This is a genomic window from Neobacillus sp. KR4-4 (assembly GCF_042136325.1).
In the GTDB taxonomy this organism is placed as follows: domain Bacteria; phylum Bacillota; class Bacilli; order Bacillales; family Cytobacillaceae; genus Neobacillus.
This window is the reverse complement of record NZ_JBHHJU010000020.1, coordinates 1-57,671: the sequence shown is the minus strand read 5'-3', so window position 1 is coordinate 57,671 and position 57,671 is coordinate 1. Positions and strand designations below refer to the sequence as shown.

Annotated in this window: 47 protein-coding genes, 1 pseudogene and 1 riboswitch (1 of these 49 running past the window's edge); of the genes and pseudogenes, 36 read left to right on the top strand and 12 right to left on the bottom strand. The window is 39.1% G+C overall.

The window, feature by feature from the left end; translation table 11 throughout:
* On the top strand, window positions 1–1,301 hold the 3' portion of the coding sequence (locus ACE198_RS18710; protein ID WP_375376648.1) for a dipeptidase. It extends 67 nt beyond the left edge of the window; only the last 1,301 of its 1,368 coding nucleotides appear in the window; the start codon falls outside the window, past its left edge; its stop codon occupies window positions 1,299–1,301.
* A gap of 48 nt (window positions 1,302–1,349) precedes the next feature.
* Here the strand turns inward: ACE198_RS18710 and ACE198_RS18705 are convergent, their stop codons facing one another.
* Window positions 1,350–4,382, bottom strand: coding sequence for an efflux RND transporter permease subunit (locus tag ACE198_RS18705; RefSeq protein ID WP_375376647.1), 3,033 nt, complete (start codon window positions 4,380–4,382; stop codon window positions 1,350–1,352).
* A 369-nt stretch (window positions 4,383–4,751) separates the two neighbouring features.
* Between ACE198_RS18705 and ACE198_RS18700 the strand changes: the two genes are divergently transcribed.
* The 11 genes and pseudogenes from ACE198_RS18700 (at window position 4,752) to ACE198_RS18650 (ending at window position 15,356) form a co-directional block, all read left to right on the top strand.
* On the top strand, window positions 4,752–4,883 hold the full coding sequence (locus tag ACE198_RS18700; protein WP_285851460.1) for a hypothetical protein: 132 nt from the start codon (window positions 4,752–4,754) through the stop codon (window positions 4,881–4,883).
* 328 nt (window positions 4,884–5,211) lie between these two features.
* The gene (locus ACE198_RS18695; RefSeq protein WP_251462958.1) at window positions 5,212–5,802 is read left to right on the top strand and encodes a molybdopterin-dependent oxidoreductase; all 591 of its coding nucleotides are present in this window, start codon (window positions 5,212–5,214) and stop codon (window positions 5,800–5,802) included.
* Window positions 5,803–6,133: 331 nt separating this feature from the next.
* Entirely contained in the window at window positions 6,134–8,758 is a 2,625-nt protein-coding gene (ppsA, locus tag ACE198_RS18690; RefSeq protein ID WP_375376646.1) for a phosphoenolpyruvate synthase, read from the top strand.
* 218 nt (window positions 8,759–8,976) lie between these two features.
* Window positions 8,977–10,683, top strand: a complete 1,707-nt coding sequence (locus ACE198_RS18685; RefSeq protein ID WP_375376645.1) for a hydroxysqualene dehydroxylase — start codon at window positions 8,977–8,979, stop codon at window positions 10,681–10,683.
* 167 nt (window positions 10,684–10,850) lie between these two features.
* Window positions 10,851–11,009 (top strand): annotated as a pseudogene (locus tag ACE198_RS18680) (transcriptional regulator); the annotation flags it as partial.
* A 166-nt stretch (window positions 11,010–11,175) separates the two neighbouring features.
* The gene (locus ACE198_RS18675) at window positions 11,176–11,328 is read left to right on the top strand and encodes a hypothetical protein (protein ID WP_375376644.1); all 153 of its coding nucleotides are present in this window, start codon (window positions 11,176–11,178) and stop codon (window positions 11,326–11,328) included.
* A 203-nt stretch (window positions 11,329–11,531) separates the two neighbouring features.
* A riboswitch (TPP riboswitch) is annotated at window positions 11,532–11,642 on the top strand.
* A gap of 146 nt (window positions 11,643–11,788) precedes the next feature.
* Window positions 11,789–12,784: an ABC transporter substrate-binding protein gene (locus ACE198_RS18670; RefSeq protein WP_098574139.1), complete on the top strand. Its 996-nt coding sequence runs from the start codon at window positions 11,789–11,791 to the stop codon at window positions 12,782–12,784.
* A 13-nt stretch (window positions 12,785–12,797) separates the two neighbouring features.
* Window positions 12,798–13,088 carry a thiamine-binding protein gene (locus tag ACE198_RS18665; RefSeq protein ID WP_098574141.1) on the top strand — a complete coding sequence of 97 codons (291 nt, stop codon included), beginning with the start codon at window positions 12,798–12,800 and terminating at the stop codon, window positions 13,086–13,088.
* On the top strand, window positions 13,088–13,855 hold the full coding sequence (locus tag ACE198_RS18660; RefSeq protein ID WP_375376691.1) for an ABC transporter permease: 768 nt from the start codon (window positions 13,088–13,090) through the stop codon (window positions 13,853–13,855). Before ACE198_RS18665 ends, ACE198_RS18660 begins: the two co-directional genes overlap by 1 nt.
* The gene (locus ACE198_RS18655; protein ID WP_375376643.1) at window positions 13,852–14,592 is read left to right on the top strand and encodes an ABC transporter ATP-binding protein; all 741 of its coding nucleotides are present in this window, start codon (window positions 13,852–13,854) and stop codon (window positions 14,590–14,592) included. The genes ACE198_RS18660 and ACE198_RS18655 overlap by 4 nt, the downstream gene beginning before the upstream one ends.
* Window positions 14,589–15,356, top strand: a complete 768-nt coding sequence (locus tag ACE198_RS18650) for a TatD family hydrolase (RefSeq protein WP_375376642.1) — start codon at window positions 14,589–14,591, stop codon at window positions 15,354–15,356. The genes ACE198_RS18655 and ACE198_RS18650 overlap by 4 nt, the downstream gene beginning before the upstream one ends.
* Window positions 15,357–16,053: 697 nt before the next feature.
* Here ACE198_RS18650 and ACE198_RS18645 read toward each other — a convergent pair.
* Window positions 16,054–16,671 carry an NUDIX hydrolase gene (locus ACE198_RS18645; protein ID WP_375376641.1) on the bottom strand — a complete coding sequence of 206 codons (618 nt, stop codon included), beginning with the start codon at window positions 16,669–16,671 and terminating at the stop codon, window positions 16,054–16,056.
* A 327-nt stretch (window positions 16,672–16,998) separates the two neighbouring features.
* Here ACE198_RS18645 and ACE198_RS18640 point away from each other — a divergent pair, with 327 nt between their 5' ends.
* The 7 genes from ACE198_RS18640 to fdhD all read left to right on the top strand — a co-directional run bounded on the left by ACE198_RS18640 (window position 16,999) and on the right by fdhD (window position 33,094).
* On the top strand, window positions 16,999–25,341 hold the full coding sequence (locus ACE198_RS18640) for a glycoside hydrolase family 94 protein (protein ID WP_375376640.1): 8,343 nt from the start codon (window positions 16,999–17,001) through the stop codon (window positions 25,339–25,341).
* Between the two features lie 280 nt (window positions 25,342–25,621).
* Window positions 25,622–26,638: an SDR family oxidoreductase gene (locus tag ACE198_RS18635; protein WP_375376639.1), complete on the top strand. Its 1,017-nt coding sequence runs from the start codon at window positions 25,622–25,624 to the stop codon at window positions 26,636–26,638.
* Window positions 26,639–27,488: 850 nt separating this feature from the next.
* The gene (locus ACE198_RS18630) at window positions 27,489–28,301 is read left to right on the top strand and encodes a formate/nitrite transporter family protein (protein ID WP_375376638.1); all 813 of its coding nucleotides are present in this window, start codon (window positions 27,489–27,491) and stop codon (window positions 28,299–28,301) included.
* Between the two features lie 60 nt (window positions 28,302–28,361).
* Window positions 28,362–31,334, top strand: coding sequence for a formate dehydrogenase subunit alpha (fdhF, locus tag ACE198_RS18625; RefSeq protein WP_375376637.1), 2,973 nt, complete (start codon window positions 28,362–28,364; stop codon window positions 31,332–31,334).
* Window positions 31,334–31,813 (top strand): helical membrane plugin domain-containing protein, encoded by a 480-nt coding sequence (locus ACE198_RS18620; protein ID WP_375376636.1) that lies wholly within the window; start codon window positions 31,334–31,336, stop codon window positions 31,811–31,813. Before fdhF ends, ACE198_RS18620 begins: the two co-directional genes overlap by 1 nt.
* Before the next feature lie 92 nt (window positions 31,814–31,905).
* Window positions 31,906–32,262, top strand: a complete 357-nt coding sequence (locus tag ACE198_RS18615; RefSeq protein WP_375376635.1) for a Na-translocating system protein MpsC family protein — start codon at window positions 31,906–31,908, stop codon at window positions 32,260–32,262.
* Window positions 32,263–32,278: 16 nt separating this feature from the next.
* Window positions 32,279–33,094, top strand: a complete 816-nt coding sequence (gene fdhD, locus ACE198_RS18610) for a formate dehydrogenase accessory sulfurtransferase FdhD (RefSeq protein WP_375376634.1) — start codon at window positions 32,279–32,281, stop codon at window positions 33,092–33,094.
* A 149-nt stretch (window positions 33,095–33,243) separates the two neighbouring features.
* Here the strand turns inward: fdhD and ACE198_RS18605 are convergent, their stop codons facing one another.
* From ACE198_RS18605 to ACE198_RS18595, 3 genes are all read right to left on the bottom strand, one after another.
* Window positions 33,244–33,513, bottom strand: a complete 270-nt coding sequence (locus tag ACE198_RS18605) for a hypothetical protein (protein WP_375376633.1) — start codon at window positions 33,511–33,513, stop codon at window positions 33,244–33,246.
* A gap of 502 nt (window positions 33,514–34,015) precedes the next feature.
* Window positions 34,016–35,695 (bottom strand): Ig-like domain-containing protein, encoded by a 1,680-nt coding sequence (locus ACE198_RS18600; protein ID WP_375376632.1) that lies wholly within the window; start codon window positions 35,693–35,695, stop codon window positions 34,016–34,018.
* A gap of 231 nt (window positions 35,696–35,926) precedes the next feature.
* Complete coding sequence (locus ACE198_RS18595) at window positions 35,927–36,496, bottom strand: dihydrofolate reductase family protein (protein ID WP_375376631.1); 570 nt, start codon at window positions 36,494–36,496, stop codon at window positions 35,927–35,929.
* Window positions 36,497–36,769: 273 nt separating this feature from the next.
* Here ACE198_RS18595 and ACE198_RS18590 point away from each other — a divergent pair, with 273 nt between their 5' ends.
* Window positions 36,770–37,363 carry a thermonuclease family protein gene (locus ACE198_RS18590; protein ID WP_375376630.1) on the top strand — a complete coding sequence of 198 codons (594 nt, stop codon included), beginning with the start codon at window positions 36,770–36,772 and terminating at the stop codon, window positions 37,361–37,363.
* A gap of 1,233 nt (window positions 37,364–38,596) precedes the next feature.
* On the opposite strand, the gene ACE198_RS18585 is transcribed toward ACE198_RS18590, so the two are convergent.
* Window positions 38,597–39,505, bottom strand: coding sequence for a metal ABC transporter substrate-binding protein (locus ACE198_RS18585; RefSeq protein WP_375376690.1), 909 nt, complete (start codon window positions 39,503–39,505; stop codon window positions 38,597–38,599).
* Window positions 39,506–39,769: 264 nt separating this feature from the next.
* Between ACE198_RS18585 and ACE198_RS18580 the strand changes: the two genes are divergently transcribed.
* From ACE198_RS18580 to ACE198_RS18550, 7 genes are all read left to right on the top strand, one after another.
* Window positions 39,770–40,768, top strand: a complete 999-nt coding sequence (locus ACE198_RS18580; RefSeq protein WP_375376629.1) for a permease — start codon at window positions 39,770–39,772, stop codon at window positions 40,766–40,768.
* A 12-nt stretch (window positions 40,769–40,780) separates the two neighbouring features.
* A complete protein-coding gene (locus ACE198_RS18575) occupies window positions 40,781–41,710 on the top strand; it encodes a TIGR03943 family putative permease subunit (RefSeq protein ID WP_375376628.1) in 930 nt (309 codons plus the stop codon).
* Window positions 41,711–42,015: 305 nt separating this feature from the next.
* Window positions 42,016–42,885, top strand: coding sequence for a permease (locus tag ACE198_RS18570; RefSeq protein WP_375376627.1), 870 nt, complete (start codon window positions 42,016–42,018; stop codon window positions 42,883–42,885).
* Between the two features lie 13 nt (window positions 42,886–42,898).
* Window positions 42,899–43,795, top strand: coding sequence for a TIGR03943 family putative permease subunit (locus ACE198_RS18565; protein ID WP_375376626.1), 897 nt, complete (start codon window positions 42,899–42,901; stop codon window positions 43,793–43,795).
* A gap of 388 nt (window positions 43,796–44,183) precedes the next feature.
* A complete protein-coding gene (locus ACE198_RS18560; RefSeq protein WP_098574189.1) occupies window positions 44,184–44,543 on the top strand; it encodes a rhodanese-like domain-containing protein in 360 nt (119 codons plus the stop codon).
* Window positions 44,544–45,086: 543 nt separating this feature from the next.
* Window positions 45,087–45,665, top strand: a complete 579-nt coding sequence (locus ACE198_RS18555) for a hypothetical protein (protein WP_375376625.1) — start codon at window positions 45,087–45,089, stop codon at window positions 45,663–45,665.
* Between the two features lie 169 nt (window positions 45,666–45,834).
* The gene (locus ACE198_RS18550) at window positions 45,835–46,533 is read left to right on the top strand and encodes a YjjG family noncanonical pyrimidine nucleotidase (protein WP_375376624.1); all 699 of its coding nucleotides are present in this window, start codon (window positions 45,835–45,837) and stop codon (window positions 46,531–46,533) included.
* A 42-nt stretch (window positions 46,534–46,575) separates the two neighbouring features.
* On the opposite strand, the gene ACE198_RS18545 is transcribed toward ACE198_RS18550, so the two are convergent.
* Complete coding sequence (locus tag ACE198_RS18545) at window positions 46,576–47,118, bottom strand: hypothetical protein (protein WP_257148521.1); 543 nt, start codon at window positions 47,116–47,118, stop codon at window positions 46,576–46,578.
* A 236-nt stretch (window positions 47,119–47,354) separates the two neighbouring features.
* On the opposite strand from ACE198_RS18545, the gene ACE198_RS18540 reads away from it, so the two are divergent.
* The 4 genes from ACE198_RS18540 to ACE198_RS18525 all read left to right on the top strand — a co-directional run bounded on the left by ACE198_RS18540 (window position 47,355) and on the right by ACE198_RS18525 (window position 49,552).
* The gene (locus ACE198_RS18540; protein ID WP_375376623.1) at window positions 47,355–47,843 is read left to right on the top strand and encodes a GNAT family N-acetyltransferase; all 489 of its coding nucleotides are present in this window, start codon (window positions 47,355–47,357) and stop codon (window positions 47,841–47,843) included.
* Window positions 47,844–47,976: 133 nt separating this feature from the next.
* A complete protein-coding gene (locus tag ACE198_RS18535) occupies window positions 47,977–48,162 on the top strand; it encodes a hypothetical protein (RefSeq protein ID WP_375376622.1) in 186 nt (61 codons plus the stop codon).
* A gap of 80 nt (window positions 48,163–48,242) precedes the next feature.
* The gene (locus ACE198_RS18530; RefSeq protein WP_375376621.1) at window positions 48,243–48,635 is read left to right on the top strand and encodes an ion channel; all 393 of its coding nucleotides are present in this window, start codon (window positions 48,243–48,245) and stop codon (window positions 48,633–48,635) included.
* 308 nt (window positions 48,636–48,943) lie between these two features.
* Window positions 48,944–49,552 carry a hypothetical protein gene (locus tag ACE198_RS18525; protein WP_375376620.1) on the top strand — a complete coding sequence of 203 codons (609 nt, stop codon included), beginning with the start codon at window positions 48,944–48,946 and terminating at the stop codon, window positions 49,550–49,552.
* 267 nt (window positions 49,553–49,819) lie between these two features.
* Here ACE198_RS18525 and ACE198_RS18520 read toward each other — a convergent pair whose 3' ends face one another.
* Complete coding sequence (locus ACE198_RS18520; RefSeq protein ID WP_375376619.1) at window positions 49,820–50,395, bottom strand: CBO0543 family protein; 576 nt, start codon at window positions 50,393–50,395, stop codon at window positions 49,820–49,822.
* A 358-nt stretch (window positions 50,396–50,753) separates the two neighbouring features.
* On the opposite strand from ACE198_RS18520, the gene ACE198_RS18515 reads away from it, so the two are divergent.
* From ACE198_RS18515 to ACE198_RS18500, 4 genes are all read left to right on the top strand, one after another.
* Window positions 50,754–50,963, top strand: a complete 210-nt coding sequence (locus tag ACE198_RS18515) for a hypothetical protein (protein ID WP_375376618.1) — start codon at window positions 50,754–50,756, stop codon at window positions 50,961–50,963.
* Window positions 50,964–51,149: 186 nt separating this feature from the next.
* Window positions 51,150–52,127 (top strand): NAD(P)H-dependent flavin oxidoreductase, encoded by a 978-nt coding sequence (locus ACE198_RS18510; RefSeq protein ID WP_375376617.1) that lies wholly within the window; start codon window positions 51,150–51,152, stop codon window positions 52,125–52,127.
* A gap of 341 nt (window positions 52,128–52,468) precedes the next feature.
* Entirely contained in the window at window positions 52,469–52,894 is a 426-nt protein-coding gene (locus ACE198_RS18505) for a MaoC family dehydratase (RefSeq protein WP_098576937.1), read from the top strand.
* Between the two features lie 277 nt (window positions 52,895–53,171).
* Window positions 53,172–53,417, top strand: a complete 246-nt coding sequence (locus ACE198_RS18500) for a hypothetical protein (RefSeq protein WP_098576934.1) — start codon at window positions 53,172–53,174, stop codon at window positions 53,415–53,417.
* A gap of 419 nt (window positions 53,418–53,836) precedes the next feature.
* Here the strand turns inward: ACE198_RS18500 and ACE198_RS18495 are convergent, their stop codons facing one another.
* The 4 genes from ACE198_RS18495 to ACE198_RS18480 all read right to left on the bottom strand — a co-directional run bounded on the left by ACE198_RS18495 (window position 53,837) and on the right by ACE198_RS18480 (window position 56,755).
* Window positions 53,837–54,343, bottom strand: a complete 507-nt coding sequence (locus tag ACE198_RS18495) for a hypothetical protein (RefSeq protein WP_375376616.1) — start codon at window positions 54,341–54,343, stop codon at window positions 53,837–53,839.
* 62 nt (window positions 54,344–54,405) lie between these two features.
* Complete coding sequence (locus tag ACE198_RS18490; protein WP_375376615.1) at window positions 54,406–55,230, bottom strand: MFS transporter; 825 nt, start codon at window positions 55,228–55,230, stop codon at window positions 54,406–54,408.
* A gap of 90 nt (window positions 55,231–55,320) precedes the next feature.
* The gene (locus ACE198_RS18485) at window positions 55,321–56,130 is read right to left on the bottom strand and encodes a TrmB family transcriptional regulator (RefSeq protein WP_375376614.1); all 810 of its coding nucleotides are present in this window, start codon (window positions 56,128–56,130) and stop codon (window positions 55,321–55,323) included.
* 154 nt (window positions 56,131–56,284) lie between these two features.
* A complete protein-coding gene (locus ACE198_RS18480; protein WP_375376613.1) occupies window positions 56,285–56,755 on the bottom strand; it encodes a hypothetical protein in 471 nt (156 codons plus the stop codon).
* A gap of 248 nt (window positions 56,756–57,003) precedes the next feature.
* Here ACE198_RS18480 and ACE198_RS18475 point away from each other — a divergent pair, with 248 nt between their 5' ends.
* Window positions 57,004–57,210, top strand: coding sequence for a hypothetical protein (locus tag ACE198_RS18475; protein WP_098576924.1), 207 nt, complete (start codon window positions 57,004–57,006; stop codon window positions 57,208–57,210).
* The last annotated feature ends 461 nt before the right edge of the window (window positions 57,211–57,671 follow it).

The window sequence follows — 57,671 nt, the reverse complement described above, 5'->3', positions numbered from 1 at the left end:
TCCGAATTCCAAGCGTCAGTTCCTTATCCGAGCATAAAGAGGACATCCAAAAAGCAGCTTCATGGATTGCTAATAAATTAGAAAGCATCGGAATGGAACATGTGGAAATCATCCAGACAAAAGGCCATCCAATTGTCTATGCGGACTGGCTTCACCAGGAGAACGCCCCAACTGTCTTAGTGTACGGCCATTATGACGTGCAGCCGGTTGATCCTCTTCATTTATGGGAAACGCCTCCGTTTGAACCAACGATTCGTGATGAAAAGATCTTTGCCAGAGGGGCAACCGACGACAAAGGGCAGACATTCTTACATATCAAAGCAGTGGAAACACTTTTGAAAACAGAAGGTAAATTACCGGTAAACGTTAAGTTTTGCATCGAAGGAGAAGAAGAAATCGGAAGTCCTCATCTTCCGCCATACTTATCCGAAAATAAAGAGAAATTATCTTGTGATGTAGTCGTTATTTCTGACTCAGATATGTGGGATAGAGGCGTTCCTGCCATCACTTATTCGTTAAGAGGTCTTTGTGCACTGGAATTTTCCCTAAAAACTGCCAATTCAGATTTGCACTCGGGCATGTTTGGCGGGGGAGTCCAGAACGCCAACCATTTATTAGTCCAGCTCCTTTCGACCCTTCATGATGAAAACGGAAAAGTAAATGTAGATCATTTTTATGATGATGTTGTTCTTCTTACAGATTTTGAAAAGGAACAAATTAAAGCGTTAGGATTTGATGAAGAAAAGCTAAAAAAATCATTAGGGTTAACCGATTTAACCGGAGGGGAAAACAATTTCCCATACCCTGAGAAAATCAGCTCCCGGCCAACCATAGAAATCAACGGATTATGGGGAGGATTTCAGGGGGAAGGAACAAAAACAGTCATCCCGAACGAGGCACATGCCAAAATCACTTGCCGTCTCGTCCACAATCAAAACCCTGAAAAGATTCAGGGATTGATCAAAAAACATCTAGAAGAACATGCGCCAAAAGGCTGCACCGTAACAGTGTCTCTTCAAGATACGGGGAATCCATTCCTAACGCCGATCGACAGCCCGATGATTCAAAAAGCGGCCGAAGCGTATGAAACGGTTTATGGAAGAGCACCAGTATACAAAAGAGAAGGGGGTTCGATTCCAATTGTATCGGATTTCAACCATTCTCTAAATGCCCCTGTTGTCTTAATGGGATTCGGATTGCCAGATGAGAATCTTCATGCTCCGAATGAACACTTTAACTTGGAAAACTTTGACAAAGGGATCTTAACGATTTGTTCGTTTTTAGAACTTCTTAAGAAGTAAAAAAGAAAGGGCGATGACAGATAGATGTGTCATCGCCTTTTTTCCATATTATTGGTCAAACGTATCTGATACGTGGATACCATGCAGCCTTTGTTTTTTTGCTTTGCGGAAATGAAATAATTCATAGAAGGTTGGAATCACAATCAGTGTTAAAAGGGTGGATACGATGAGACCAAAAATGACGACCACCGCAAGTCCCTTTGAAACAAGATTTAAACTCATCGCGGATTCATGTGCAACCAGAAGCGGAAGCATCGCAAATACAGTAGCAAGTGCTGTCATCAGAATTGGTCTTAAACGTACCTTTCCCGCTTCCATAATCGCCTCGCGAATACTCATACTCTCCTCATTATGACGGATTCGATCAACCAGCACAATCGCATTTGTAACAACAATTCCAACTAGCATCAACATTCCAATCCCAGAAGAGATATTAATGCTAGATTGAGTGATCACCAACCCTAAAAGTGAACCTATAGCTGCAAGTGGCAGAGAAATCAGAATAGCAATGCTTGCACGGAACGACTTTAAAGTAACCAACAAAATCATAAACACAATACCAATCGAGAACATTGCTAGTTTACCCAGTTCTACTAAATCATCCGATGACTGCATGGCAGAACCAGTGATTTCTGCACTTGTTTCTTTGCCAAATGTATTATTTTTGTCCCATCCAGCGATCTGTTTTTGAATTTCGCCCGCTACGTCCACCATTTTATCTGAATCCACAAAAGCATTTACTTGAAGATAATGATGACCGTCTTTTGAATAGATGGTACCTGGTTCCTTACTCTCTTCTATCTTAGCAATCCTTGAGAGAGGAACTGGTCCATTGGGTGTCATTAGCTGCAAATCTTTTAAATCATTTACCGTTTGAATTTCTTTGAGGGCTCCTAATTTAACCGTAGTGGACCGACCATCTATTTTAATGCTTCCAATCGCAGCAGGCTGAATCATGGCATGAATCGACTGAGAGATTTCCTGTGCGTTGGATAATTTTGAATCCACCGTAATTGTAACGGTTGGCTTTGTATTTTGATCGTTACTTTCGACTTTTTGTACGCCATCAATGGTACTAATTTCTTTCTTGACGAGATTAGCAGCTTTTTTTATGTCAGCTTCATTTTTGCCAATGATATCCACTGAAACTGTCGTTTTATTTACTCCCAACAAACCAGCAGTGTCTGCAGTCAGCTCCACACTTGGGAATTGATCTTTTGTTTTTCGAATGTCTTTTACAAATTTGGCGGAATCGGTCCCTTCTTTTGGGAAAACCATAAATTGAACCACGTTTGCATCTTGTAAATTTCCATACTGCGCAGCACCTTCATTGACTCCTGCTATCGCTATACGGTTCTTTACCCCTTCTTTATCTGCAAGAATGCTCTCCATTTTCGAAATCCCGTCATTTATTTCGCTTAATGGGGTTCCGTTATGATAGCGAAGACTGATGGCTATGTAGGCGGAATCTTTCTGATCGACAGACCCTTTAGGCATGCTAACAAACAGCCCAACTGACCCGGCCACCACCAGAACTACTAGTATGATAGGAAGCCATTTATGGTTAAGCGACCATTTCAACACAGTGGGGTAGAACGAATTTGTCTTGTGTTCTCTTACCTTTACCTTTTTCATCATACGGCCGCTGAGTACTGGTACGACTGTCAGCGAAACCAGCAATGAAGCTAGGAGTGAACAAGTGATCGTAATCGCAAACGGGGCAACCAGGTCTCTTAAACCTCCCGAAACAATCATCATTGGGAGAAATACGGCCACCGTTGTAAGGGTGGAGGACGTAATGGCTGCGCCCACTTCTTTAACAGCTTCGATAAGAAAGGCAGGGGTTAGTTCATGATCTTTCTTTCTTCGATAAATATTTTCAACGACAACAATACTATCATCCACCAGTCGTCCGACTGATACCGCAATCCCTCCAAGGGTGAGGATGTTTAACGTAACGCCAAAAAATGAGAGTAAAATCATTGTAATACAAAGAGAAAGTGGAATGCTGACAATCGTGATCAGGGTCATTCGGAAACTGCGAAGGAATAACCAGATAATAAGAGTCGCAAATAATGCTCCGGTCAATACTTCTCTAGTCATCGAGTTAATTGAATCAAGAACGGTATTCCCTAAATTCATAAAAATAGTAGCTTGTAGTGTTCCCTCATAGTCTTTGTTAATTTGTTTAACCGCATCTTCTACTTGTTTCCCGAGGGTTACCGCATTGGAGGTCGAATCCTTCTGAATTACGACGTCGATAAAATTCTTCCCGTTCAAATGGGTGATGCTTGCGGTATCTTTTTGCATGGTTATTTCAGCGACATCTTGCAGTTTTGTCTTATTATTTAACTGAATATTTTTGAGGTCATCAACGGATTCTAATTTTCCTGTTACGATGATACTTGTTGCTTCGTTGTTTAGGGTTTGTTCGCCCACTGCCACCGATGCATTTTTTCCTTGAAGAAGAGTGTAGAGCTTTTCAAGCGGGTATTGTGCGGCTGCGAGTTTGACTGGATCGACTTTGATTAGCACTTGTTGATTGTTCCCGCCGTTGGTGATGACATTGCCGACACCTTTTAGGTCTTGGAACATCGGCATAATCTCGTTTTCTACGAGATTTAGCTCATGATTGCTAATTTCCTTGTCAAAGGTAAGACCTAGTTCAACAATCGGTATTTCAGATGTGTTCAGGTTGACGACGTAAGGTTTCATGACTCCAGTGGGGAGATTAACCATTGAAATTCTTTCTTGAATTTGCTGTTTGGCTTCTTTCACATTAATGTCAGATTCAAAGGTGACGGTCATCTGCGTGAAGTTATTTCCTGTTTGCGCTGCGACATTTTGTTTTCCTCTGACGCCATTTAATGCTTTTTCAATCGGCTGTGTTACCTGTTCATCCATACTTACAGCATCCATGCCGTTTCCAACCACTGAAATGGTCACGTAAGGCTGATCGGCAGACGGCATCAGTTCCATTGGAATCGTGGTGTAACTAAAAATACCAAAAATCATAGAGGCAAACACAGCGAAAGCTAATGCCGCCTTGTTCCGTAACGCCCATTTGGTAAACCAAGTCATAAAGGACCCCCTAGTAATAAAGTGGCAAAACCAGGTAAATTATACCATTTACCTCATACTATTAATAGGGTATTTTTCCTGATTTTACAAAAAATACTGCTGGAAAATAAATACCATCCAAAATTCAAGAACAAGAGACTTGTAAGATAGAAAGAAAGCCGCCAAGAAATGGCGGCTCTCTGCTTATTGTTGGACTTGCTTTTGATGCTCCATGACCTTCTTGTGTGAAGGATAGAGGAGACATCTCCATCGGTGAATTAAAAGAAGAAATGCTGTAATCTGCTGCAGCAATCAAATTTAGTTACTTTATTTCAAGACTCTGAAGATAAAAGACGAACTCGGGTAAAAATAACTCAAGAAGGTATCCGTGTGTATGAGCAATTAAAATCGTTACGAAATGAATTTAATGCCCAGACGTATGATATTTACAATGATCAAGAAATTGGGGTATTAAGCGATTTGCTAGGACGGTTTGTTGAGCATTTGAAAGAGGAGGAATGATCTCAAATTACGGCTGGAAAACCTATTAGGCTCTGTTATTATTCTTTGCTCTGTAGGTATGAGAATGTATAGGCGGAGAATTTCCGTCTAATGTATTTTGAGGAAGCTTAAGAAGCAGATATAACCGGAGATATTCCGATTAACAGCTCTACATAAGACACTATCCAAAGATTTGGAAGGTATAAACGGAAAAACTTCCTTTATTTTTTAGGATATAGATGTATTTCCCAATTTAAACGGAATTTTTTCGTTTATTTTTCAAACACAGTGAAATCCAAATTCAGTGATAACCAAGCCAATTTTTAAAAGTGAAAAGGGATGGTGTATGATGGACAAACAGCTTCCACCTGGACAATTCGAAACCGAAAAATGGCCAATACTGCATCAAGGGGATGTTCCCGAGTTTAATGAAACCACATGGAATTTCAGACTCTTTGGTGAGGTAAAAGAAGAAAAGTTTTTATCTTATAAAGAAATCATGGATCTTCCGAAGACCATTTCAACCGTTAACATGCATTGTGTTACCACCTGGTCTAAGTTTGATACCACCTTTGAAGGCATTGCCCTTAGAGAGTTATTAAATTTCGTTGAAATAAATGAAGAGGTAAAATACATTAAAATTTACGGTTATTACAATGGAGACAACTTCGGTTATTCTGCTAACCTGCCGCTCGAGCCTTTATTGGGGGACGATTCTTTGTTTGTCTACCGTTGGAAGGATAACGCACATGATTGGCAGGATATCGATCCAAAACATGGTTATCCACTAAGATTTATTCCACCAGAAGTATTTTATCTCTGGAAAGGTTCCAAATGGGTTTCAGGGATAGAATTTATGAAAGATGACGAGGCCGGTTTTTGGGAGGAGTTAGGCTATTCGATGACAGCTAATCCATTTAAAGAAGAACGATACCGTTAACGTTAATGCATATACAATGCCTGTCCCTGCTATTTAGGACAGGCATTTCTTATGCTTAATAAAAAACTCAAAATTTCAGTTCCCGCATAGAGGAGGAATTAATCATAAATCAATCCTATAAAATTGTCCGATGTGGCGGTACCCAATAAAGGGTATCGTTTTTGTTTGAAAAGTAATCACTTAGTCACTTCGTATGGCGACGTATATTTAACATTGGCAATCTGGGTTATTTTAAGGAGCCATAATCGTTAAATAATTCGAATGCAAGGGGCACATTTGCGATACCCTCAATAAAATAAAAGAAGCCATCATTTTTGGGGGAGGGTGTGCCATGAATGCCTACGTGCTAGGTTTTCGAGAAATTGACCATAAGCAGCTTATGGCTGTTGGGGGCAAAGGGAAAAACCTTGGAGAACTGTCGAGAATTGAGGGAATTCGGGTGCCAGAAGGCTTTTGTATTACTACAGAAGCCTACAAAAAAATTATCAGCGATAACAGACAATTTGACTACCTTCTGAATCAACTCTATCAGCTAAGAGCCGATGACAGGGAAGAAATCAGTGTAATTAGTGAAAAGATCCGCAGCCTTATCGAGAAAGTGGAAATACCCCTGGATATAGAAACAGAGATTATTCAGTACCTGTCAGAGTTTGGCGAGGAGTGGGCCTACGCGGTTCGTTCCAGTGCCACTGCCGAGGATTTGCCTCATGCGTCCTTCGCAGGGCAGCAAGATACGTTTTTAAACATCAAAGGAAAAGAAGAAATTCTTCGTCATATCCGCAAGTGCTGGGCCTCCCTGTTTACAGATAGAGCGGTGATCTACCGCATCCGGAACGGATTCGACCACCTTAATGTCTACTTGTCTGTCGTGATCCAAAGGATGATTTTCCCAAAAGCTTCAGGGATGTTGTTTACGGCCGACCCTGTTACATCCAACCGCAAAGTGATATCTATTGATGCTAGCTTTGGACTTGGGGAAGCCCTTGTCTCTGGTTTAGTGAATGCCGATAACTATAAGGTTCGAGATGGAACCATTGTTGAAAAGACGGTCTCTGCCAAGAAACTAGCCATTCAGGCATTAAAAGAGGGCGGTATAGAGGAAAAAGAGATCGAGTGGGACCAACAGAATCGGCAAACCCTTACAGATTCGCAGATTTTACAGCTGGAGCAAGTAGGAAGAAAGATTGAGGCGTATTTTTCCTGCCCGCAGGACATTGAATGGTACCTTACTGAAGAGGCCTTATATATCGTGCAAAGCCGCCCCATCACAACCTTATTTCCAATTCCGGAAGACACCCATGGGCAGAACAGGGTTTACTTGTCGTTTGGCCATCAACAAATGATGACAGATGCCATAAGACCATTGGGTATGTCCTTTTTAATGAATCTATTCGATGGATTCCCACTTCGAAAAGCAGGTGGGAGACTGTTTCTTGACCTCACTTACGACCTGGCGTCTCCCGTTGGCCGAAGAATCCTTCCTGTTGCAATGGGCAAGAATGACCCTCTCTTTAAGAATGCCATTTTAAGCATCATGAACAGAAAGGATTTTAAGAGTTCATTGCCACGGGGAAAGAGAGTATTCAAATTTGGCACTGAAGGACTATCCTGGACACTTCCCTTACACATAATCAACATCTACCGAAAAAACGACCCCATGATCACTCAGGAACTCATCACTCTAAACGAGGCATCCATAACGGAACTGCAGGAACGGATTACAACCTTTTCGGGAGAAGAACTGTTTACTTTCATTAGGAAAGACCTTAAGAAATTAAAAGAACTCTTTTATGATCCTAGAGGATTAGGAGTCATTATGGTTGGGGTATTAGCATGGGACTGGATCAATAAAAAAATGGAAAGATGGTTGGGGGAAAGGAACGCAGCCGACACACTTTCCCAATCGGTGGCAAACAACGTTACATCTGAAATGGGTTTTGCACTCATGGATGTATCGGACATCGTTCGGCCATATCCTGACGCGATGGAAGTTTTACAACATGCCCGTCATGACACCTTTTTCGAGGACCTAGCTGAATTGGAAGGAGGGCGGGCAATTATTAGCGCTTTGAGAGGGTACCTTACAAAATACGGAATGCGCTGTTCAGGAGAGATTGATATCACAAGGACCCGTTGGAGAGAACAGCCCACCGCACTGATCCCCATGATTCTAAGCAATATAAAGAATTTTCCTCCTCATTCCAGCAAAGTTAAATTTGAGCAAGGCAAGAGGGAGGCAGACCAGAAGGGACAGGATCTTCTGAAACGATTGGAGCAATTGCCCGATGGCAAACGAAAGGCAAAAATGACAGAGAAGATGATCAGCGTTTTGCGCAATTTTATCGGCTACCGTGAATATCCCAAGTACGCTTACATTAGACGTTTTGATCTCTACAAGCAGGCGCTGATGATGGAGGCTGCTCTACTTGTTCAAAACGGGGTCATCCGAGAAAAAGAGGACATCTACTATTTAACCTTTGAGGAGCTTTATGATACCGTTCGAACCAACCATTTGGATTACATGATGATTAATGAGAGAAAAAGGGATTATCAAGTTTTTGAGAAGTTGGCACCACCAAGGGTGATGACGTCCGAGGGCGAGGTCGTAACTGGTGCATATAACACTGATGGTATCCCTCTAGGCGCCTTGGCGGGAACCCCCGTATCTTCCGGCATAATCGAGGGCCGCGCACGTGTCATATTGAAAATGGAGGAAACGCACTTAGAGGATGGGGATATTCTCGTAACCACATTCACGGATCCCAGCTGGACACCGCTGTTTGTAGCTGTTAAAGGCTTGGTGACGGAAGTAGGCGGACTGATGACCCACGGATCCGTCATTGCGCGCGAATACGGTCTTCCGGCCGTTGTTGGAGTGGAAAACGCCACGAAGGAAATAAAAGACGGGCAGAGGATCCGGGTGAACGGTACAGAAGGGTATATTGAACTTTTATGATTGTATGTCTCATATAGAAAACTATGTAATTAGCTTAAGGTTATCGAATTCTTCCCACCGAAGCCATCGCCAACGTCCAGTCACCCAACCAATGTAGTGATTGGGTGAAAAGAGAACAATACAACTCTCTGGTTTCATCTTACTGAATGTCCAATCACCTCCAACTCCTGTTGCATATATTGGATTACTCTAATCCACTATGCAAGGAAGGTGAGTTCATGAAGAAAGTGGCCATCATGGGAGGAGGGGTGGCTGGCCTTAGTGCTGCACATGAACTGGTAGAAAGAGGGTTTGACGTAACGGTATACGAATGTAAAACAATTCCGGGTGGAAAAGCACGCTCGATTCCAGTTCCCCATTCAGGTACGGGCGGCAGAAAAAATCTACCTGGAGAACACGGATTCCGTTGCTTTCCCGGTTTTTATCGCCATATCATTGATACGATGAAACGAATCCCTTATGACCAAAAGCAAAGTGTTTATAATCAATTAGTTACGGCTCGGGAGATGGGACTTGCCCGCTTTGATCATGAACTAGTCGCCATCTCCACTTCCATTCCGAAATCGATGACCGGCATCAAAAAGAACTTGAAAGCATTGTTCGATTCGGATTGGGGACTTACTGAGAATGAAGTGATTTTCTTTACGGAGCGGCTTTGGCAGGTGATGACGAGCTGCAGGGAACGAATCATGGATGAATATGAAAGGATTAGCTGGTGGGATTATCTGGATGGAGATAACCAATCGAAGAACTTCCATGAAGTGTTTGCTTCCATTTCCCGCTCATTGGTTGCAGCAAAATCTACAGAAGCAAGCGCCAAGACCTTCGGTATGGTTCTTTCCCAACTCCTTATCGGTATCCTTACGCCGACTAATGATTCGGACCGAGTCCTGAACGGACCGACCAATGAAGTGTGGATCGATCCATGGATCAGCTATTTGAAACAAAAAGGAGTTAGGTATTATACCAATGCAACCGTATGCGGCTTTCACCTCAATGAAGGCAAAATCACGGGTGTCCATATCAATAGGGCAGGAAAGGACGAGTATGTCAATGCAGACTTTTACGTAAGCACTCTCCCGGTGGAAGCCATGGCCCCACTAGTTTCCTCTGAAATGCTTAGGGCGGATCCGGCGTTGATAGGATTGAAGAGGCTTGCCAAAGATGTTGATTGGATGAACGGGCTCCAGTTCTTTATGAAACGGGATGTGCCCATTGTATACGGCCATCTGATCATTATGGATTCTCCGTGGGCGATTACGGCCATTTCACAAAAGCAATTTTGGAACGGAAAGGATCTTCAAGACTATGGGGATGGCCAGGTTAGGGGCATTATTTCGGTTGATATTTCGGAATGGAACCAACCAGGCATGCTTTTAGGAAAAAAGGCAATCGAATGCACGAAAGAAGAAATTAAAGAGGAAGTATGGGCACAGCTGAAACAAGCCTTAAATCACGAAGAAGTACTGCTCCGGGATGAGGATGTTCACTCTTGGTTTTTGGATCCGGGCATTCAATTCGACGATTCCGGCAAAATGATCAATAGTGAGCCTTTGCTTATAAACAAAGTTTTTGCGTGGAGCTTAAGACCCTATGCTTTTACAAAGATCCCCAATCTCTTCCTGGCTTCCGATTATGTGCGTACAAATACGGATCTGGCGTCGATGGAAGCGGCAAATGAGGCGGCCCGCCGAGCGGTCAACAGTATACTTGATGCGGCAGATTCAAAGAAAAGGAAATGCAAGATTTGGGACATGTATAAATTTGACCTATTAACTCCCTGGCACATTCACGATTGGATTCGCTATAGGAAAGGGCTCCCCTGGAATGGCGGCTCCTCCTTCTGCTCAAGGGTTGTCTACTTCCTCCTCAATGCAGGTAAATATGCTTGGGGAAAAGTCCAACAGTCTAGATGGTTTTTGTAGCCTAACCTGAACGCAACGAATTCAACCATATTACTAAAGGAAGTACATGGAACGTGAACGTGTGCTTCTTTTTGTATTGTAGACCATTTTAAAATTCTACTTTTTTTCCAGAAGATGATGAGACCTTCTTCTAGAGTCATTTAAGAATTTGTTTCATAACCTTCTCAATCCTCAGGGAAAAGTCAGACTTTTGGAGGGCAGTCAAACAAGATAGAAGGCATGACACTTTAAAAGCCATAGCTATAAATGACTACATTTTTGCCGTGAATGAAGCGGTGAATAACAAGATGATGCATTATACTGGCGTCATGACAGAGGAGTCAATATTCTTATTAAAAAAAGCCAGACAAGATCGCTCTTCTGAGGTGACCAAATTTAAACTTAGATTCACACATACATACAACAAGAACGAGTTGCAATGGGAGATGTAAGGACGCTCCCGTTGCCATCGTCTATCCGTCCGGGACTTGGTATAAAAATGTAACCCCTGAAGTGGGAAACACAATTGTAAAGCGTCATCTGGCGGAAGGTCTTTGCCTTCAGGAGCATGCGATATCCAAGAAACTTCGTCCAATGTCGGAGGAGTTTGTTTCCATTGAGGATGTGACTTCTGAAGAATCAGGGACAGAGGAGCAAATAGGATAAGGTTCAATAGAAAAAGATGTTCCATTGGAATGGGGCATCTTTTTTGTATTAGTTGTAAGGATTGGATACAGGCCATTGCCAATTTGAAGTAGGTTCATACGTATACTGTAAAGGGAAGGCAGCTGTAAAGAAGCATAAATACATTAAATAAGTTGGCATTGACTGCCTTGACTGATATAATAGTAAAATAATAACTGAAATACGATGAAATGTGGGGGAACCGGTGTTGCCGGTTGAGATTTAGTCCGTGAGACTTATGACCCTTGGAACCTGATCTGGTTGATACCGGCGGAGGGAACATATTCTTAAACAATTAATTGTTTGCTGATATGCACTCAGGTTCTTTGCCTGAGTGCTTTATTTTGTTTAAGCAAGTTTTTGCCTTCTAACCAACACTAAGGTTTCGCTCTATTTCATTTGTTTCACTTTAGATTTTATTTTACATATGGGGGGATACAACATGAAGAAATGGCTAGTACTACTCCTTTCAGTCCTTCTAGTGACTGGATGCAGCAGCAAAAAAGAAACAGAAAACACAAAAGAAAAAAAACAGCCGCTTAAAAAGGTCTCGGTTGTACTGGATTGGACGCCAAATACCAATCATACTGGATTATATGTAGCAAAAGAAAAAGGATTCTTTAAAAAAGAAGGCTTGGATGTGGATATTATCATGCCGGGTGAGACTGGTGCTGACCAACTAGTCGCTTCTGGCAAGGCGCAGTTTGGTGTAGGTTACCAAGAAGCGATTACCCAGGCACGGATACAAGGGGTACCGCTCGTATCGATCGCTGCAGTGATTCAGCACAATACATCAGGATTCGCTTCACCAGCTGGCAAACAGATTCAATCTCCGAAGGATTTTGAAGGAAAAACATACGGTGGATGGGGATCGCCAGTCGAAAAATCTGTCATCACTTCTCTAATGAAAAAGGAAAACGCTGATGCCAATAAGGTGAAAATCGTGAACATGGGGGATACCGACTTTTTTACGGCTGTGAAACGAGACATCGATTTCGCTTGGATTTACTATGGGTGGACTGGTGTAGAAGCAGAGCTTCGTAATGAAAAAATTAATATGGTTTACTTAACAGATTACTCTGACAAACTGGACTACTATACACCTGTTTTAGAAACAAACGAAAAGATGATTGAAGAGAACCCAGAAACGGTTAAGGCATTCGTAAATGCCGCTGCCAAGGGGTATGAATTTGCCATTAAAAACCCTGATCAAGCTGCAGATATCCTGATTAAAGCAGCACCGGATTTAGATCCAAAGCTGGTAAAGAAGAGTCAAGAATGGTTGTCTCCGAAATATCAGGATGATGCAAAGGAATGGGGAATTCAAAAGCAAGAGATTTGGGAAAATTATGCCCAATGGATGTATGAGAATAAACTTCTAGATAAGAAATTAGATGCGAAAAAAGCATTTACAAATGAATTTTTACCAAAACAGTAGGGGGTAGAAAAATATGGCGAATTCATTAATCAGCATTCAAATCATCCCGAAAACAAAGGATGGAGAAGACGTCATTCCATACGTCGATGAAGCGATTAAAGTCATTGCTGAATCTGGTGTGAAATATGAGGTACACCCGTTAGAAACAACCATGGAAGGCGAACTCCACGAATTATTTACGGTGATTTCAAAAATGAATGAACGAATGATTGAAATGGGAAGTAAAAATGTCATTTCTCAAGTGAAAATCCTTTATCAGCCATCTGGCATTGCCATGGATGACTTAACGGAGAAATATCGATGATGAAGAAGAATCTTGGAAAAGGGTGGAGACCGATTTTGGTTCTCCTCCTTTTGTTTGTCATTTGGGAGATTGTTGTTAAAATAGCAGAAGTGCCGGAATGGCTTCTTCCGCCGCCATCAAAGATTTTCATTGAGGCCATTGCCGGTTGGCGTGATTTTTATCCTGATGTGTTTTCAACGGTTAAAATTTCACTATTTGGATTTGTCGTTGGAGCATTCATTGGACTGGCGGTCGCTATTTTATTCCATCTGGTGCCTGTTTTAAGGGATTCTTTCTATCCATTGTTGATTTTATCGCAAAATGTTCCCATTATCGTTCTGGCTCCACTGTTGGTCATTTGGTTTGGGTTTGGATTATTGCCCAAAATGATTGTCATCATGCTTGTTTGTTTCTTTCCGATTACAGTCGCTGCTTTGGATGGATTTAGCCAAACCCCTTCCGAGTTGAAGCATTATATGAAAATGGCAGGTGCAACCAAAACACAGCTTTTTTGGAAATTGGAGCTGCCGTCATCACTGCCCTCGATTTTTTCAGGCTTTAAGGTTTCTGCCACGTATAGTGTAATGGGTGCCGTTATTTCTGAATGGCTTGGTGCCAAGCAAGGGATTGGTGTCTTTATGACATTCGCCTCGTCGTCTTTTCGAACGGATCGGGTATTCGTTGCCATTTTTACGATCATGTTCTTAAGCCTCTTTTTTTTCTTTTTCATCGTTTTTATAGAACAAAGAGTGGTTCGCTGGCAGCCGAAAGGGGATAAGAAAAAATGAGCTATCTTCGTTTTCAACACGTTTCGAAACGTTTCCGGCAAAATGAAGTACTGAAAGACCTTGATTTTTCCATTAATAAAGATGAATTTGTTTCTATTATTGGTCCTTCAGGCAGTGGAAAAAGCACCATTTTCAATTTAATTGGAGGAATTCTTTCGCCAGATGAAGGGGAGATCCTATTAGACGGCCAGTGCATTAATGGCAAGCGTGGTTTTATTAGCTATATGCCTCAGACTTCTTCTCTTTTCCCGTGGAGGACAATTTCTGAAAATGTCCTTCTTGGCCAAGAGCTTCATGGTAAAAAAGACGTAAAAGCAGCACGAGAAATGCTGGCGATTGCCGGACTCTCAGATTATGAAAACGCCTATCCTCACATGCTGTCTGGAGGAATGAAGCAGCGAGCTGCTTTTATCCGTGCCTTATTGAGCCCGCAAGAGGTGATCTGTCTTGATGAACCTTTTTCCGCTTTAGATGAGCTAACCCGGTTTGAAATGCAGAAATGGTTAATGGACATGTGGGAATCGCATCGACGGACGATTCTTTTTATTACTCACAATATTGAGGAAGCACTGTATCTATCCGATCGAGTGATGATGCTGTCTGGTAAGCAAGCAACGGTCGTTTCAAATATAGAGGTTCCTTTTGATAGGCCGCGGCACGAAGGGATTCTGCTGGATGAAAGCTTTATTCAATGCAAAAGGGATATATATTACCAATTAGTAGGTGAAGTCAAATGAAGATGATCGACGCTCATATCCATTTGGATCACTATCAGGATGAGGAAATCAAACGGATAGTATTGGATTCTGCCCAAATCGAGGCCTTGATTTCTGTATCGTTTCATTTGGATTCCAGTAAAAGAAACCTCTTGCTTTCACAAAAATATCAAAAGGTAAAACCTGCATTTGGCTACCATCCAGAACAAACATTGCCTTCTGAAAACGAGCTGAACATGCTGCTAAATTGGATAGACGACCACCGTAATGAAATGATTGCTGTAGGAGAGGTGGGACTGCCATACTACTTAAGGCAAGAGCAGGGGATTTCGAATGCTCCTTATCTTGAAGTATTAGAAGTGTTTATTAGGAAGGCGAAAATATGGGACAAACCGATTGTTCTTCATGCTGTTTACGATGATGCACCTCTCGTTTGTGACCTTCTCGAAAAATATTCTTTTTCCAAAGCGCATTTTCATTGGTTTAAAGGGGATCAGAAAACAATAGACCGTATGATACGAAACGGCTATCATATTTCTATTACCCCGGATGTGGTGTATGAACAAGAAATCCAGCAGCTTGTCAGCGTCTATCCTCTCGAGCTTATGATGGTTGAAACCGATGGTCCTTGGCCATTTGAAGGTCCGTTTGCGGGGAAGGTGACCCATCCGAATATGATGGAGGAATCCATAAGGAAAATCACTCTGGTCAAAAAGCTTTCCGCTGAGGAAGTTTCAGATGTCTTACATCAAAACACAAAAGGGTTTTACCACATAACAACTTGAAGCTGCCGATCAAACATTGGCAGCTTTCTTTATTTGGAAATAATGAACAGAAAACCAAGTGATTCATAAAGATCTGTGACACATAGAAATGTGTTTTAGTTATAAAGAAAATAGTAGATTAATAAAATTCTATTAAGGTGAAGCTGCTTGCTATAAAACAAGGAGAAATAAAAATGTTATAGAGAGGAGGTGAATATACTTGCGCTTCTTTCCTAGTTTTGGTAGCTATTCTTCAATTGAAAAATAGGCGTGATTTATTGTCTCGCCTTATAAGGTAGAAACAGATGGACATTTCAAGATTTGGATACATACCTCCAAATGCTACTTAGTATTTCACACCGCTGTAAAATGATGTTAAAGATTCGAAAGTAATTGCATAGTTAGTCAAAGAGCTAACCGTCAAAGTTCGGTTGGCTCTTTTTTAAATTCTCATCAATTACTTGTGAATACTATAATATGGGCCAATTCAGAGAATCTATTAAGATGCAGTGGCCAAATTATAAAGATAAAGAGTGAATTTCAAACAAGACACATTATAAAGTTCTTGAAAAATAGGAGTATAAATTTTTATGTGTAAAGATCGGGGATTTAAAGAAAATAGAAGTTCAAAACCAAGATGTATTTGGAGGGATTCCTAATATATCTTGGTCTTAAACATTTAGTTAATAAAAAAAGGAAGCACTTTTATAAATTAAACTTAATCAAAATAAACTGCTTCATAGGGATTTTTTAAGTATTTAAAAGCCAGTTCAATTTGTGTTTTTGTATTCCTAGCTGTTGACAGAGGAGGCAGTTCGTTTTCAGCAAAGAACTTCACTTCACTTGTTTCAATTCCTTTAGCTGGCTGCCCGCCGATAATTTCACATTGAATAAATATTTTATAAACATGAAAAGCAGAAGGAGGATGCGGGTGGCACTTTTTATCGGTTACAGCTAATACTTTGATCGGTTTCACATTAAATCCCGATTCTTCTTTTACTTCCTTAACAGCGACTTCACTTGGGGCATGTCCAATGTCAGCCCAGCCGCCAGGTAATGCCCAGTTACCATCGGTATTTTCCCGGACCATTAGTATTTTATCATCCTTAAAGACTACAGCTCTAATATCAACCTTAGGAGTTGCATACCCAGTTTCACCTGCAAATAAATCTTTGATTATAGGCCTGTCCATATCTGTGTAATGTGCTAAAATGTCAACGCTTATATTTCTTATTAATTCAAATCTCTCCAAGTCATAAACATCTTTTGAATACGTTAATCCCGCCTGTGCAATGGATTGAAGTTGTTTCGCCCAATCCAGCCATTTAGGTTCCAATATCATCATCACCCTTTAGTTTAATAATATTTACTATAACTATATATATTCATCAAGCAAAAATTTGCTACAACTCCTGTACTACAAGAGTTTAAAAAATATCAGCGAATGGTACTCTCCATTTATTTGGGAAGTAACATTCGCTTTTATTAGAAGGTAAATAGATTGCTTAAATGCTTTAATTTTTCGATAGTGTACTCAAACTTTCCGCCTCAAATGCCTTCTCTTGACATTCCCCATGGAACTTTTTTGCATATTTTCCAGCCGGAATGGGCAATTTTTATCAGTATAGCACTTGGTGAAAAATGCCTTTTTGGGGGGAATAATTTGATTTTTAATAAAGAGCAGTTAAGAGAAGAAGCGCATAAAACAGCATTAACCCACGATCCTTACATAAGTCGAAAGAAATCAACACGCTTTATACGGTCAAATGAGTCCGACTTTGAGAAATTGCGTAACTTTGTTAACGACTTAAGAGATAATCGTTCATCCTGTTCACAGCCAGCCGAAGAATGGTTACTAGATAACGCGGAATTTTTGGAAGAGCAGGTGCTTGTTGTAAACCAAGAGTTGACGAAAAATTTTGTTCACTCTTTACCCCACCTCAAAAAAACGGGGGATTCTAGAGTTTACTCTATTTGTACAGACTATCTTCAATTTAACGACGGGCATTTAGATATGGATTCATATATTTCCTATCTACAGTCTTATCAAGAAGTTTCCGTACTGACAATGGGTGAAGTTTGGGCTGTGCCGCTTATTATGAGGGTGGCTTTGATTCGCCGGTTGGCCGAAATCATGGATACAGTTAAGGAAAGACGCGATGTTTGTGTGTTGGTTGAAAAGTTACTTACCGATATCAAGACCACAGAGATCACCCCTGAAAAACTGAAGCAAGTATTAGAGGAAGCTGGACAAGAAATGCCTCTTTCTGGACCAATGATTGTCCATTTGGTAAAACATCTGCGCGAACGAGCGGATTATTCTGCAACAGTCGGCGAATGGCTTATTTGCAAATTGGAGAATGGACCAGAGAGCCTTGATCACATATTGTCATATGAATATCAGCTCCAAGCTGCCTTCCAAGTAACAACAGGTAACCTAATCACTAGCTTGCGTAAACTTTCTCGATGGGACTGGAAGGAAACCTTTGAGCAAATTAGCATGGTGGAGCAATCACTAAGGAAAGAGAGGACTGGCCTTTATGCGCAACTTGATTTCTCTAGTCGAGATACTCTACGTAAGAGGATCGAGAGCCTTTCGAGACGTTTAAATCTGCCGGAAAATCTTGTGGCAGCACAGGCAGTGGAGCTCGCAGATAAATATGGAGAGAAACTATCGAGTGAGGAATCGCAAGAACAGGAATATAGCGAGGAACGAGCAGATACATATGGAAAAGAACTTAACCAAAAATATAGCAAGGATAAAAATCGTCAATTATTTGTTGCCTACTACTTATTAGATCCCAATGGCATGATGCTATTGAGACAAGCATTAAAAATGTGTGGTAAACCACGAGCTCTCCCAGAAACAGGGTTAATGCGCCGAGCCACAGGGACCTATTTTAATATGTTAGCAGTATCCTTCGCTGTGTTCTTGATTGCCTTTTCAATATGGATAGGTTGGGATGAATTTTTTACACCGCTTCAATGGCTTGCTATTCTTGGAACTCTTTTGTTCCCAGTGTCAGAATGGGCGGTTACTTCAGCTCATTGGTTTATTGAACGAGTCAAAAGTCCAGTCCCATTATTGAGATTTGATTTTTCAAAAGGAATTTCCGCTGATGCGAAAACGATGGTCGTGATTCCTGTCATCTGGTCATCGATCACAGAAGTAAAGGAGTTGACAGACCGGCTTGAATTGCATTATTTGGCGAATCGGGATTCCAATCTCCACTTCGCGTTACTTGGCGACTTCCAGGATGCGGAGACAGAGTCACTAGAACAGGATGAAGTCATTTTAACAGCGGCTAAGAAAGAAATTGAACGATTGCGAACGACCTATTCCAGCACAAACTTTCATCTCTTTCAGCGTAAGCGGCAATGGAACCCGTCAGAAGGTGTTTGGATGGGATGGGAGAGAAAGCGTGGAAAGCTAGTCGAATTTGTAGAGCTTCTAAAAGGGAGAAAGGATACAAGTTTTGCTTTAATAAAAGCCGAGTTGACTACGCTTCAGGATGTGCGTTATATCATTACGCTCGATTCTGATACGCAGCTTCCACTAGAAAGCGCCCAGCGAATGATTGGTACACTCCATCTACCCTATAATCAACCGATCCTAAATGATACAAAGACAAGAGTAATCGAGGGCTACGGGGTGCTTCAACCAAGACTCAGTATGAGTCATGAGGCGTCAATGAAATCGCGCTTTGCCCGTCTATTTTCAGCGGATCCAGGGTTTGATCCATATGCGTTTGCTGTTTCTGATCCGTATCAAGATGCAATGGGTCAGGGGATTTTCACTGGAAAAGGAATATTTAATGTGGATGCGTTTTATCAAGTGCTATGTGAACGGATTCCGGATAACCGGGTGTTGAGTCATGATTTACTTGAAGGGAGTTTCCTGCGTGCAGGCCTGCTTTCCGATATTGAATTAATTGATCATTATCCAGCCAAGTTTATCGTCTTTCAAAAGCGGCTGCATCGCTGGGTCAGAGGAGATTGGCAGCTATTACTATGGTTGCTGCCAAGAGTGAAGAACCGAAGAGGTGAACTGCTGCCAGTCGATATGTCTGTACTGACTAAGTGGCAGATCATTGATAATTTACGGCGGAGTCTAATGTCTACGTCACTATTTATTACCACACTATTAGCAGTCACGATCCTTCCGGGATCACCTTTACGCTGGATTGCATTGGTGGCCGCGACATGGTTCTTGCCGGTTCTTCGCCAGCTTGTTACCTTTCAGACAAGTTTCATGAATCTGCGTAGTATTTTAAACACGGCGGCTCAAGTCTTGCTAGGGATTGTTACCTTGCCGTTTCAAATAGCCCTTTTGCTCGATGCTATTGTGAGATCGTTGTATCGTTTATGGTTTTCAAAAAAACGGATGCTCGAGTGGGTCTCAACGGATGAAGTGAATCGGAATAGTGAACGGAAGGGGACTCCTTTGCTCCAATCCATGTTAGGAGGTTATGTTCTTTGTCTATTGTTCTTGGCGGCAACCTTATTTAATGAAAATACAGTGGTGCAGATCATTGGGCTTACATTAACGGTGATGTGGATATGTGCTCCACTTGTCATAAGGTGGCTCGATCAGCCATCTCCAGAGGAACGTTTGGCATTTTCGGAAGAGGAGCTCGAAGAATTAACGAACCTGGCTCAGCAAATATGGTCTTTTTATGAAGATTTTGTTACCGAAAAAGAGAACTGGCTGCCGCCTGACAATGTGCAAATGGAACCGCCGAACGGGGTAGCGCATCGAACCTCTCCTACCAATATAGGGATGTATCTTACCTGCGCATTAGCGGCGAGGGATTTTGCGTTTATTGATACCCCTGGATTAATTTTACGGTTGGAGCGGACATTGGAGACACTTGAGCGGATGGAAAAGTGGGAAGGGCATTTATACAATTGGTATGACACGGAAACACTGAACCCGTTGTCACCGAAGTATATATCAACAGTTGATTCTGGAAATTTAGTCGGCTGTCTGATTACGGTAAAGGAAGGCTTAGCTGAGTGGCTAGACTCTTTTGATAAAAAGGAAACACCGATTTACCACTTTCATAACGATGAAAGACTGAAAACGGCTTTTTCCGAAGAAATCGCACCAGATGTCTCGAGACAACGAAGCGGTAAGAAGGCAAATAGTATATGGCGCGATAGGGGTCATGTGTTGCTTAAACGGATTGAAAAATTGATTGAAGAAACCAATTTCCAGCCACTATTTGATCATAGAGCTAATCTTTTTTCCTTAGGATACCATGCTGATCGAAATACACAGGATGAAGTGCTGTATGATTTAATGGCGTCTGAGGCAAGAATTGCTAGCTTTGTCGCGATTGCGCTTGGTCAAGTGTCTGTATCCCATTGGCATGTACTTGGAAGAACGATGACAAAAGTGGGGAAACGGCCCGTCCTCTTGTCCTGGTCTGGAACCATGTTTGAATTTTTAATGCCATGGCTGTTAATGAGGACCTATCGAAATACCTTGTGGGAAAAGACGTATGCTGCGGTTGTGGATCGCCAAATTCAATACGCACACCAGAGAGGAGTGCCATTCGGGATCTCTGAGTCAGGCTATTTTGCGTTTGATTACCAAATGAATTACCAATATCGGGCCTTCGGTGTCCCGGGTCTCGGTTTTAAACGAGGACTTGAACAAGATTTAGTTACTGCACCGTATGCAACGATCATGGCTCTGCCATTTGCAAAGGATCAGGCTTTGGATGCTTTGAAAAAAATAGAGAAGTTAAATGGTCGAGGTAAATATGGCTTTTATGAAGCAATGGATTTTACGCAAGAAAGGCTCCCTAATGGGAAGCAGCATCAGGTGATTCAAAGTTTTATGGCCCATCACCAAGGGATGAGTTTCTTAACCTTAGCGAACCTATTGTTGCCAAAAACAATGGTAGAAAGATTCCATCGGAATAAACAAATCCGTTCAGCAGAATTACTTTTACAAGAGCGGATTCCTAAAACGCCGAAGTATATTAAGCATCCAGCCTTGGGACGTGTACACAAGCCTTATTCCAAAACCGCTCAGGATGATCCAACTGTAAGAGAGTATATTTCACCCGACACAAAGGTTCCTGAAGTCAGCGTTCTCTCAAATGGTTCGTTCACAACAGTGGTAACGAATACCGGCAGTGGTTTTAGCCAGTACAAAGGCTTATTGCTCTCAAGATGGCGCGAGGACCCGGTAATGGATCCATGGGGGAGCTATGTTTATATAAGGGATATCTCCCAAGATAAAGTATGGTCGCCGTCGTACCAGCCATGCCGAGTGAATTCTCCGGAACAACACGTAAAATTTGAATTAGATCGTGCTACGTATATGCGGGCGGATGGAGAGGTTAAGACAAGTATGGAGATTTGCGTTTCATCGGAATGGAATGCGGAGCTGCGTAGAATAACATTAACCAATAACGGTGACGAAGCGAAAGTTTTGGAGGTTACTACTTTTGTTGAGCTTGCTTTGTCCAATCCGATCGCGGATGCTGCCCATACTGCCTTTAGCAAGCTTTTTATCCGGACGGCTTTCGATGCTGGATCAGGCTGCCTTATTGCTGGCCGAAGACCTCGTGAAGCAAAGGACCAGACACTCTGGTCGGCACATTCACTCATGGTGGAGGGTGATACCCTTGGAACGGTAGAATTTGAAACAGACCGCGCAAGCTTTATTGGCCGGGGCTATCGGCTATCCAATCCCCAAGGAATCCGGTCTCGCCTTCGTGGTAAGGTTGGTTCAGTGGCCGATCCAGCCTTTGTGATGAGACGGCGGATCTGCATTGAACCTGGCAAGGAAATTCGATTAGTGGCCGTCACTTCGGTTAGTGAGAGGAAGGAAGATGCAATCGAAATTATTCGTAAGTTTGCTCCTAATCAAGCTGTGGAACGGGCGTTTCAATTATCATGGAACCGAGGACAGATTGAAATTCGTAATCTGCATTTAACGAATCGAGAGGCAACTGATTTTCAAAGGCTGGCAGGTCATATTGTATATACTCCTCCGCTTAAAGAGGGCCGGAGTGAAAATATTTCAATCAATAGAAAAGGTCAGTCTGGACTTTGGAGTTTTGGGGTATCTGGTGATCGACCGATTGTCCTCGTCCGAATTGAAGACCGAAGCCAAATGCCGTTCGTTGTAAAAATGTTAACAGGTCATGAATACATTAGGAGACTTGGTCTCTTATTCGACCTTGTACTCCTTAACGAATCGGAGGAAGGTTATCAACAATTCTTGCAAGAAGCACTTCAGCAGGCGGCAGAACATGGAGTGGACCGATTTGGTGCAGGTTTATCTGGAGTATATGTGATTGCCTCTAATCAATTGGCTGCGGAGGACAAAGCATTGTTAATGGCTGTAGCTCGTGTCGAGTTCCGAGCAGGCGGTGCTAGTATAGAAACGCAAATGCGATTGCCTAAGGTTGAAACAGAAAATGAACCGCTTAGGTCTGAAACGAAGAATGGGTTGCCGGACCAACTGAATCCAGTATCTTCTGCAAGAAATAAGTTCGTTTCTTCAGGTCAAGCCATTCAAGCGGAAACGAAAGATTGGTTATTTTTCAACGGGTGGGGTGGTTTTTCCCCCGATGGAAAAGAGTACCGGCTCATGATTAAAAATGGAAACCACTTACCGGCGCCGTGGATTAATGTCCTGTCCAATCCTCGTTTTGGCTGTCTCATTTCCGAGATGGGAACGGGTTATACCTGGTGGCAGAACAGCCGTGAATGCAAGCTAACGCCATGGTCTAATGATCCCGTCCTTGATCCGCCCACGGAAACAGCCTATTTAAGAGATGAGGAAAGTGGTCAGTTCTGGTCAGTTGCACCATCCGCAGATCATTCAAACGAGCCATATAAAATAACGCATGGCAAAGGATTTACAAAGTTTGATCACGAAAGAAACGGCATTAAACACGAAATGATGGTATATGTACCATTAGAGGATCCGGTGAAAATCATCAAGTTGAAGCTGCAAAACAAGACTACGGAGCAAAGGCAGATTTCTATTACCTATTATGCGGAATGGGTATTAGGGGTTCAGCGACAGATGAATGCACCATTTATTGTGACGGAATGGGATGAGTCTGCGCGGGTCATGATCGCCAAAAACACATATCAAGAAACCTTCCGTGATGCCACCGCATTTTTGGGGATGTATCCACAGATGGGTGCTGATAAGGGCCAAGACCATTTAAACGATCTTACGTGGACCGCGGACCGTAACGAATTTATCGGACGAAATGGAACAATGGAACATCCAGCGGGAATGGATCGTGTGGGATTGTCATGTCGGACAGGCAACCATTACGAATCTTGTGGTGCGATTCAGGCTAAGCTTACGTTAGACCCGGGGAAAGAACAGGTAATTTACATTTTATTAGGATGCGATGATTCTAAAGAGAGCGTCTTACAGTTAACTGAGAAATACAGCCAACCTTCGGCTTGTGATCAAGCGATGGAGGAGATTACTTCTTTTTGGGACCATCATTTAGGCCAAATTCAAGTGTCAACCCCGTCAAAGGAAACCGATTTTATGTTGAACGGGTGGTTATTATATCAGTCTCTTGCCTGTCGAATATGGGCCAGAACGGCCTTTTATCAAGCGGGAGGAGCATTTGGCTTTCGCGATCAATTGCAGGATTCGCTAGCACTCCTGCATACGATGCCAGAAAAAACAAGAGCACAAATCGTGCTCCACGCCTCCCACCAATATTTAGAGGGGGATGTGCAGCACTGGTGGCATGAAGAAACGGAACGTGGAATCCGGACGACGTTTTCGGATGATTTATTATGGATGCCGTATGTGGTTTCACGTTACATCGAGCATACTGGTGATCGAACGGTTTTGGACGAAGTCGCACCGTTCCTAGTGAGTGAACAGCTTGCTGAGGGTGAACACGAACGCTATGAACCGACCGTACGTTCTTCTGAAAATGGATCTGTATATGAGCATTGCCTGCGAGCGATCGATCGGGCATTGAGCCGGATTGGTGAGCATGGTTTGCCATTAATCGGTGTAGGAGATTGGAATGATGGCATGAATCAGGTTGGTGTGAAAGGACGAGGCGAAAGCGTATGGCTCGGTTGGTTTATTTGTGACGTGCTGAACCGATTTGCCGAGATTTGCGAATTACGTGGGGATTCTGAACGGGTGGAGTCATTCCAGACAATGCGGCAACAGTTAACAGACTCTCTCAACAATGAGGGCTGGGATGGTCAATGGTACAGACGTGCATTTACCGATGCAGGACAATGGCTCGGCTCCATTCAAAATGAGGAGTGCCGGATCGACGCCATAGCTCAATCATGGTCCGTAATCTCAGGTGCGGCACCAATGGATCGTGCGGTTCAGGCTATGAACTCGTTTGACAGGGAACTCGTCGAGCAGGACCTTGCAATTGTTCGGCTATTGACTCCAGCTTTCGATCAGACTGAACCAAGCCCTGGATATATACAAGGTTATCCACCAGGAATCAGGGAGAATGGTGCCCAATATACACATGGAGTAATTTGGGGCATCATCGCTTGGTGTCAGCTTGGTAATGGTGATAAGGCAATGGAGATGTTTACAATGCTTAATCCGATGACGCATACTCGTACTGACCAAGAAGTAAGAAGATATACAGGTGAACCCTACGCAATTGCCGCTGATGTGTATACGGCAGAACCGAATCAGGGTCATTCAGGATGGACATGGTATACGGGTGCATCAGGGTGGTTTTATCAGGCCGGTATCGAGTGGATCCTAGGGATTCGACGCCGAGAAACTCGTCTTTATATTGATCCGCGTATTCCAAGTGAGTGGCCGGGATTCTCTGCTACGTACCGATTTGGGAAGACTCCTTACCACATTAACGTTAAGAATGGGTCTGGTGGCAGTGGAAGCGAGTTGACTGTTGACGGCGTGCAAATTCCGATTCTTGAACAGGAAAAAGCTGCAGGACCATTTGTGGAATTACGAGATGACGGACTCGACCATCATGTGGAATTGAGAATTTAGGAAAAATAAAAACATGGGTAAGCTCCTTTTACTTAATTAAAATAGGGTCTAGGATTATGGAACCGACCAAATAAAGTGAGACATTGAAAAAGAACCACTAATCAAAATATCTAATTGATAGGGATAGGGAACACAACCTGCACTCCGGGGGTCAGTGTTCCCGTTTTTTTAATATTTTTAGTTATAATAACTACAAAAGGAATTTCGAAATCAATATAGAATAATTATTTGTTAACGTTTTAATAGAATGGCTTGCTTGAAAATTAGCGGAGGTGGAAAAATGAAAGCTTTATTTATCGGTGGGACGGGAACGATTAGTTCTGCCATAACGAAGCAATTGGTAACAATGGGATGTGAGCTTTATCTTCTTAATAGGGGGAGTCGGAAGAATCGCTTGCCAGAAGGGGTAAACTTACTTAAAGCCGATATTAATGATGAAGACCAAGTTTCCAGACTGATTGAAGATTTAGAATTTGATGTTGTTGCTGATTTCATTGCGTTTGAACCTGCACAACTTGAAAGAGATTATCGATTATTTAACGGGAAAACGAAACAATTTATCTTTATTAGTTCCGCTTCTGCCTACCAAACTCCTTTGTCCGACTATCGAATTACAGAAGGAACGCCATTATCAAATCCATATTGGCAATATTCGAGAAATAAGATTGCCTGTGAAGAGTATTTGCTGAAGCTTTATCGAGAGGAAAGCTTTCCGATTACGATTGTAAGACCAAGTCACACCTATGACGAACGTTCGATTCCTCTTGGAGTACAAGGAAGCAAAGGTGCCTGGCAGGTAGCCAAACGAATGCTTGAGAATAAACCGGTTATTATTCATGGGGATGGAACATCACTGTGGACGATGACACACAATCGTGATTTTGCTAAGGGCTTTATTGGCTTAATGGGCAATATCCATGCAATCGGTGAGTCTGTTCATATTACTTCCGATGAAAGTCTAACCTGGAATCAAATTTACCAGGCCATCGCGGATGCACTCGGAGTTAAACTGAATGCGATCCATGTGTCATCTGAATTTTTGGATGCATGCAGTAAAGAGGATTACAGGGGGGGATTATTGGGGGATAAGGCCAATTCCGTCGTTTTCGATAATACTAAACTAAAAAGACTGGTTCCCGATTTTGTTGCTACGACCCGATTTGACCAAGGGATTAAGCAAACGGTCGAATACATATTAGCCCATCCTGAACTACAAATACCGGATGAGGAATTTGACAATTGGTGTGATAGGGTTGTTGACGCATTAAATACGGCATTAAAGATGATTAATGAATAGATCCTATAAAAGGATGTTCTTTCAAAAAGAAGATAACTTAGGAACGGGTGACAGAAAAAGTGCAGTTGTTCAAGCTCCTAATTTATTGAAAATAATGGTTCAATCGGAGCTTAAATTATTGGATAGATAAACCATTAACGTTGGCTGTACTAATTTTCGTCACCACTAAAAACAAAAATTTAGGAATCCTGATTTTTTTCATAAGAAAACAGACGGATAAGTTGCTCTGTTATTATTTAATGTTGATTTTCGTTTACGTGTGAGAATTCATAGGCGGAGAAATTCCGGTTAATGTAAATAGAAGAAGCTTAAGAAGTGGAAATAAGGGAAGATATTCCCTTTAACTGCTCTAAAATAAGACAAAATCCAACGATTTGGATCATATAAGGGGAAAAGCTTCCTTTATTTATAGGGAAATATGGATATTTCCCAATTTAAGTGGAATTTTTACCTTTATTTTCCCAACATCACAAAATCCACATTCAGTTATAACAAGAGTTAAAAATTTTAAACCAATAGTTGAAAAAAATTCGTAAAATGTTCACAAATCAATGAATCCATGTTACTATAAGAAAGGTTTATAGAGGATGGAACGTTCATTGATGTAAGTTAATAATAATTGACTGTATATCCTGTTCTTCCATTGTTTCTGTAGCGGGATGGATTGCTAGTATAATAAATGCTCAGTTATCAGCCCACTGTAAAACGGTCCATGTATGGCATGGAAACCGATTTATGGTGGGCTTTTTTGCGTTTTTATTTACACGTAAAAACAGTGTGCAAAGAGATCGGCTATAATCCCATTGTATGAACAAAAAGCTTTTACATTCAATTAACTGGAGGAAAAAATATGGCGTTTCATAGTTCGCAGCGTATTACGGAATTAGCAGTGGATGCTGGCGCGAAAAAGGCATTCATGCGTGCTGAACATGCACTATTATTAGGATTCTTAGGTGGAGCTTTTATTGCACTTGGATTTTTATTAGATATTCGAGTCATTGCTGATCTGCCGAAAGAATGGGGGACCTTCAGCTCTCTATTGGGTGGAGCGGTTTTCCCAGTCGGCCTCATGTTAATCATTATTGCAGGCGGCGAATTGTTAACAGGGAATATGATGGCTCTTCCGATTGCTGTTCTAGCCAAGCGTGCGACAATTGCACAACTAGGTAGGAATTGGCTGCTAGTATTAATTAGTAACTTTATTGGAGCGATTTTCGTTGCCTATTTCTTTGGTCACATAGTAGGATTAACGGAATCTGGTCCATTTCTTACCAAAACTGTTGCGATTGCCCAAGCTAAAATAGATGAAACATTTATTAAAACCCTAATTTCTGCGATTGGTTGTAACTGGCTCGTTTGTTTGGGCGTTTGGCTTGCCTATGGTGCAGACGATATCGGTGGAAAAATATTAGCTATTTGGTTCCCGATTATGGGATTTGTAGCGATTGGTTTTCAGCACGTAGTGGCCAACATGTTTGTCATCCCGGCAGCGATCTTCGCGGGGCACTTCACATGGGCAGATTATATAGGAAACTTTATTCCAGTAGTTATCGGCAATGCAATTGGCGGCGGTGTTTTTGTAGCCTTGATCTATTGGACGGTTCACAAGGATTCTCTTCAATTATCATCTAAAGCAAAATCTAGTATTAAAAAAGCAAGTTAATAACTATTAATTTTTGTAGTTTAATAGATTTCTCTGTTTTTTTACTAAGGAGGACTTACTGTGAAGGAAAAAGTGAATGTTCTTATCAACGGAACAGCACACGAAGTAGAAAAAGGAACTCGTATTTTAGACTATTTACTAAAGCAGGAAATGGAGCATCCGCACATATGCTATTCCGAAGTTCTCGGACCGGTACAGAGCTGTGATACGTGTATGTGTGAAGTAAACGGCAGCATTATGCGAGCATGTTCCACTGTGGTCGAGGACGGAATGGACATTTTGACCTCCTCTGAGCTTGCAAAAGAAGCCCAAGAGGAAGCCATGGACCGTATTCTAGAAAACCATCTATTATATTGCACCGTATGTGATAATAACAATGGGAATTGTCGTGTACATAATACGGCAGAAATGATGGGAGTCGAACACCAAACTCGACCACATCGTTCAAAGGGCTATGAAGTAGATATGTCTCACCCGTTTTATCGCTATGACCCTGATCAATGTATTTTGTGCGGACGCTGTGTGGAAACCTGTCAGGATCTTCAAGTGAATGAAACACTAACTATTGACTGGGAAACCAATCAGCCGCGTGTCTTATGGGACGGTGGAAAAAGCATTAACGAATCATCATGTGTCTCCTGCGGTCAATGTGTGAGCGTTTGTCCATGTAACGCCTTAATGGAAAAATCCATGCTTGGTAATGCAGGATTTATGACAGGTATTTCCGATGACTTGCTTACACCCATGATTGATATCGTCAAAGCAGTAGAGCCGGATTATCAAACGATCATGGCCGTGTCAGAAGTAGAAGCAGCCATGCGTGAAGAGCGAATCGAAAAGACAAAAACCGTTTGTACATTCTGCGGTGTGGGTTGTTCCTTTGAAGTATGGACCAAAGACCGTGAAATTCTTAAAATTGAACCATCTGAAAATGCGCCAGTTAACAGTGTTTCCACTTGTGTAAAAGGGAAATTCGGCTGGGATTTTGTTAATTCACAAGAACGAATTACCACACCATTAATTCGAAAAGGTGATGTATTTGTAGAAGCAAGCTGGGACGAGGCTCTTTCGCTCGTTGGGGAAAAACTCGGCGGGATCAAAGATACCTATGGCAGTGATGCGATTGGGTTTATTTCGTCATCTAAAATTACGAACGAGGAAAACTACCTGATTCAAAAGATGGCTCGTCAAGTATTTGGAACAAATAATGTAGATAACTGCTCTCGTTATTGCCAATCACCAGCTTCATGGGGATTACAGCAAACCGGAGGCATCGGCGGCGACTCTGGAACGATTCAGGATATCGCGGGTGCAGGGCTTGTCATCCTGGTGGGATGTGCGCCTGCAGAAGGACATCCTGTGCTTGCCACTCGTATTAAGCGTGCGCAAAAACTTCATGGGCAAAAATTAATCACCGTGGATGTGCGCAGACATGAAATGGGTGACCGTGCTGACTTGTTCGTTCGTCCAAAGCAAGGAACGGACTATGTATGGCTTTCCGCTATTACGAAGTATATCATTGACCAAGGTTGGCACGATGTGAAATTTATCACAGATCATGTTAATCACTATGATGAATTTTTGGATATGATGGAGCCTTATAGTTTGGAAGAGGCCGAGAAGATTACGGGTATTACAAAAGAAACATTAATCCGAATGGCTGAAATGATTCGTGATGCGGATGGAACAGTCATTTGTTGGGGAATGGGTGTAACGCAAAATATCGCGGGATCACATACATCTGTTGCCATTGCGAACCTGCTTCTGGCAACAGGCAACATGATGCGTCCGAACGCTGGTGCCTACCCATTACGAGGACATAATAATGTACAAGGTGCAGCTGACATGGGAACAATGCCAAATATCTTCCCTGGTTATCAATCAGTCACAAATATTGAAATCCGAGAAAAATTTGAGAAGGCCTATGGAGTGAAAATCTCTCCAAATCCTGGCCTTGACAATATTGAAATGCTTGGAGCTGTTGATAGAGGCGAGATGAAGGCGATGTATATCGCTGGGGAGGATATGGCATGGGTCGATGCTGATTCCAATCATACTCAGGCGATGCTTGCGAAGTTAGATTTCCTTGTCGTACAAGAAATCTTTTTAACAACAACCGCCCAATTTGCTGATGTAATTTTACCAGGCGCTCCATCTCTTGAAAAAGATGGAACGTTTACCAATACCGAACGTCGTGTGCAGCGATTGTACCAAGCTTTACAGCCATTAGGAGATAGTAAACCAGACTGGTGGATTCTTACACAGCTCGCGAAAAAAATGGGCTTCGATTGGAATTATTCCCATCCAAGTGAGATTTTTGACGAAATGGCAAGCTTAACACCATTCTTCAGCCAGTGTAACTATGAGGTTCTTGAAGGATGGAACAGCTTTCACTGGGGCTCCCTTGATGGATCAAACACGCCATTGCTTTTCCAAGATGGTTTTAATTTCCCTGATAAAAAAGCACGGTTTGGTTTATTCGATTATGTGCCGCCTATGGAGTTCCCGCAAGAGTTCGATCTCGCATTGGATAATGGACGATTGTTGGAGCACTTCCACGAAGGAAACTTAACACAAAAATCAGAGGGACTTAACTACAAATTCCCGAAAGTGTTTGTGGAAGTATCTCCGGAATTGGCAAAAGAACGCAGTGTAAAGGACGGTTCATTTGTACGTCTTGTATCACCATACGGTGCCATTAAACTCCCTGTTCTTGTAACCGATCGTGTGGAAGGAAAAACGGTTTATGTGCCAATGCATTCCTCAAGCCACGAGAGTGCGGTGAACCTACTGACTGGTGGAGCAGTGGATGTCGTAACACATACACCAGCGTACAAACAAACGAAAGTGCGGATGGAAGTCCTTGAACAGAATGGTGAAAATCCACTTCCAAGGTATAATCCACGTAATGCCACTCGTACACCGCAAATGGGGCTTGAAATCTACCGCAAGTGGGAACGCGGGGATTACACTCCGCTTGCAGAAGTAAACGAGCATATTAACCCTGGTTTCTATGACAGGAGGAATGCGTAATGGCTCAGCCGATTAAAGTCATTCAAAAGACAGAAATGACAGAAGAACAAAAGAAAATGCAATCCCTGGAGAATCTTCTCTGCGGGGTTGCAGAAAATAAAGAGTCGCTTCTAGAGACAATGAATCTGCTCCAGGAATTACATGATAGTGGGATCCTAGACGCTTTTGGAAGTCTTCTAAAAGCGAAAGAGAAAGCAGCAAAAATTGCGGTCCATCAGTTTACACGTGAGCCTGTCACAAACATGATCAATAATGCGATGGCGGCAGGTGGAATTCTGACTGAGCTGGATCCCGAAACAACAAGTAAGCTCGCTAAAAGCTTAACGGCTGGCTTGAAAAAGGCGGAGCAGGGATTAAAAGAGGATTCGAAGATTGGCATCTTTGATTTAATGAAAGCCTTAAAGGATCCTGATATTAATCGTGTCTTAGGATTTGGATTTAACCTTTTAAAAGGTATGGGTGAAGGATTAAAAGAGTAGGATGAAAGACAAAATACAAACCCATTCGTTATAGTCATGAATGGGTTTCCTTTTTAGAATCAAACTAACTGGTATAGATAGGGAGGACAGTCATGCCAAAGAATCTGGAGCATCAATTTAGTATGCTTGTTCGGGAAATTAGAAAAGAATATGTCGGCAATGGTCCAAAGGAAATCACCACTAAATTTATCGGTTCCTGGGCGATCAGTGAAATGAAAGGGAACCTGACAAATGTGGAGAAGTTTATGATTACTTCCGAACATGGCGAACAGATGGTCCATGAAACGAGAACGAGATTTGTAAAGGAAATCTATAAAAAACCTGAGGTCCTTATACGGTTTGAAAACCTGATGGGTGCAAAAGTAGTACGGTTATTTTCTGATATTAATATAAGTGAAGATATTGCCATGACTGTTTTTGTTTTTGACCAGCAGATCGCGGGAAAGTAATTAGGAGTGAAAAAGCATGGATCAGCCAATGAAAAGGGAAAGCAATATATGGCGGTACGAGGCAGGGGCCATACACAAAATAACGGATACCATCGTTACGGAATATCCGATTACCATTGTTCTGAATGACCAAGAATTCGCAACACTTGTTTGCAGCCCTGAGCACATTGAAGAACTAGTCGTTGGCTTTTTGGCGTCTGAAGGGATTATCAGAAATATTACGGAAATTAAAGAGCTAACGATTATAGAAGCGACAGGCCGTGCGATTGTCAATACGCATAAGGTGAACAAATTAAACGAGTTGTTCCATTCCAAACGAGTTGTCACATCTTGCTGTGGAAAAAGCCGTCAAAGCTTTTATTTTTATAATGATGCTAGAACCGTTAAGCCGCTGGAAAACGTAGATGCTACAATTTCTATTGACCAATGTTTTCATTTAATGCGACTAATGCAGGAGTCGTCCGTTATCTTCCAGGATACAGGGGGTGTTCACAATGCGGCCCTTTGTGACACTAACGGCATCATCGTCGACAGAACGGACATAGGACGCCACAATGCCCTCGATAAAATCTATGGTCATTGCTTGCAATATTCCATTTCTCTTTCAGACAAAATTATTGTTTTTAGTGGACGTATCTCCTCAGAGGTATTACTAAAGGTAGCCAAAATAGGCTGCGGCATCGTTCTATCAAAATCAGCTCCCACCGAACTGGCCCTAAGGCTGGCGGAAGAGCTTCAAATTACGACCGTTGGTTTTCTTCGCAATCATTCTTTAAATATTTATACAAGACCGGATCGTATTGAGGTACAGGGGGTTCAATCACTTACTTAAAGAAGTGCCGTTTCATCATTGGAGCGGTGCTTTTCTAATGTTAATTTTAGGATAGCCTTTGGCAAACGAAACGTTGGATCCGAAAATTAAAGGAAATTAACAAGGGACTTCAAAAGAGAAGTCCCTTTAAAATTAAAATCAATAATCTACTACTTCGAATTTATAACATAACCCTCATATATTATATTGTGTTGTTTGCCTGTTTCTATTGCAATCTTTAATGGTTGATAATCTGCAATGATATCTGACATAAACCATTGTCTACCTTTAGATACAGCAATTATAAGCCCATTCTCATCTCCAATGGTACTAAATGTTGGAGATGGCGGTCTCCACGTAGTTAAACCAAAAGAAGAATGAAGTACATCTACTGCTCCTAATACGTCTTCAAATGGAAGCCCGATTTCACTAATGTTCAAGATATCCTTATATGTGAAAGGACCTGGTGTCGAGTTTAATAAGTTATGACGTGCAATAAACTCTAAAATATTACCTGCAGGATCTTCAAAATATAAGGAATGAGCATTCCAACTCTCAAAATGAATAACATATTCATCCTCAGACTTTTGGCTGAGATCAATGAGTAAAAAATTAGAAAGGGAAGGTTTGCGTCAATCAGCAGCAGGAGAAATTCCATGATAAATTATTAATAATTTTTGTAAGGTTAAAGTGAAGATAGAGAAAATGATGTGATTTCGTTTCGGGACATGAAGAAGGAATTCGAGAGTGTTCCTGCTATAGCGGGGAATTTTAAGAGGGAGAAATGAAAGTGAGAGAGTCGAACAAACCCACATCTAGGATGGTTTAATCGGTACAGTCAAGCAAATCTTCAACAAGCTTTGCACTTCTCCACTTTTATATCCAGATTACATAAAAAAATACGATGCAATAAGAGATTCACTTCTTATCGCATCGTATGGATTATTTTACGACTTTAATCGTCCGGTATTTTTTATTACCAGCTTTATCAATCACGTAAACTTTTAAATAAGTATTTGCTTTCTGAGTTTTTATAGCTACTGAAAATTTGCCATTTGAATAAACCGACCCTTTGCCAATAAGTTTACTTCCTCTATAGATTTTCACTGAAGCGTATTTTTCTGCGCTTCCAGTTACCGTTTTAGATTTAGAAGTGACCTTATTAACACTTTGAATAGCTGGCGGCGTCTTATCAACGACTTTTAAACTCTTTGGTGCACTTACATTTCCTACTTTATCTGTGGCAGTTACACTAATTGTTGTTCCGGCTTTTTGCTTCGAAATCGTAAATTTGTAGATGCCGTTTGATGCCGTTGTTGTGCTTTTTTGGTACTTACCGTTGATTGATAATTTCACTGTGGATCCAGCTTCAGCTTTCCCTGTTACAGTAGTCGAAAGATCTGAAACACTATTCATCGATGGTGTAACGGGTCTAGTTTTATCAATTGTAAATTTAATTGTAGTTGTGTTACTCTCTTCATCTTTTACAACTAACGTGTATTTGCCGTCTTTTGTAACTGTAGCACCATTTTTGAAAATAGCTCCATTTAATAAGGCGGTACCTTCATCAAAAGTAATCTTTACATCCTTATTATAATTCGAATTATTTTTAACCCCAGTTACAATTGGAGCAACGAAATCTTTCTTTTTCGCTAGATAAGCAGATGAGATATAACCTGATAATGCTCCATCAGTAGATTTAACTGGGAACCAAACATAGTGCTTTTCATTATAATCTTTGCTACCTAGTTTAGTGTATTCAAAATCTCCAGTGATAATAAACGTCTTATTTAAAGGTTGTTCACTTCCATTTGAGTCACTAGTAGGGTGAACCTCCCTTAATTTCGTCTTATTTTCAGTAACTATTACAACGTCACCTTTTTTCAGTAAATAACCTGACTCATGGAGCACATCAGTTAAAACATAGTCAAATTTATTAAACTTAAAACCTGTACTGAAATCTGTTTTGTATTCAAAATCATTATACTCAAATGGATATTGAACTAATTTTGTATCATCATAAAAGCTTTGTCTTTCAATTTTACTAAATACCTGATCTTGATATGTATACCAATTTCTAGCTCCATCGCTACGGAATATTGGGCTGTTCGATGGCACTATGCCATTGTATGCCATGACAGGAAAATACCAATTTTCAATGATTTCTCTTCCCGCACCCGCTATTCTAGGTATTCTAGGAACACTAGAAGGATTTTGTAATTTATACTTTTCATTTAAAATATTAACGCCTGTCTCAATATTATAAATAATGTCGTCCGTGAGTCTTTTAAGTGTTTCTTCAGTTGGGTCTTTAAGGGTAACTTGCATAATACCGATTCCATTTTTATCGTCAGAAACAACTTCACCGTTTTCATCAAACTGCCTCCAAGCAGATTCTTGCTCAGCGACTGCTTTTACAACTTCAGGTGGTATATTCTTACTTAATGCAGCGTTCGTTAATAAACAATTAATTTGTTGATAAGATGGATTTTTACCTGTTTGAATATCACCCATTGACAAACATTTTGTAGCCCAATCCATTTCTTCTGCTGATGCTTTTCCAGCAATTAAACCAACAGAAAGCGTTGTTAATAAACCTAATTTTAAAAAGATCGATTTCAATACTCCACTCCCTAATCTATGTAAATATTTGTCTATCAATCTATCTATTGTATCATAAATAGCTAGATATCTTTTTATTTTCTCAATCATTAAAATAACAAAAAAAGTGATTCAGAAAATTGAGTCACACACAAATTATCGACAAATTAGTGGGTATCCCCTTAGTTGGAAAAGTGAAACTACTGTCAAGAATTACGGTGAAATAATATATCTTCGAGGTGAGAGATATTATTAGTTACCATCCCAATGATAGATTATTTGCACAACGCCAGACGAGAACGTTCTTGTATTAACCATTTTTAAATTTATTCTCTGTTTTAGATCAGCAAACAGCGGTTTTCCTTCTCCCAAAACAACCGGGTGAATAGATAATCTAAATTCATCAATAAGCCCTAATTTTATAAAAGTTGTAATGAGACTTGCTCCACCATATAGCCAGATGTCCTTCCCAGACTCTTTCTTCAATTGATTTACTTCTTCAAGAATATTATCATTTATAAATATGGCTTGATGATCAGGCTCTTTATGTGTTCTGGAAAACACATATTTCTTTTTACTATGAACCAATTTCCAGATTTCCTTTTCGGTATCAGGGTCTTCACTTTTTGGAAGATATTGTCCCCATAAATCGTAGCTTTTTCTACCATATAGAATAGTATCAATTTGATTCAAAAAATCAGTGAACCCCATATCAGGATCCATAATGCACCAATCAACCTCTCCATTTTTCCCTTCAATAAAACTATCTAAAGTAACTGCTAAATCTAAAATTATTCTTCTCTGTTTTATGGTATTTGTCATAACTCTTCATCCTTTTATCAATCAGATTTTTGATTCTTTCGCCCCGACGAATAAGGACTACGAAAGGATTAGATAATAGTAAGCTATACCTAATTCCGAATGTTTGTTCTTATCCTGATTTTATCAAAATTTCGGACAGGTATCAAATATCAACATTAAACCTATCCTATCCTTTTTCACTTTTTATTTCTATATAGAAGAGGGATGATGACTTAATCGCTGAAATCACGAGAAAACCTTGACTTGGAAGGGAGAACTAAGGAGGAGAAGAACATGAAGAAGAAATTAGCGGGAGGGGCCCTCATCGTAGCCGCATCCCTTTTTGCTATTCATCCTTCAGAATTAATCACAGGTGAAAATAGTTCAGAAAACCATATTCCAAAGAATGTGCCTACTGGAGAAGTAGTGGATCAGGCTCCTGAGCAAATTCCTTTTACACTAGTGGAAACCATCGATGGGGATACGATTAAAGCAAGAGTAAAGGGGAAGGTTGAAATTGTTCGTTATTTATTAGTTGATACGCCTGAAACAAAAAAGCCAGGAATGTGTGTCCAGCCATTTGCAGCGGAAGCTTTTCAAAGGAATAACGAGTTGGTAAAGGAAGGAAGTTTATCCTTGGAAGTTGAGGAGGGGACAAAAAGGGATGCTTACGGGAGATTGCTAGCATATGTATTTGTGGAAGGGCAGTCCGTTCAAGAAACGCTGATCAAGGAAGGTTATGCACGGGTCGCGTATATTATGGATCCACCCTATAAATATCTTAACCTATATAAAACAGATGAAAATCTAGCAAAGAAGAGTAAATTAAAGATTTGGGGCACGAAGGAATATGTCTCGTATTACGGGTTTATTGGGTGTGTGCGATAAGGAAAAAGAGCTCTAATATACTAAAATAAAGGGTTCCGTCTTGAGGTGAATATCATATAAATGGCATTGAAAATGGCTTGCAAACTGACATCAGTATTGCAAGCCGTTGTCGGGTTTATGGAGCTTAATTGAAACCAAAATCTATCTTTTTCTTCATACAGATAGGTAAGGCTTTGAAGTTATCGCTACCTTTTCCCCCCGTCCACACCGTACAAGCGACTTTCACCGCATACGGCGTTCCAACTATACCAATCCACTTTAACCATAACACTGTTCAGTATTATGATACTTAATGTGTTTCATTTCTTCCGTTTCAATAAGTCGGTGCCTCCCGTAGGAGGTGAACCTCTTTTAGTCATACGAGAACCTTATTAACCGATAAAGAATTGCCTTGCATGATTAAAGGAATCTTTAATAGTCTTGTGGCTATCCCTCCATGTTGATTAGACACTTCAACGGTACTGTACCACTACTTTCACTGATATAAAGAAAAGTTATACGGCAACTATTATCATTATCGCTTTCCTTTTCAACGCTTCGTCGGAAGTAAGCCCTCCACGTTATCAGCTTACAATGTTGAATTATATCTATTATAGAATGAACTTAGGTGCTTCCTGTAAGCCTGTTAGCTGTTCATATGCCTGTAACATATCATGGACTTTCATATAAGTTATTTTTACTCATCCACTGCTAACCTCACTCTAAGGCGATATACACATTTCTATGTATTGTGCTTGTAGACCCGTACATTCAGAAGTTCGTCAGCTAAACCTTTTCTTGTAGGTTTATTTGCATTCTCACCATATTCATTCAACTCAAGCATTATGAATTACACCACTCCATCGAGTAGGCTTTCGGCAGCCAAACTGCTACGGTAATTTCTCACGCCTTTTTGCCGAGCTTACAACACTATCATTCTTACTAAATCCAGTGCTATTCGACTAAGAGAGAACCCTTCAGGGCGTTACCCCATCATTTGATTCTTCGATATAACCCTTCAGTTCCGACAGGAACTGCCTGACCTTTACCTGAGCATTGTATGACCAATCTCAATTTAAGCCAGGAACATTTCGCACAACTAAAGCACCCGTTCGTATTATAAGGTCAGCCAGATATTTCTGGTTGACCTTTTAGCTTAAGTACAATCCTGCACAATCCAACCAAAAATATATAAAGAGGTTACTTAAAAGTTATTAGAATAAGGGCTCTTTAGAAGAACCCTAAATTAGATAACTAATCTAAAATCGATAATTTTAATGACTCCAGATTATTTTTCATAACATCTAAATAGTCTAAGCCCTTTTCTTGCTCTTTCTTCGTTAATCCCTCTAATGGATTTAATACTTCCGTTTTAGCACCTATTTCTTTTGCTAACGTTTCCGCCACTTTTGAAGATGTCATCTCCTCAAAATAAATAACTTCGGTATTTTTCTTCTTTGTCAGCTCTGTTAATTCAGTTAATTTTCCTAATGTTGGTTCGACATCGGGTGATAATCCTGCGATAGGAATTTGAGTCAATCCATATTGTTTTGCCAAGTATCCAAATGCAGCATGTTGTGTAACAAATTCTTTCTTCTTTGCTTTATCGACAGTATCTTTATATAAGTGGTCCAAATCAGCTAGCTTCGCATTTAAAGCTTCTGCATTTTTTTGAAACTGATCTTTATTTTTTGGATCTGCCTGTTCTAAAGCCTTAGCAATATTGTTTACTTCTACCTGAGATAGAACTGGGGAAAGCCAGACATGAGGATCTTTAGAAGATGTATGTTCCGAATGACCATGTTCCTCCTCATCCTCTGATTCGAGTGCATCCATCAATTTAATCCCATTAGCAGCCTCAACAACCTTTAAATTGGAATCATTAATACTTTTCAATACTTTTTCAGTCCAAAGCTCAAAGTATTGGCTATTGTATATAAAAACATCGGCGTTTTGAATTTTTATCATATCCTTTGCTGTCGGCTCCCAATCATGTGGTTCTGCACCATTTGGTATTAATAGTTCCACGTTTACTGAACTGCCAGCCACCTCTTTTGTAAAATAGTACATCGGATAAAAAGTAGTGACAATTTGCAGTTTTTTAGAATCTACACTTGTTTTTTCATTTTTCGTTGACACTGTGTTAGAACAACCACTTACCATGAATAGAAAAATAATTACTGGGATTAAAATTTTTTTCACTACATTAACCTCCAAAGTTATGTTTAATTAGGAATTATTACGATTTAAGGAGCATAATTATTTTGTATAATTCAAGATTAAAGCAATATGTAAATCGTAATTATTACGAATTAAATCTTATAACGATTATTTATTTATGTCAATCATCAAATTTTAATGAAATGAATTAACTAGAACTGCATATCCATATGATAGGAATGATAGATTTGAGGAGGTAGAATGGTTGTGAGCTTTATAAATAAGATGGTAAAAGATAGCCTCGCTTTACTATTATTTTGTTTATTCCTTTTTCTATTTCTTTTTGCGGAGGAATTAAAAAACCTTTCTTTTTTTACTAGAATCCCTAGTACGTTTTTTAATGTCAATACCATTTTTCTTAGTATTATTTTAGAAGCAATTCCATTTATTTTACTGGGTGTATTTGTATCAGCTATTATCCAATCATTTGTTTCCGAAAATGTAATCCGAAGGGTTGTGCCCTGTAATGCCTATTTAGCCCTTATACCTGCTGCTTTACTTGGAATAATCTTTCCTATATGTGAGTGTGCCATTGTTCCTGTCGTGCACAGGTTAATAAAAAAAGGTATGCCTTCACATGTAGGCGTTGTATTTATGCTTAGTGTTCCAATCTTAAACCCTGTGGTGTATGCGTCTACTTATTTTGCATTTAAAAGCACACCTTATGTAGCTAATGCAAGGATGCTTGTAGGATTTATTAGTTCCATTATTATTGGATTAATCATTTACAGACGTTTTAAAGGGGAAAATATTCTTAAAGTGCAGAAGGAAGACCATCATCACCACCACCACCAAAGAGGAAATAAACTATTAGAAACACTCTATCATGCTAGTGATGAATTATTTAATACAGGGAAGTATTTATTCATAGGTGCATTTCTTGCCAGTTTATTTCAAGCATTCTTAGACCGAAATACTCTCTTATCAATAGGGACAAGCACAACTTTTGCACCAATGGCTATGATGGGACTAGGATACGTCCTTTCAGTATGCTCTTCAGCAGATGCTTTTGTCGCATCGTCATTTGGTTCTACTTTTACAGAAGGTTCCATCCTTGCATTTCTTGTTTTCGGTCCAATGATTGATATAAAAAACATCTTAATGTTATACGGTTATTTTAAGAAAAAGTTTGTCTTATATCTACTATTGGTAACTCCTCTTGTCGTCTATTTTTCTGTTTATGTTTATCAGCTAATATTTTTATAAAAGGAGTGTCCAATGATGAGACCTAATAAAGTCCAAGATTTTTCTTTTCATCATCTTATCAGGGGAATCATTTTGATTGGATTTACGCTACTGATATTTAAATTACTTCTAACGAATAATATATCGCTTTTAATTGCACCAAAAATGATTCGATTTATTTATTTCACGCTCTTTATATGTCTTATTCTTGGAGTTCTTTTGATTATTAGAGGAACTTCAGGAAAGGATCATTCTTATCATTGTGATTGTGATGGGGATCATACTTATCCTTCCTCTTTCGGGAAAAGTGTGTTTCTTTATTTATTATTTATTATTCCTATAACCACAGGATTTCTTTTCTCAAACAATGTGCTGGGAAGCTCTGTTGCAATGAACAGAACAATTATTTTGGGAGCTAGCTCTCAACCGCCTAAACAAAATAAAACTACAAATTACATTCCAAAATTACCATCATCATCTATTTCCAATAAAACTACCACTTTAACTACCACACAAAGTGTACTTGATAATCAACCTGAGCCTTTAACTCAAAAAGAATATGATGCTTTAAAGAATAAAATATTAAATGCTAATTCCATTAATATAGACGATAGCCAGTATGTAAACATAATGAACATTATTCAAGATAATCTAAATGCGTTGATTGGAAAAACGATAACCACAAAAGGATTTGTGTATCGGGAAAAAGAATTTATGCAAAACCAGATTATTGTTGCTCGATTTGGAATCACATGTTGTGTTGCCGATGCCTCGGTATATGGAATGATGGCAAAAGGAGAGGTAGCTGTATTACCGAAGGATAAATGGGTTCAAGTAACAGGAAAAATTGAGCAGACTCAATTTAATGGGGAGACAATTCCCGTTTTAAAAATTGACCAACTTTCAAAAATTAGTGCTCCGCAGCAGCCCTATGTGTTTGATTCAGGCATCAAAATTGAATAGCCTTTTATTTATTAATGAAAAAATGATTACTCCATAAAATTAACAACACTTTTAAAGGCTTTTATTTTTATCTATTCATAAAATATTCACATTTAAGTAGTAGAATCATTTTAGGGTACGAACCATTACCTAACACAGAGAGATCCAGCCGTAATTGTGCTGGATTTTCTATTTCTAATTATTATTGGTTTCAAATAAAACATTTACATGGAAAATCAAAACATATCAAATTAGTGATAATTTTGATATGATAGAAGATGTTTTTTTAAAGAAACCAATTGTGTTTTATCACAGGAGGAATATGCATGGATCGATTATTACAATTGAATACGATCTTTATAAGTATTATCATTGAAGCATTCCCATTTATTGTCGTTGGGGCTTTTATTGCCGCACTGATAGAAGTTTTTGTTTCTGAAAATACACTGCTTAAAATTCTGCCAAAAAATAGATATTTATCTGTTGTTGCTGCTAGTTTTATGGGAGTATTATTTCCTGGATGTGAATGTGGGATTGTTCCCATCGTTTCGAGGCTCATAAAAAAGGGACTCGCTCCACATGCAGCCATTTCCTTTATGCTTTCTGGCCCAATTATCAATCCAATTGTTCTATTCGCTACATTTATTGCTTTCGGAGATAGCTGGAAGATGGTAGGGTACCGAGCAGGGTTAGCGATCGGTGTTTCTATTTTAGTTGGACTTGTATTATCTTTTGTCATAAAGGAGAATCCATTAAAGGAAAATAATGAAATACACACTCATGACCATTCTCACCAAAATACTAAACAAAAATTAATGAGTGTTTTTAATCACACCGTTAACGAATTTTTTAGTATGGGAAAATACGTAGTGCTGGGTGCACTAATTGCATCTTCTATGCAAGTTTATGTACCTACACGAATATTAACAACACTGGGCGGTACACACGTAACTGCTGTACTGGTAATGATGGCTTTAGCTTTTATCTTATCTATTTGTTCGGCAGCAGATGCTTTTGTAGCAGCATCTTTTCGTAATTTTTTTCCCCAAATTTCAGTTGTATCTTTCTTAGTGTTTGGCAATATGGTAGATATTAAAAATTTACTTATGATGTTTGGGTCTTTTAAGGCAAAATTTGCGGTTCTTTTAGTTTCATTAATTTCTTCATTTGTATTCATTGGTTCACTTCTTTTGTAAAGGATGTGGGATGATGTTTAAAGTCCTTATTTTAATACTTACTACAAACTTGTTTTTTATGCTGCATGCTACAGGAAACATTTCAAAATATATAAACATGAAATATAGCTTCTTATCTGAGAGTATGATTGTGATTTTATCCATCCTTACAGTTGGGGAAGGAATTAAATTATGGTTCTCTGGAGAAAAGAAAGAAGGACAAGATGATTGTGATTGTAGCCCTGGTCATCATGACCATGAACACCCTCATGAACACGGACATAAAAAAAAGAAACCATCTGCTGGAAAAAAGATAAAAAAGTTCTTGTCTTACACGCTTGTGCTGATTCCTGCTATTACTGGAGTGGTTTTGCCAGTGGCAACTCTTGATTCACAGCTTGTGGATGCAAAGGGGTTTTCATTTCCAACATTAGAGGACGGAAATAATCAGTACGGGACCCATCAAGTTCTAAATCCTGATATGAGTAAATTTATGAACCAAGCAGATTTTACGGATTTAGTCAGGAAAGAGTCTAAGTCCTATATTCCAAAGGATACTATTACTTTAACGGATAAAGATTATTTAGTCGGATTAGAAGTCATGTATAATTTTTCTGGGGCTTTTGCAGGGAAAACTCTTACCATGAAAGGTTTTACTTACAATGGTCCAGGAGAACAACCTAACCAGCTGTTTTTACTACGTTTTGGGCTCATTCATTGTGTCGCTGACTCTGGTGCCTTTGGAATGATGATTCAATTCCCGAAAAACGTCCACATTCCGAATGACCAATGGTATCAGGTAACAGGAACAATGGATACAGTTTATTATCCACAAATGAAAACTAAAATTCCTGTTTTAAAAGTAACAAGCTACAAAACCATTTCAAAACCGAAGGACCCTTATGTTTACAGAAACACTTTGAGTTTATAAGAATTATCTGTGCTCCATTTTTAGGACAGTTTAAAAAAAGCGCCTAAGCGGCTAATAAGTGGCCCCGGTATTGAACCGGGGCCATTTTGTTTAAGCCCTTGCGAATTTAATGTAAATACAGGAAATGGATATGTATGCGGCAGATACATGGAATCTGGACATCCCTATAAATTAGACGACAGAGCCTGGATAAATATTAAAGAATTTGATGCGGACCTATTACAAACAGTGATTAAACAGAGTATTTCATTTTTAAGGTAGTAAAACCTTGAAAAAATGCTATCTTGTATCATAAACTTGTAACAAGGATTGTTATGAGGACATTCCCGAATTGCTGTACGCTTTACTAAACAGTGATTCTGATTCAATAAATAAAGGAGTAGTTAACATGACGCTTAAAGTAATTTCGCCGAAAGCCCTTGATGAGAAACTTCAAAATAATGACCCTATCTTCCTCCTCGATGTACGTGCGGAAGAAAAATACAATGATTATCATATTACAGATCCAAATATCAAGAATCAGAATATCCCTAAGAATATCATCTTTGATCTTGAGGAAAATGGAGAAGAAGGGCTGCAATCTTTGCCCAAAAGCAGTGAGATTGTTATAACATGTACAACTGGAAATTCCGCCAGAAAATGTGCAGAAATTTTATCCAAAAAAGATTACCATGTTACATTACTTGACGGCGGGATTACCGCTTGGAAAGAATACATAGACACAAAACCAAAACACAAAGACAGGTAGAAAACACTAAGGAGAAGACAAACAAGGATAGGGCCAGATCCTCAACGTGCTATCGCCTAGCGCACTGAGGATCTGGCCCCATTTTCAGTTTATGAGATCCATCAATTATTTAATATTTGCGGCAGTGTTTCGGTGAACATCTCGACATACATAGCTACTAGCATAGTTATTGCGGGGATAGAAAGAATCACAAAGCTTACGTATGCAAGTTTCAGCCTACCCTTTGATTGGTCGACCCATTTTGTAAGGTACTCAAACAGTAATGCAAGAATGACAGATCCAATAAAAAATGATAATTTTCTTAACCACCTCACTGTTTACCTGTCCGTTCATGGCAATGTCTCCTTACTTAAAGAAAATGACTTACATTGTTTTTAGTATATTCAGACTGTTTTGTCCTAACAATAGGAATATTATTAAGCCATGCTTAAGGCACCAATCGAATGAAGAATGTTTGATAAATGTTGTTGAGCATAAAGAAAGGATCCCATCATGTAATACCAGACTTATCGTGTGATTGTCTATCATAAGGGAGGATTAACAATGTCGGAACTCAATGTTCGTTATGGTCAATTATCGGATTTAAATAGCATGATTCAATTGGACCGAAAGCTGTATCCTCAAGATTGGCAAGTTGAGCGTGCATTTGTAGAACAATTACTTGAACGAAACAAAAGAGTGTATAAAATTGTAGCGGACATTGGAGAGTTAAAAGGCTATTGCAGTTTAATCCCCTTAGATAAAAGAATGTTTGATCAATTATTGTTTGGCCAAATAGATGAATCAAGAATTTGTCATCACGCATTAGCGTACAAGAAAGGGAAAGATGTGTATATTTATTTTTCTTCTATGATAGTCGATATTCTTCATGAAGATAGGAAGAAATACAGCAGGGCATTAATACTGGAATTGCTGGATTGGATCGAAGATATTCAAGGTACTGGAGTCGTAATAAAGGAATTCGGTATGATCGCGATTACAGAAGCAGGGAATCGAATCTGTCAACGTTTGGGATTTAAAAAGGCAGGGGAAGTAAAAGAGCATGGTGAAACCTACAACGTATATAAAGGAACGGTTGAGGATGTTAGAGCAGGAATAAAGGTAAAACATTTGATGGGATGAAGGGGAGATGGCCCATTGTTCATGGTGCCTGACACCATCTAGTATTTTTATCTTTTTTTGAACTCTACTGGTACTTCAAAAGGGAAGGTTTTATGGGGTCAAAATTATGGCACCTAGCGTTTTTCTACGTTAAAATATAAACGTATGAATGGTCAAAGGGGAAATGATCTTGAAAAAATATCAAACTTTACTTTTCGATGTAGATGATACGTTATTGGACTTTGCTGCGGCTGAAGAGCTAGCCTTGAATCTGTTGTTAGAAAGTCAGAATATCTCGCCAACAAAGGAAATGGAAGAAAATTATAAAAAAATAAATCAAAGACTGTGGAGATTGTTTGAAGAAGGAGAAATTTCCCGAGACGAAGTGGTCAATACCCGTTTTTCCCTTTTATTTCAGGAATTAGGACATATGGCAGACGGTGTTTTATTAGAGAGTAATTATCGGGGCTATTTAGAGGAAGGCCACCAATTAATCAATGGAGCGTTTGAATTGGTTTCAGCACTACAGAATCATTATGAATTATATATTGTCACAAATGGTGTTTCAAAAACACAGGATAAGAGATTGCGTGATTCCGGTCTTCACCCATTATTTAAGGAGATCTTTGTCTCAGAAGATACAGGTTTCCAAAAACCAATGAAGGAATTTTTTGATTATGTGTTTGTTCGAATTCCTAATTTTTCACCAGAACAAGCTTTAATCATCGGTGATTCTCTAAGTTCTGATATTAAAGGCGGACAGCTTGCTGGAATTGATACTTGTTGGTTCAACCCGGATGCCAAACCAAACAATACTGGTATTCTTCCTACCTATGAAATTCATGATTTAAATGAACTTTATACAATTTTAAATTTGGAACAAAGATAATTTTAATAGCCGTCATGTGATTTTTCACATGACGGCCTTTTTTTATTTATTGTGGGAAGAATTGTTGAGGCTATCCATTTGTTCACCAGAGGACTCCTCAACTTCATCAATTGCTTTTTCGTCTGTGTCCATTTTTTTGTTATTCGTCTGAAACATATCTTTTGATACGATGTTAAGCTTATTAACAAAGCGATTAAACCCAAAACCTACAAAGAACGCAATGCTAATCGGTGCATAAGGGGTATCTTGATAATCCGTAAATTGAATCAAGAGTATACCGCTTTGGATAATTGTGACAGCCACGACTGCGGTACCGGTAGCAAAGATCGGATAAAAAATATACATAATCCATTTTCGATAATCGTGTAATTCGTCTTCCATATAGTGAGTACAGAACATGTATAGATGCCTAAGGGAGCCGCCAATGGCTCCAGCGAAAAAGTAATACAAGAAGATTTTGATATCAGTAATGAATGGAAGAAAATTTTCCAGTGCACCGGTGCCCAACATGCCGACCGCAAGGAAACTGCCAAAAAACAGAAGGGACAGATATGTTAAAATAACTGCTTTTAACCATCTCTTCATTCGTGACACCTCCACTTGCTGCCATCCTATGTATCTACGGTGTAAAATGCCACTGTACACTTTGATATGCAAATCGTCTTATGCTTTCTACTTGTGCGATCGGTGCAGTGATGCATTAAGAACTCCTTGTTAGAAAATTCAACAAATTTGATGTCGAAATATATTCACTATATTATAATAACGAATATTAGAAATGAGAGTTTCTAAATTTCCTTTGGAAGAGGGTATAGAAGAAAATGAAAATAAAAATCGCAATAGATACGGATATTCCTGTTGTTTACAAACTTATGTTAGAAGCGTTTGAAGAATATCGAACCCTTGATGTTCCTTCTAGTGCATTAAATGAATCATTAAAAACATTACAAGAATCATTTAAGAATAATTCCGAGAAAGCTTTACTATGCTCGATAAATGGAGTTCCAGTTGGCTCCTGTAGATTTACAATGAAAGAGGATGCTTTATATTTTTCTCGGGTATCAGTTACACCAACAGCAAGAGGTAAAGGAATTGCAAAAGCTATGTTAGTGTGGCTCGAAAAATATGCTTACGACAATTTAATTGGGAAAATGGAATGTCGTGTCCGTGTGTCATTACCCAAAAATATTAGTTTGTATAACTCCTTGGGCTATATTATATCTAAAGAGGAAGTTGTGACAAACCCAAATGGCATTTTAGTGAACACGGTTGTAATGGAAAAAACTTTGATGAACAGTGTACCTCTATAATCTATATCGCTTTTGTCATGCAATATTCGCTACGGCAGTCATATTTTCGTTGTAATGTAAAGGGGCAGAATAGCTAAATAAAGGAGGAGTTATAATAAGTTAAATAATTCCCTTGGGAAAAAGAGGTATTAAAATGACAATGAAAAATCAGTGGTTACTTAATATTGTAATGATATTACTCTCGTGGCTTACCATGCCTTTGTTAGGATGGCGGACTTTTAGGAGATTTCTTCCAGCATCAATCCGGATGGACAGACTTAATGGTGAAGTAATAGCCATTCAACGTATTGTTGAAAAATTGAAACAAGAAAATAAGTAAACGAAATAATGAATAAAGGGATGATACATATAACAGGTTTAATATGTATTACCCCTATTGAAGGTGAAAGGATTTAAAATATGATTTCATTTATTTTAACTTTAAAAAGACTTTTATCAGCCCTTAGAAAATTAGCAAAAGACTCATTATTTCGTACATTATTAGGGACATTAGCCGTTATTTTATTATCCGGAACGATTTTCTACTATCAAACTGAAGGATGGGCTTTGCTTGATTCTCTATACTTTGCCTTTATTAGCCTATTGCCGACTAGTATGGAAACAGGACTGATTCCAGAGGCAACGTTAAGTAAATGGTTTACCATGATTTATTTAGTCGTAGGTATGGGTGTGATGCTAATGATTCTAATTCGTGTTGGTTTAGCGGTCGTCAACTTTGAGGTATCAGAAGAAAAAAATAATGAACTGCAAAAACTTATAAAAAAGCAAAAGACATCTAAACAAAAAAAATAATCATTTTTGAATTAACAAAGTAACGAATACTAGCCCTTACTGTACAACCAAAGCAAGTGCTTTTTTTAGCATGAGGTTTAACTTGAAGTGGAGGAAAATACTATTATCATCATGATTGTTAACACAAAATAACCTTATAAGTAAAACCTTAATGTAACAGAATGGATCTTTTGTTACATTGGATTACTATATCAGACTGTCTAATTAATACTTTTGTGAATTATTGCTTGTTGTGTCACAAGAATACAAGCAAAAAGGACAACATGTCTATATAATATAGTATTTTAAAAGAAAGGAGATGCTTATGGTTGAGTAATAGTAAAAAAAGATCTGATTCAAAAAATTGTCCAAATTGCGAGAAGAATCCATGTTGTTGTCCAATCGGAAATACTAATCAGAATACTTTTAACCCGACAATTAACGTCAATCCTGTAATTAATATTTCATCTACACCAGTTAACGGTGAACAGGGATTGCTTACAGAATTTGATGGAAGTGTATTGCCGGGAGGTGATTTCGAACCTATTAGATTGACACCTATTACAATAGGGACAGCCACTTTGCATATAGATGATCCAAGTGATCGCGTTTTGTTACATGCAACTATTCAATCCTTAAATCGTAATAGATTTACTATATTAATCCAATTTTCTGTCTTCCGCAATGGAACTGAAATATATAGCACGACCGATAATATCCCTCCATTTGTAGAATTTATGTCAGCTACAACAACTGGTTTTTCATTTTTAGATAAAGCACCTTTAGCTGAGGCCTCTCCCTCTGGGTCAGTCCTATATGAACTTAAAACGAATAGCTTACAAAGTGAAGCATCTTTCACTGTCGGCGGTACCAAGGATACAGACTTTATCGTTTTTACTGCTTCTAAAATCAAAGCCAACAATCCAAACAACATTTAACTTGTTTGTTCCAACGTTTAAGTTAAAATAAGGCGATTGCTACGGTGCAGTCGTTTTTTTCGTGCTCAATGTTCTACTAGATGGTTGTTATTCAATTAAAGGAAAACCATTTATTATAGTGGGGAATGTAACATAATTGATATTTTCTTACAACCAGGGCAATTTCTGTCTTTGTCTTATTCCACTGGTTACATAATTTGGAATGATAAATCAGAATCATTCATTTTAGAAAATCAATAATGAAAAACATCGGAATTGGGGCTGATATTATTTAGGAGTTGTGTATTTTTTTTGAGTCCATAAAAAAACGTTGGTTATAAATTTTGCTGCTAATAATACAAAAATATAGCCAATTAAAAGATGAACATAGTTTGTATTTCCGTACATTCTAAATAACCCTAGTTCAACTAGTATCGGTTTTATAGCAAATGCAAAAATTATTGCAGTAATAAAGGAATATATGTAGTAATTTTTTTTATTATTTAATGTCCATTGATAAACAAGCATAAAAGAAACTGGGACTAGACTTGAATCTATAGCTAAACCAGGCAGATGAGGAATTAATGGAATTGGATAATTCCAGAACCCAGCATGCTTTCCGAATAAGTCCACATAAGCAAATATTATATGAATACTATAACCAAAAAAGCCAATTAAAAAAATTTTATTTTTATCAATTTTAAAAAAAAGTATGATAAGCGGACCAATCAGAAATGCTACCAAAATCCAGTATTCAACAGAAGCATACAGTTCATATTCTTTCCAATAATCAATTAAATCGTTTGTGGACATTTTCCCCATTTTTACTATTTCATCAAATTTATCAATACGGGTATTTTCCAAATTTTCCACCCTTTATAATTTACATTATTTGTGAAAATATTTTCCGCCAGATTATAAATTTTATTCATAAATTACTCTTTTTCTAAATTATTTTAGGTTTTAAAACCTTGCTACAGAGGCTTCCTATGGTATCTGTTAACGCATTTGCTTCTTCCACTAATGGGTACATTACTGGGACAACTGTAATGCTTTTCTTTTTGAAGTAACGGGGCAGTTTAATAATATATCTTCCATTTGTTTAATTGTGTACCTGCTCATGTTATAATGAGGAACTTAGGATAATTACGACTTTTACTCATAATTTGAACGGATGCCAAGAAAAGCCTCCGACTAGCGATAAAATATGGGGGTTAAGGGAATGAATAAACGATGGACGATTGGTAAAATTAAAGAATTTGTTGAGAACAATTCAGAAAGTAAGTTGCTAACGACGGAATATCACGGTTTTTCTCAAAAGTTACTGTTTAAATGTACATGTGGTAGCAACTTTGAAAAAACATTTACGAAATTTAAAAATAATAACCAACGTAAATGTGACGTGTGCCAACCGCAAAAAAAGTCACGTTAAACGTATATAACGGGTGCGTTGATCCAATTAGGATTAACGCATTTTTTATTGAACTTCTTATTGAACAAATGGGGCAGCTTAACACAACAAGTGCTTCCTTTTTAGGAGTAGTTGCAGGATTAATTATCTTTTGTGTGGAATGTTTAAACAAATACATAGCACATCTGAAAAGGAGTGGGAGAAACTATGAAAACACGAGTAACGGAGATTTTTGGAATTAAATATCCAATAGTACAAGGGGGACTTGCCTACCTTGCTTTTGCTGAACTGGCTGCTGCGGTCTCGAATGCAGGAGGTCTCGGACAGATTACTGCTGCAACACTAGGCTCAACTGAAAAACTTCGTGAGGAAATTCGTAAAGTACGCTCACTTACCAATAAGCCATTCGCCGTAAACTTTGCTATTGCAAGGCACGATGGGCAATATAAGGAATTGTTTGAGGTTGCTATTGAAGAGAAGGTACCTGCAATTTCTATAACAGGAGCAAATCCCCAACCTATTTTTGAACGTATAAAAGGAGAAAATATTAGAACGCTTGTCCTTGTTGCAGGTGTTAGACAGGCACAAAAAGCAGAACAACTCGGTGCTGATGCTGTAATGGCAGTTGGACAAGAAGGCGGTGGACATTTAGGACGAGACGATATTGGTACAATGGTACTTATTCCTCGTGTAGTCGATTCCGTATCGATTCCAGTGTTAGCGAGCGGTGGGATTGGCGACGGACGAGGTTTATTGGCAGCTTTTGCACTTGGGGCAGAAGGAATTGAAATGGGTACTCGCTTTATTGCTACTCAAGAATGCGTTCACGCAAACGAGAAATATAAGCAGGCAATTGTTAATGCGAAAGAGTCGGATACAGTAATTATAAAAAGAACAATAGGTTCACCAGGACGTGTCTTGAAAAGTGAATTTACTCTGGATATTATCGAACGTGAAAAAGAGGGAGCAACCTATGAAGACCTGCAAGATATAATTAGCGGAAAGGCTAATTGCAGGTATATCTATGATGGAAATGAAGCAGAAGGATTCGGATGGGCTGGACAGGTCATCGGTCTTATAGACAATGTTCCTACGGTTCAGGAGTTATTTGACCAAATGATTCTTACGGCAGAAAAAGGATTGAGTCGTATAGGTAATATTATCGGAGAACGAGCCCATCGATAATCTTTTACTATATTTATGGGATATTATCTAAATCGTTAATGGTTGCTGCGGCAACCATTTTTTATTATGAAATTAAAGTTTGTGAAATGATGTACATAAGCTAACGGGTGCAAGAGTTAAACAAGAGGTTGCTGTAGCAGCGTCTTTTTTTCTTATTGAACTTACTAAACAGGAAAGTTAAATAAGGTATTTACAATCACAAAGATGAATTATATATATCCCCAAAAAAGTATTCTTTTCTATTGATTTTAGAGGATTTTGAGTATTTTTTTAACTTGATATGCATTTGATGCTACCTTAATATAAACAAGTGCAAAAGTTTTTAAATAAGAGGTGTAATTATGAAGTTTGATGAGTTTACAGTTGGACAGGTGTTTGAAACTAAGTCCTTCAAAATGACAAAAGCGGATATTATGAGATTTGCAAGAGAATTTGATCCTCAATATATGCATTTAGATGAGGAAAAAGCAAAGCAGGGGAGATTTGATGGAATCATCGCTTCCGGACTACATACATTAAGCATTTCAGTAAGGCTTTGGATTGAACAAGGTATCTATGGTGATGATATCATCGCTGGAACAGGGATGAATAATATGAAATTTATAAAACCGGTGTATCCTGGTGATGAATTGTATATCATCGCCGAGGTTATCGATAAGAAAGCGACGAAGAATGAATCGGGAATCATTACTGTATTGTTATCTACTTACAACGATAAAGAAGATAAAGTATTAGAAGTACACCTGTCGGGATTGATTAAGCGATGATGTGTTGTAATTGAAAATAAGTGAAATAATCTACACAAGTCAATCGGCCGTATAAGTAAGCCGGACTATAGTTTATATGCTTTTAATGTTTGCGGCGAAAAGCCTTCAATACGTTTATCAGATTCATACGTTACCCATACTTGAGATAATAACAAGTTCATCTCTAAAAAGTAAAAAATTCTTGCAGCATATTTAGGCATAATAATTTTTATTAAGTTTTGGATAACTCCAGAAAAAATGAAAAAAATACGAAAAAAAGAAGAGTGGAGGGTTTACAATGTCTTTTTGTACTAATGAAGAGGGTAAGTTTGAAATCGATACCAATATTAATTTCCGTGAATCCATACCAAACGTTGATAAAAATTTAAATGGAGATTTTTTGACCGATGAAGCCTTCACTGTTTTTTACGATGAAAAAACAGGAGAAATCATTCCCGTGGAATATTTAAACCGTCATAGTGGATTTACCGAAGACGGTAGAACCTTAATGATCATTGATGGAATGGTATATAGTAGAAGATGAATCCCGATTCTGGAGGATTAAGATCTTGCCAAAAAAAATTATCCATTAAAATTGATACATTACAAAAAAACAATTTTAGCGTGGATGATTCGGATTATATTTGGGCTGTGGTGGATGTTTGATTTTCCTGTTCCTGTACTTAATTTACATTTCATTTTGCTTGGAACTTCTTCATAAACCAGTCATCATCATAACCCGACAGCAAGTCTGCCGGGTTATTTTTAGATGAAAAAGAGGGATTTTTATAAATTTTGCCCGAACGTAGATCCGAACTTGCCCTTGCTTATAGCTGTTCTCCTGGTCCCCGTATCTTAAAGATTTAAGTATATAAAAAAAACCTATAGATGAAACACTCTTTTTCAAGTGTCCTATCTATAGGTACCATATTAAAAGCTAGATTTTTGAATTACACTTGGCCATTAGGAACGAACCTTCCCTCTCAGCCATTTAATCAGGCTCAAGATGATAAAACCAATCATGATATACGAATACCATTGAATAGCGTGGGTAAGACCAATCCATTCTCCAATATATCCAAGTGTCACCATAGGAATGCTGATGCCTAAGTAGGTTACTACGAAAAATAATGATGTCAAATTAGTCCGCATCTCATTTGTGGAAATTTGGTTCAGATAAGCTAAGCTGCCGGCATAGCTAGGACCGTTCCCTAATCCAATCAAGACCGTTGTTAATATAAGGAAGAATAATGACTTTGTAAATAAGGTAACAACGAGAAAGATTAGCCCAATAATTAATAAAATATAGCCTATAATGATTGACCGAAAGGCAGACTGTTTTCTCAACATGATCTGATGTAAGGTGGACACGCCTAAAACTAAAGCGACCATCGTCCCGGATAAACTTAAACTCGCATGACTAGTAAAAAGTCCAAGGTATGTGGGCATCACCGATAACATTAAACTCATAATTCCCCAAGATAGAAAAGAAGTGGAGGATGCCATTAGAAAAGGCCATCGAAATTCTTTCGTCACCGAGGGAGTCGAAGAGAAGCTGCTCGGTTTGTAGGAACATTTTTTTCTAACATGAACTTTAATCCTAATATTCCAGTTGCAGCAAGTAAAATGTGTATAAGATAAGAAAATTGTAAAGGATAGGGAGCATATTTTCCAAGAAAACCAGAAATAAGTGGCCCCAAGGCATTTCCGAGCGTACCTGCTATAGCAGCAACAAATGCACTTTTCATTTTGTCTTGAAAAGGATGAAGCTCTGTCATATATGACACAGCAATTCCGTTCAGAATTCCTACGGATAACCCTTGGAAAATGCGAGCTAATATTAGTCCATTGACTCCGTCTGATACAGCAAAGCCAATGGACCCAAAGATAGAAAGCGTGACCCCAGTAAATAGCACTTTTTTCCTTCCCCACTGCTCAGAAAGCTGTGCAACCGTGATGATGGTTGGAATCACAATTAATGCATAAAGTGCATAGATAAAAGTCATGGTCCCGGAAGTAAAATTCCATTTTTCTTTATACAAAGAATAAAGAGGAGCAGGCAAGTTCGTACCAAGAAGGGTCATACACAAACAAAAAGCTACTAACCAAAATGAATACCGTCTTTGCTTAGCTATATCTACTTTTACTACTTGTGATAATGCTCCAAGTTGATCTATAAGCAAATCAAATGAATCCTCACTACCCGTTGCGGCCATATTTATTTGCGTTAAATTGGTTTTCTTGTATTTTCCCGCTTTGATTTTTTCAATATTATATCCTCTATGAACAAAAAGGTCGGATAATTGAGCCAAGACCCCCGGATGGTTCTGTACTAGAATCGATATTGTATGAATCAAATGTCACTCAACCCTTTCTCAATTGTTTTTCTATTATTATAGATGTTATTTAACTAACTACTATAAAAAAATCAAAGAAAATACGGTCCTTCATTCGAACCGTTTTCCTGTAACTACGTAATACAAATCTGGATCGTTTCTCCAATATGATTTGACTTTATCCGTTCCTATTTGTTTTGTTAACTCTCCATAGGCAATATCATGCCGGATATATTCGATTGCCACCAAAACTAGTGCAGGATCTTTTGTTTTGATTGCCCAAGCAGCAGTATTCGGGGCGAAATTAGCTATTAACACTTCTTCCATGTCGCGAGCCACAATCGTTAGTCGCCCACCCATCCGTTTTTCTGCTATTTTCGGAGCCATAAAATCATGGTGGTATGTAACCCCTAATTTAGTTTCCGGTTCTGAAAAAAGCATAGAAAACACCTTTATTCCCTCATTAGTTCGTTTTTCTATTTCTCCCTTGATGAAAGAGGCTTGTGGATTCCAAATGGACAGCCAGATTTCATGGTGTGCCTTATCAATCATGTCCACAATCTCAGCCATTACGCGTTCATCGCTATTCACACGCCAAATAACATCGGTTTCCCTTTCATTTTCCAGCGTTTTTAAATTCTTTTCTAAAAAATCAAAGGAATCTTCAAAACTTTTACGTAATCGCCGAATTAGCTCTTCGGCAGGAAGAGGAACATACTTTACAGGTTCTGAAGGAACGGTATAAATGGCACCTTTATCCAGTAACTTCCCTAACACCTCATAGATCATCGAACGAGGCACACCAGATCTCTTGCTAACCTCATATCCTGTGACAGGTGAATTTATTAGCAGATTAATATAAGCTTTGCACTCATATTGGGAAAAACCTAATTTCTGAAGCTCTTTAACAATTTCCTCCATATATGACCTTCCTTATGTAGTAGTTAGTATTATACTTACTATATTATGTGTTAGTAGAGATGTCAATTTAAGTGGGAAGAAAGGGTAGGAATATGTAGGGCTGTTTAGTGTAAAAAGAACGTTTGAAAACTAAATAAAAAGAGCCGATAAATTATCAACTCTTAACATCCAGTGCAAATGGAGGGGCATCAATACCATCTTCAAGTGCTAGACGTGCAGCTTTTACCTGGAATCTAATTAAAAGCAGTTGCTCAGTGATGTCAGGATCAGCACTTAAAAGTATAGCTGTGTAAATATATCTGATAGCATCGTTGGTTTTATCTAATGCCAGCAATGCTCGGTTGTCTGATAGTTTAATTCTTATGGGATCATTAGGATAGATAGGGTTAGGTGGAAGGATAGGATCAGTTGGCCATTGTATATTTAAAGGGGGAGCATCAATAGTATTAAAAGCATCTGACAGATTATCGATGGCATCTTGATATAAAACTGGTTTGATTGGATTGGGTGGTAAACCAAAACCTTCAAGTTGTTGAATGATAATTTTTGCACTATTAGCAAATCGAATGGCTTGTACTGTTAAAGCCAAGACAATTCTTACTGTTGCAACTAAGTTTGTTGACATTATTTTCACTCTTTTCTAATGAAGTCATAATAGTTTATGCAATCCAGACAAGACTGTAAAGGATGTTGTGTACATTTGTGTAGAATTGCGAATAAAAATTTGATTCCATATTGAGTTTTTAACTTAGTTTAAGAATTAAAACTAAAAATACATAACACTTTTACAATTTTGAGGTAGTTTTTTCCTTTAATAATAATCGAATGAAAGGTGATGATATAGAGGTATTACAATTAAAAGGAGAGGTTCTTATGACTCAAATTGATGTAAATCAACTAAATCAAGCAAAAGCAAATGTAACACTCACCCAGGAATTATTAACAAAAGCAATTGAAAAGGCAAACTCCGATCCTACACTTTCCCAGGAAGCGATTAAACAGGCATCAAACGAGATTTCGTCTGCTCTAACTGCCGTAACACAGGTACAAAAGGCATCTCAAGCCCAATCGACAGAGTGATTAAATCGTTTTTACCTGATATAACTGAATAATCCCTATGACAATGTCAGGGGATATTATTACGGGCAATAATTGCCGGTTATTCTTGGACTAACGATGCAGTTTAGTTAAAGAAGAAATGATCTTTTTTATCGCTCTATTGCATTTAATTTCATTTTTTTTCAAAGGTGCTATTGTAAAAGCCCTTATGAAAAAAAGGTTGGTTTATTAAATTCACTTAAATTTACCGTAAATGATTTAGAACGAATGTGTTTACAGAACTGGTATGCAGTATAATGCTTTTGGTGCTTATGTTAAAGAAGGGATCGCTACGGTGGTTCCTTCTTCTTATTGTACTCCCTCAGTTAAATACGATTTTCTCCCGAATGCTCGCTAATTCGCAGGATTTCATTACCGTTGGTATAGAGTTAACGATTAAATGAAATGAGTTCAGATTTTTAGGCTTCGTGAAAGCATGGGGA

Excerpts from the sequence above, each read along its gene's own strand:
- ACE198_RS18705 (WP_375376647.1), bottom strand. The coding sequence starts at position 4,382 with ATGACTTGGTTTACCAAATGGGCGTTACGGAACAAGGCGGCATTAGCT.
- ACE198_RS18695 (WP_251462958.1), top strand. The coding sequence starts at position 5,212 with ATGGACAAACAGCTTCCACCTGGACAATTCGAAACCGAAAAATGGCCA.
- ppsA (WP_375376646.1), top strand. The coding sequence starts at position 6,134 with ATGAATGCCTACGTGCTAGGTTTTCGAGAAATTGACCATAAGCAGCTT.
- ACE198_RS18685 (WP_375376645.1), top strand. The coding sequence starts at position 8,977 with ATGAAGAAAGTGGCCATCATGGGAGGAGGGGTGGCTGGCCTTAGTGCT.
- ACE198_RS18670 (WP_098574139.1), top strand. The coding sequence starts at position 11,789 with ATGAAGAAATGGCTAGTACTACTCCTTTCAGTCCTTCTAGTGACTGGA.
- ACE198_RS18665 (WP_098574141.1), top strand. The coding sequence starts at position 12,798 with ATGGCGAATTCATTAATCAGCATTCAAATCATCCCGAAAACAAAGGAT.
- ACE198_RS18660 (WP_375376691.1), top strand. The coding sequence starts at position 13,088 with ATGAAGAAGAATCTTGGAAAAGGGTGGAGACCGATTTTGGTTCTCCTC.
- ACE198_RS18655 (WP_375376643.1), top strand. The coding sequence starts at position 13,852 with ATGAGCTATCTTCGTTTTCAACACGTTTCGAAACGTTTCCGGCAAAAT.
- ACE198_RS18650 (WP_375376642.1), top strand. The coding sequence starts at position 14,589 with ATGAAGATGATCGACGCTCATATCCATTTGGATCACTATCAGGATGAG.
- ACE198_RS18635 (WP_375376639.1), top strand. The coding sequence starts at position 25,622 with ATGAAAGCTTTATTTATCGGTGGGACGGGAACGATTAGTTCTGCCATA.
- ACE198_RS18630 (WP_375376638.1), top strand. The coding sequence starts at position 27,489 with ATGGCGTTTCATAGTTCGCAGCGTATTACGGAATTAGCAGTGGATGCT.
- ACE198_RS18620 (WP_375376636.1), top strand. The coding sequence starts at position 31,334 with ATGGCTCAGCCGATTAAAGTCATTCAAAAGACAGAAATGACAGAAGAA.
- ACE198_RS18615 (WP_375376635.1), top strand. The coding sequence starts at position 31,906 with ATGCCAAAGAATCTGGAGCATCAATTTAGTATGCTTGTTCGGGAAATT.
- fdhD (WP_375376634.1), top strand. The coding sequence starts at position 32,279 with ATGGATCAGCCAATGAAAAGGGAAAGCAATATATGGCGGTACGAGGCA.
- ACE198_RS18595 (WP_375376631.1), bottom strand. The coding sequence starts at position 36,496 with ATGACAAATACCATAAAACAGAGAAGAATAATTTTAGATTTAGCAGTT.
- ACE198_RS18590 (WP_375376630.1), top strand. The coding sequence starts at position 36,770 with ATGAAGAAGAAATTAGCGGGAGGGGCCCTCATCGTAGCCGCATCCCTT.
- ACE198_RS18585 (WP_375376690.1), bottom strand. The coding sequence starts at position 39,505 with ATGGTAAGTGGTTGTTCTAACACAGTGTCAACGAAAAATGAAAAAACA.
- ACE198_RS18575 (WP_375376628.1), top strand. The coding sequence starts at position 40,781 with ATGATGAGACCTAATAAAGTCCAAGATTTTTCTTTTCATCATCTTATC.
- ACE198_RS18570 (WP_375376627.1), top strand. The coding sequence starts at position 42,016 with ATGGATCGATTATTACAATTGAATACGATCTTTATAAGTATTATCATT.
- ACE198_RS18565 (WP_375376626.1), top strand. The coding sequence starts at position 42,899 with ATGTTTAAAGTCCTTATTTTAATACTTACTACAAACTTGTTTTTTATG.
- ACE198_RS18560 (WP_098574189.1), top strand. The coding sequence starts at position 44,184 with ATGACGCTTAAAGTAATTTCGCCGAAAGCCCTTGATGAGAAACTTCAA.
- ACE198_RS18555 (WP_375376625.1), top strand. The coding sequence starts at position 45,087 with ATGTCGGAACTCAATGTTCGTTATGGTCAATTATCGGATTTAAATAGC.
- ACE198_RS18545 (WP_257148521.1), bottom strand. The coding sequence starts at position 47,118 with ATGAAGAGATGGTTAAAAGCAGTTATTTTAACATATCTGTCCCTTCTG.
- ACE198_RS18540 (WP_375376623.1), top strand. The coding sequence starts at position 47,355 with ATGAAAATAAAAATCGCAATAGATACGGATATTCCTGTTGTTTACAAA.
- ACE198_RS18535 (WP_375376622.1), top strand. The coding sequence starts at position 47,977 with ATGACAATGAAAAATCAGTGGTTACTTAATATTGTAATGATATTACTC.
- ACE198_RS18530 (WP_375376621.1), top strand. The coding sequence starts at position 48,243 with ATGATTTCATTTATTTTAACTTTAAAAAGACTTTTATCAGCCCTTAGA.
- ACE198_RS18515 (WP_375376618.1), top strand. The coding sequence starts at position 50,754 with ATGAATAAACGATGGACGATTGGTAAAATTAAAGAATTTGTTGAGAAC.
- ACE198_RS18510 (WP_375376617.1), top strand. The coding sequence starts at position 51,150 with ATGAAAACACGAGTAACGGAGATTTTTGGAATTAAATATCCAATAGTA.
- ACE198_RS18505 (WP_098576937.1), top strand. The coding sequence starts at position 52,469 with ATGAAGTTTGATGAGTTTACAGTTGGACAGGTGTTTGAAACTAAGTCC.
- ACE198_RS18500 (WP_098576934.1), top strand. The coding sequence starts at position 53,172 with ATGTCTTTTTGTACTAATGAAGAGGGTAAGTTTGAAATCGATACCAAT.
- ACE198_RS18495 (WP_375376616.1), bottom strand. The coding sequence starts at position 54,343 with ATGAGTTTAATGTTATCGGTGATGCCCACATACCTTGGACTTTTTACT.
- ACE198_RS18485 (WP_375376614.1), bottom strand. The coding sequence starts at position 56,130 with ATGGAGGAAATTGTTAAAGAGCTTCAGAAATTAGGTTTTTCCCAATAT.
- ACE198_RS18480 (WP_375376613.1), bottom strand. The coding sequence starts at position 56,755 with ATGTCAACAAACTTAGTTGCAACAGTAAGAATTGTCTTGGCTTTAACA.
- ACE198_RS18475 (WP_098576924.1), top strand. The coding sequence starts at position 57,004 with ATGACTCAAATTGATGTAAATCAACTAAATCAAGCAAAAGCAAATGTA.